General features: G+C 65.6%; 54 protein-coding genes (1 of these 54 only partly in view). 23 read left to right on the top strand and 31 right to left on the bottom strand.

The window, feature by feature from the left end:
* From nuoK to E1832_RS17360, 7 genes are all read left to right on the top strand, one after another.
* Positions 1-301, top strand: partial view of an NADH-quinone oxidoreductase subunit NuoK gene (gene nuoK / locus E1832_RS17390; RefSeq protein ID WP_133361045.1) — the 3' portion only. 5 nt of this gene lie to the left of the window's left edge; only the last 301 of its 306 coding nucleotides appear in the window; the start codon falls outside the window, past its left edge; its stop codon occupies positions 299-301.
* A gap of 6 nt (positions 302-307) precedes the next feature.
* Positions 308-2,437, top strand: a complete 2,130-nt coding sequence (nuoL, locus tag E1832_RS17385; RefSeq protein ID WP_133361044.1) for an NADH-quinone oxidoreductase subunit L — start codon at positions 308-310, stop codon at positions 2,435-2,437.
* The gene (locus tag E1832_RS17380; protein ID WP_133361043.1) at positions 2,437-3,978 is read left to right on the top strand and encodes an NADH-quinone oxidoreductase subunit M; all 1,542 of its coding nucleotides are present in this window, start codon (positions 2,437-2,439) and stop codon (positions 3,976-3,978) included. Before nuoL ends, E1832_RS17380 begins: the two co-directional genes overlap by 1 nt.
* A gap of 11 nt (positions 3,979-3,989) precedes the next feature.
* Positions 3,990-5,429, top strand: a complete 1,440-nt coding sequence (gene nuoN, locus E1832_RS17375; RefSeq protein WP_133361042.1) for an NADH-quinone oxidoreductase subunit NuoN — start codon at positions 3,990-3,992, stop codon at positions 5,427-5,429.
* 69 nt (positions 5,430-5,498) lie between these two features.
* Positions 5,499-6,248 carry a biotin--[acetyl-CoA-carboxylase] ligase gene (locus E1832_RS17370; protein ID WP_133361041.1) on the top strand — a complete coding sequence of 250 codons (750 nt, stop codon included), beginning with the start codon at positions 5,499-5,501 and terminating at the stop codon, positions 6,246-6,248.
* Between the two features lie 20 nt (positions 6,249-6,268).
* Positions 6,269-7,048, top strand: a complete 780-nt coding sequence (locus tag E1832_RS17365) for a type III pantothenate kinase (RefSeq protein WP_133361040.1) — start codon at positions 6,269-6,271, stop codon at positions 7,046-7,048.
* On the top strand, positions 7,045-8,712 hold the full coding sequence (locus tag E1832_RS17360) for a ribonuclease J (protein WP_133361039.1): 1,668 nt from the start codon (positions 7,045-7,047) through the stop codon (positions 8,710-8,712). Before E1832_RS17365 ends, E1832_RS17360 begins: the two co-directional genes overlap by 4 nt.
* Before the next feature lie 89 nt (positions 8,713-8,801).
* On the opposite strand, the gene E1832_RS17355 is transcribed toward E1832_RS17360, so the two are convergent.
* Positions 8,802-10,286: a DEAD/DEAH box helicase gene (locus tag E1832_RS17355; RefSeq protein ID WP_133361038.1), complete on the bottom strand. Its 1,485-nt coding sequence runs from the start codon at positions 10,284-10,286 to the stop codon at positions 8,802-8,804.
* A 423-nt stretch (positions 10,287-10,709) separates the two neighbouring features.
* Between E1832_RS17355 and E1832_RS17350 the strand changes: the two genes are divergently transcribed.
* On the top strand, positions 10,710-12,296 hold the full coding sequence (locus tag E1832_RS17350; protein WP_133361037.1) for a calcium-binding protein: 1,587 nt from the start codon (positions 10,710-10,712) through the stop codon (positions 12,294-12,296).
* A gap of 34 nt (positions 12,297-12,330) precedes the next feature.
* Here the strand turns inward: E1832_RS17350 and E1832_RS17345 are convergent, their stop codons facing one another.
* The 3 genes from E1832_RS17345 to E1832_RS17335 form a co-directional block, all read right to left on the bottom strand.
* On the bottom strand, positions 12,331-13,218 hold the full coding sequence (locus tag E1832_RS17345; protein WP_245514028.1) for a glycosyltransferase family 2 protein: 888 nt from the start codon (positions 13,216-13,218) through the stop codon (positions 12,331-12,333).
* A gap of 16 nt (positions 13,219-13,234) precedes the next feature.
* Positions 13,235-14,122, bottom strand: a complete 888-nt coding sequence (locus E1832_RS17340; protein WP_133361035.1) for a hypothetical protein — start codon at positions 14,120-14,122, stop codon at positions 13,235-13,237.
* Positions 14,123-14,215: 93 nt separating this feature from the next.
* Positions 14,216-15,823 carry a peptide chain release factor 3 gene (locus tag E1832_RS17335; RefSeq protein WP_133361034.1) on the bottom strand — a complete coding sequence of 536 codons (1,608 nt, stop codon included), beginning with the start codon at positions 15,821-15,823 and terminating at the stop codon, positions 14,216-14,218.
* Positions 15,824-16,012: 189 nt separating this feature from the next.
* Here E1832_RS17335 and E1832_RS17330 point away from each other — a divergent pair, with 189 nt between their 5' ends.
* A complete protein-coding gene (locus E1832_RS17330) occupies positions 16,013-16,372 on the top strand; it encodes a nuclear transport factor 2 family protein (protein ID WP_133361033.1) in 360 nt (119 codons plus the stop codon).
* Between the two features lie 42 nt (positions 16,373-16,414).
* Here E1832_RS17330 and E1832_RS17325 read toward each other — a convergent pair whose 3' ends face one another.
* Positions 16,415-17,428: a Hint domain-containing protein gene (locus E1832_RS17325; RefSeq protein WP_133361032.1), complete on the bottom strand. Its 1,014-nt coding sequence runs from the start codon at positions 17,426-17,428 to the stop codon at positions 16,415-16,417.
* A gap of 174 nt (positions 17,429-17,602) precedes the next feature.
* On the opposite strand from E1832_RS17325, the gene E1832_RS17320 reads away from it, so the two are divergent.
* From E1832_RS17320 to E1832_RS17310, 3 genes are all read left to right on the top strand, one after another.
* The gene (locus E1832_RS17320) at positions 17,603-18,382 is read left to right on the top strand and encodes an SDR family oxidoreductase (protein ID WP_133361031.1); all 780 of its coding nucleotides are present in this window, start codon (positions 17,603-17,605) and stop codon (positions 18,380-18,382) included.
* Positions 18,383-18,510: 128 nt separating this feature from the next.
* Positions 18,511-19,569, top strand: a complete 1,059-nt coding sequence (locus tag E1832_RS17315; protein WP_133361030.1) for a methyltransferase domain-containing protein — start codon at positions 18,511-18,513, stop codon at positions 19,567-19,569.
* 67 nt (positions 19,570-19,636) lie between these two features.
* Positions 19,637-20,731, top strand: a complete 1,095-nt coding sequence (locus tag E1832_RS17310) for an ABC transporter ATP-binding protein (RefSeq protein ID WP_133361029.1) — start codon at positions 19,637-19,639, stop codon at positions 20,729-20,731.
* 25 nt (positions 20,732-20,756) lie between these two features.
* Here E1832_RS17310 and E1832_RS17305 read toward each other — a convergent pair whose 3' ends face one another.
* Together E1832_RS17305 and E1832_RS17300 are read right to left on the bottom strand one after the other, a co-directional pair.
* Positions 20,757-21,428, bottom strand: coding sequence for a helix-turn-helix transcriptional regulator (locus E1832_RS17305; RefSeq protein WP_133361028.1), 672 nt, complete (start codon positions 21,426-21,428; stop codon positions 20,757-20,759).
* 27 nt (positions 21,429-21,455) lie between these two features.
* Positions 21,456-21,767 (bottom strand): hypothetical protein, encoded by a 312-nt coding sequence (locus E1832_RS17300; protein WP_133361027.1) that lies wholly within the window; start codon positions 21,765-21,767, stop codon positions 21,456-21,458.
* A gap of 230 nt (positions 21,768-21,997) precedes the next feature.
* On the opposite strand from E1832_RS17300, the gene E1832_RS17295 reads away from it, so the two are divergent.
* From E1832_RS17295 to E1832_RS17280, 4 genes are all read left to right on the top strand, one after another.
* Positions 21,998-22,216: a twin-arginine translocase TatA/TatE family subunit gene (locus tag E1832_RS17295; RefSeq protein ID WP_133361026.1), complete on the top strand. Its 219-nt coding sequence runs from the start codon at positions 21,998-22,000 to the stop codon at positions 22,214-22,216.
* Positions 22,217-22,222: 6 nt separating this feature from the next.
* Positions 22,223-22,708 (top strand): Sec-independent protein translocase protein TatB, encoded by a 486-nt coding sequence (gene tatB / locus E1832_RS17290; protein WP_133361025.1) that lies wholly within the window; start codon positions 22,223-22,225, stop codon positions 22,706-22,708.
* Entirely contained in the window at positions 22,705-23,604 is a 900-nt protein-coding gene (gene tatC, locus E1832_RS17285) for a twin-arginine translocase subunit TatC (protein ID WP_133361024.1), read from the top strand. The genes tatB and tatC overlap by 4 nt, the downstream gene beginning before the upstream one ends.
* 149 nt (positions 23,605-23,753) lie before the next feature.
* Positions 23,754-24,593, top strand: coding sequence for an ATP-binding protein (locus tag E1832_RS17280; RefSeq protein ID WP_133361023.1), 840 nt, complete (start codon positions 23,754-23,756; stop codon positions 24,591-24,593).
* 162 nt (positions 24,594-24,755) lie between these two features.
* Here E1832_RS17280 and E1832_RS17275 read toward each other — a convergent pair whose 3' ends face one another.
* The 24 genes from E1832_RS17275 to E1832_RS17160 all read right to left on the bottom strand — a co-directional run bounded on the left by E1832_RS17275 (position 24,756) and on the right by E1832_RS17160 (position 49,687).
* Positions 24,756-25,952 carry a peptidoglycan DD-metalloendopeptidase family protein gene (locus E1832_RS17275; RefSeq protein WP_133361022.1) on the bottom strand — a complete coding sequence of 399 codons (1,197 nt, stop codon included), beginning with the start codon at positions 25,950-25,952 and terminating at the stop codon, positions 24,756-24,758.
* A 60-nt stretch (positions 25,953-26,012) separates the two neighbouring features.
* Positions 26,013-26,660 carry a protein-L-isoaspartate(D-aspartate) O-methyltransferase gene (locus E1832_RS17270; protein WP_133361021.1) on the bottom strand — a complete coding sequence of 216 codons (648 nt, stop codon included), beginning with the start codon at positions 26,658-26,660 and terminating at the stop codon, positions 26,013-26,015.
* Entirely contained in the window at positions 26,657-27,439 is a 783-nt protein-coding gene (surE, locus tag E1832_RS17265) for a 5'/3'-nucleotidase SurE (protein ID WP_133361020.1), read from the bottom strand. The genes E1832_RS17270 and surE overlap by 4 nt, the downstream gene beginning before the upstream one ends.
* Before the next feature lie 127 nt (positions 27,440-27,566).
* The gene (locus tag E1832_RS17260) at positions 27,567-28,226 is read right to left on the bottom strand and encodes an SDR family NAD(P)-dependent oxidoreductase (protein ID WP_133361019.1); all 660 of its coding nucleotides are present in this window, start codon (positions 28,224-28,226) and stop codon (positions 27,567-27,569) included.
* Between the two features lie 98 nt (positions 28,227-28,324).
* Entirely contained in the window at positions 28,325-28,597 is a 273-nt protein-coding gene (locus tag E1832_RS17255) for a hypothetical protein (RefSeq protein ID WP_133361018.1), read from the bottom strand.
* A gap of 153 nt (positions 28,598-28,750) precedes the next feature.
* Entirely contained in the window at positions 28,751-30,208 is a 1,458-nt protein-coding gene (purF, locus tag E1832_RS17250) for an amidophosphoribosyltransferase (protein WP_133361239.1), read from the bottom strand.
* Between the two features lie 178 nt (positions 30,209-30,386).
* A complete protein-coding gene (locus E1832_RS17245) occupies positions 30,387-31,028 on the bottom strand; it encodes a Hint domain-containing protein (RefSeq protein ID WP_206021075.1) in 642 nt (213 codons plus the stop codon).
* 183 nt (positions 31,029-31,211) lie between these two features.
* Positions 31,212-31,775 carry a CvpA family protein gene (locus E1832_RS17240; protein WP_133361016.1) on the bottom strand — a complete coding sequence of 188 codons (564 nt, stop codon included), beginning with the start codon at positions 31,773-31,775 and terminating at the stop codon, positions 31,212-31,214.
* A gap of 26 nt (positions 31,776-31,801) precedes the next feature.
* Positions 31,802-33,166, bottom strand: a complete 1,365-nt coding sequence (gene radA / locus E1832_RS17235; protein WP_133361015.1) for a DNA repair protein RadA — start codon at positions 33,164-33,166, stop codon at positions 31,802-31,804.
* Positions 33,167-33,172: 6 nt separating this feature from the next.
* Positions 33,173-33,637 (bottom strand): paraquat-inducible protein A, encoded by a 465-nt coding sequence (locus tag E1832_RS17230; protein ID WP_133361014.1) that lies wholly within the window; start codon positions 33,635-33,637, stop codon positions 33,173-33,175.
* A 790-nt stretch (positions 33,638-34,427) separates the two neighbouring features.
* Complete coding sequence (locus E1832_RS17225; RefSeq protein WP_133361013.1) at positions 34,428-35,174, bottom strand: ABC transporter ATP-binding protein; 747 nt, start codon at positions 35,172-35,174, stop codon at positions 34,428-34,430.
* The gene (locus tag E1832_RS17220; protein WP_133361012.1) at positions 35,171-35,956 is read right to left on the bottom strand and encodes an MlaE family ABC transporter permease; all 786 of its coding nucleotides are present in this window, start codon (positions 35,954-35,956) and stop codon (positions 35,171-35,173) included. The genes E1832_RS17225 and E1832_RS17220 overlap by 4 nt, the downstream gene beginning before the upstream one ends.
* Entirely contained in the window at positions 35,953-36,990 is a 1,038-nt protein-coding gene (gene alr, locus E1832_RS17215; protein ID WP_133361011.1) for an alanine racemase, read from the bottom strand. The genes E1832_RS17220 and alr overlap by 4 nt, the downstream gene beginning before the upstream one ends.
* A 92-nt stretch (positions 36,991-37,082) precedes the next feature.
* Positions 37,083-37,514, bottom strand: a complete 432-nt coding sequence (locus tag E1832_RS17210; RefSeq protein ID WP_133361010.1) for a nuclear transport factor 2 family protein — start codon at positions 37,512-37,514, stop codon at positions 37,083-37,085.
* 3 nt (positions 37,515-37,517) lie between these two features.
* Positions 37,518-39,005 (bottom strand): replicative DNA helicase, encoded by a 1,488-nt coding sequence (locus tag E1832_RS17205; protein WP_133361009.1) that lies wholly within the window; start codon positions 39,003-39,005, stop codon positions 37,518-37,520.
* 272 nt (positions 39,006-39,277) lie between these two features.
* Positions 39,278-39,955 (bottom strand): orotate phosphoribosyltransferase, encoded by a 678-nt coding sequence (locus tag E1832_RS17200; RefSeq protein WP_133361008.1) that lies wholly within the window; start codon positions 39,953-39,955, stop codon positions 39,278-39,280.
* Between the two features lie 115 nt (positions 39,956-40,070).
* A complete protein-coding gene (locus E1832_RS17195; protein WP_133361007.1) occupies positions 40,071-41,489 on the bottom strand; it encodes a calcium-binding protein in 1,419 nt (472 codons plus the stop codon).
* A 218-nt stretch (positions 41,490-41,707) separates the two neighbouring features.
* Positions 41,708-42,742, bottom strand: a complete 1,035-nt coding sequence (gene pyrC / locus E1832_RS17190; protein WP_133361006.1) for a dihydroorotase — start codon at positions 42,740-42,742, stop codon at positions 41,708-41,710.
* A gap of 103 nt (positions 42,743-42,845) precedes the next feature.
* Positions 42,846-43,826, bottom strand: a complete 981-nt coding sequence (locus E1832_RS17185) for a phosphoadenosine phosphosulfate reductase (protein WP_133361238.1) — start codon at positions 43,824-43,826, stop codon at positions 42,846-42,848.
* A 193-nt stretch (positions 43,827-44,019) separates the two neighbouring features.
* The gene (locus tag E1832_RS17180; protein WP_133361005.1) at positions 44,020-44,409 is read right to left on the bottom strand and encodes an MAPEG family protein; all 390 of its coding nucleotides are present in this window, start codon (positions 44,407-44,409) and stop codon (positions 44,020-44,022) included.
* 124 nt (positions 44,410-44,533) lie between these two features.
* The gene (locus E1832_RS17175) at positions 44,534-45,580 is read right to left on the bottom strand and encodes a glycosyltransferase family 2 protein (RefSeq protein ID WP_133361004.1); all 1,047 of its coding nucleotides are present in this window, start codon (positions 45,578-45,580) and stop codon (positions 44,534-44,536) included.
* Position 45,581: 1 nt separating this feature from the next.
* Complete coding sequence (locus E1832_RS17170) at positions 45,582-46,289, bottom strand: FkbM family methyltransferase (protein WP_133361003.1); 708 nt, start codon at positions 46,287-46,289, stop codon at positions 45,582-45,584.
* Between the two features lie 3 nt (positions 46,290-46,292).
* Positions 46,293-48,659, bottom strand: a complete 2,367-nt coding sequence (locus E1832_RS17165) for a glycosyltransferase family 2 protein (RefSeq protein WP_133361002.1) — start codon at positions 48,657-48,659, stop codon at positions 46,293-46,295.
* Entirely contained in the window at positions 48,659-49,687 is a 1,029-nt protein-coding gene (locus E1832_RS17160) for a glycosyltransferase family 2 protein (RefSeq protein WP_133361001.1), read from the bottom strand. The genes E1832_RS17165 and E1832_RS17160 overlap by 1 nt, the downstream gene beginning before the upstream one ends.
* A gap of 205 nt (positions 49,688-49,892) precedes the next feature.
* On the opposite strand from E1832_RS17160, the gene E1832_RS17155 reads away from it, so the two are divergent.
* From E1832_RS17155 to E1832_RS17125, 7 genes are all read left to right on the top strand, one after another.
* The gene (locus E1832_RS17155) at positions 49,893-50,801 is read left to right on the top strand and encodes an AAA family ATPase (protein ID WP_133361000.1); all 909 of its coding nucleotides are present in this window, start codon (positions 49,893-49,895) and stop codon (positions 50,799-50,801) included.
* Between the two features lie 306 nt (positions 50,802-51,107).
* On the top strand, positions 51,108-52,364 hold the full coding sequence (locus tag E1832_RS17150; RefSeq protein WP_133360999.1) for a vWA domain-containing protein: 1,257 nt from the start codon (positions 51,108-51,110) through the stop codon (positions 52,362-52,364).
* Positions 52,365-52,472: 108 nt separating this feature from the next.
* Entirely contained in the window at positions 52,473-53,030 is a 558-nt protein-coding gene (locus E1832_RS17145) for a YeeE/YedE thiosulfate transporter family protein (protein WP_245514027.1), read from the top strand.
* A gap of 3 nt (positions 53,031-53,033) precedes the next feature.
* Positions 53,034-53,630 carry a DUF6691 family protein gene (locus E1832_RS17140; protein ID WP_133360998.1) on the top strand — a complete coding sequence of 199 codons (597 nt, stop codon included), beginning with the start codon at positions 53,034-53,036 and terminating at the stop codon, positions 53,628-53,630.
* A 217-nt stretch (positions 53,631-53,847) separates the two neighbouring features.
* A complete protein-coding gene (locus tag E1832_RS17135; protein WP_133360997.1) occupies positions 53,848-54,318 on the top strand; it encodes a DUF1203 domain-containing protein in 471 nt (156 codons plus the stop codon).
* Positions 54,315-55,289 carry an XdhC family protein gene (locus E1832_RS17130; RefSeq protein WP_133360996.1) on the top strand — a complete coding sequence of 325 codons (975 nt, stop codon included), beginning with the start codon at positions 54,315-54,317 and terminating at the stop codon, positions 55,287-55,289. The genes E1832_RS17135 and E1832_RS17130 overlap by 4 nt, the downstream gene beginning before the upstream one ends.
* Entirely contained in the window at positions 55,286-56,293 is a 1,008-nt protein-coding gene (locus E1832_RS17125; RefSeq protein WP_133360995.1) for a molybdopterin-binding protein, read from the top strand. The genes E1832_RS17130 and E1832_RS17125 overlap by 4 nt, the downstream gene beginning before the upstream one ends.
* Positions 56,294-56,508 lie beyond the last annotated feature (215 nt).

The following is a 56,508-nucleotide window of genomic DNA, read 5'->3' as shown; positions in this document are numbered from 1 at the left end:
CGGACTTGAACATTATTTGACCGTCGCGGCGACGTTGTTCGTCATCGGGATCTTCGGGCTGTTTCTGAACCGCAAGAACGTGATCATCCTGTTGATGAGCATCGAGCTGATGTTGCTTTCGGTGAACATCAACCTGGTGGCATTCTCCAGTTTCCTGGGCGACATGGTGGGGCAGGTCTTTACCCTCTTCGTGCTGACCGTGGCCGCGGCCGAGGCCGCCATCGGCCTGGCGATCCTGGTCTGCTTCTTCCGCAACCGCGGCACAATCGCCGTGGAAGACATCAACGTGATGAAGGGGTAAGAGATCATGGAAACCATTATCCTGCTTGCCCCACTGGTGGGCGCCATCCTGGCCGGTTTCGGCTGGAAGGTGATGGGCGAGACCGCTGCGATGTGGCTGACGACGGGGCTGTTGTTCCTGTCCTGCGTGCTCAGCTGGGTCGTGTTCGTCACCTTCGACGGGGTGACCCAGCATATCGAGATCCTGAAGTATATCGAGAGCGGCTCGCTCTCGACCGCCTGGTCGATCCGGCTGGACCGGCTGACCGCGATCATGCTGATCGTTGTGACCACGGTGTCGGCCTTTGTGCACCTCTACAGCTTTGGCTACATGGCGCATGACGACAATTTCCGCGACGGCGAAAGCTACAAGCCGCGCTTCTTCGCCTATCTGTCGTTCTTCACCTTTGCGATGCTGTCGCTGGTGACCGCCGACAACCTGGTGCAGATGTTCTTCGGCTGGGAAGGGGTCGGCGTCGCCTCGTACCTGCTGATCGGGTTCTATTACCGCAAACCCAGCGCCAATGCGGCGGCGATGAAGGCCTTTATCGTCAACCGGGTCGGCGACTTCGGCTTTGCCCTTGGCATCTTTGCGTTGTTCTTTCTGGGCGACAGCATCAACTTTGACGATCTGTTCGCCTATATGCCGACGCTGGCCGAGACCAAGCTGACCTTCCTGTGGGGGGAATGGACCGCGACCGAGGTGATCGCCGTGCTGCTGTTCATCGGGGCGATGGGCAAATCGGCGCAGCTGATCCTGCACACCTGGCTGCCGGACGCGATGGAGGGCCCGACACCGGTGTCGGCGCTGATCCACGCCGCGACCATGGTGACCGCCGGTGTGTTCCTGGTCTGCCGGATGTCGCCGCTGATGGAATTCGCGCCGTCGGCGACCATCTTCATCACCGTGCTGGGCGCAACCACCGCGTTTTTCGCCGCGACCGTGGGGCTGGTGCAGACCGACATCAAGCGGGTGATCGCCTATTCGACCTGTTCGCAGCTGGGCTACATGTTCGTGGCCGCCGGCGTGGGCATGTATTCGGCGGCGATGTTCCATTTGCTGACGCATGCCTTTTTCAAGGCGCTGCTGTTCCTCGGGGCCGGCTCGGTCATCCATGCCATGCACCATGAGCAGGACATGATGAACTATGGCGGGCTGCGCAAGAAGATCCCCTTCACCTATTGGTCGATGATGATCGGCACGCTGGCGATCACCGGCGTGGGCATTCCGCTGACCCAGATCGGCTTTGCGGGCTTTCTGTCCAAGGACGCCATCATCGAGAGCGCTTGGGCCGGCGGGTCGAGCTATGGCTTCTGGCTGCTGGTGATCGCGGCGGCGATGACGAGCTTTTATTCCTGGCGTCTGATCTTCCTCACCTTCTTCGGCGAGGCGCGGGGCGACAAGCACGCCCACGATCACGCCCATGAAAGCCCGACGGTCATGCTGATCCCGCTGGGCGTGCTGAGCGTCGGCGCCGTCTTTGCCGGGATGCTGTGGTACGGCAACTTCTTCGGCCATGCCGATCAGGTCGGCAAGTTCTACGGCATTCCCGTGGAGCAGGCTGGCGCCCATGAGGAGGCGGCCGCCGAAGGCACCGCCCACGGCGAAGCAGCCGCAACCCATGGCGAGGCGACCGCGACCCATGGCGAAGAGGCCGGCATGGTTGCCGAGGGTACGCATCACTATACTTTTGCCGGGGAACCGGGGCAGGGCGCGCTCTATTTCGGGGCGGACAACACGATCCTGGACGATGCCCACGCGGCGCCGAAATGGGTCAAGGTCTCGCCGTTCATCGCGATGATCCTGGGTCTGCTGGTGGCGGTCTGGTTCTATATCCTGAACCCGTCGCTGCCCGGCCGTCTGGCCGAGAACCAGCGCCCGCTCTACCTGTTCCTCAAGAACAAGTGGTACTTCGACGAGATCTATGACGCCCTGCTGGTCAAGCCGGTGCTGGCGCTGGGTCGTCTGCTGTGGAAACGCGGTGACGGCAGCGCCATCGACGGGTTCCTGAACGGCGTCGCCCTCGGGGTCATCCCGTTCTTTACCCGGCTCGCCGGCCGGGCGCAGTCGGGCTTCATCTTCACCTATGCCTTCTGGATGGTGCTGGGGATCGCCGCCCTTGTCACCTGGATGTCGATCGGCGGAGGAGCGCACTGATGGACAACCTTCTTTCGATTGTCACCTTCATCCCGGCGCTGGCCGCGCTGATCCTGGCGCTGTTCCTTCGGGGCGATGATGAGGCCGCTCGGCGCAACGCCAAATGGGTGGCGATGTTCGCCACCTCGGTCACCTTCCTGGTGTCCATCGCCATCTATACCGGCTTCGATCCTTCCAACACCGGCTTTCAGATGGTGGAAGAGGGCGAGTGGCTGCTGGGCCTGAAATACAAGATGGGCGTGGACGGGATCAGCGTGCTCTTCGTGCTGCTGACGACCTTCATCATGCCGCTGACCATTCTGGCCTCGTGGGAGGTCAAGACCCGGGTCAAGGAATACATGATCGCCTTCCTGCTGCTGGAAACGCTGATGCTGGGCGTGTTCATGGCCCTCGATCTGGTGCTGTTCTACCTGTTCTTTGAGGCCGGACTGATCCCGATGTTCCTGATCATCGGCATCTGGGGCGGCAAGAACCGCATCTATGCCAGCTTCAAGTTCTTCCTCTACACCTTCCTCGGCTCGGTGCTGATGCTGGTGGCGATGGTGGCGATGTTCGCCGATGCCGGCACCACCGATATCGAGCTGCTGCTGGCGCATGAATTTGCGTCGGACAGTTTCTCGGTGCTGGGGATTCATGTGCTGGGCGGGATGCAGACGCTGCTGTTCCTGGCCTTCTTTGCCAGCTTTGCCGTCAAGATGCCGATGTGGCCGGTGCACACCTGGCTGCCGGACGCCCACGTTCAGGCGCCGACCGCCGGCTCGGTCGTGCTGGCCGCGATCCTGTTGAAGATGGGCGGCTATGGCTTCCTGCGCTTTTCCTTGCCGATGTTCCCGGTGGGATCGGACGTGATGGCGCCGCTGGTGCTGTGGATGAGCGCGATCGCGGTTGTCTATACCTCGCTGGTGGCGCTGGTGCAGGACGACATGAAAAAGCTGATCGCCTATTCCTCGGTGGCGCACATGGGCTTTGTCACCATGGGAATCTTTGCCGCCAACCAACAGGGCGTTGACGGCGCGATCTTCCAGATGGTGAGCCACGGGTTCATCTCGGCGGCGCTGTTCCTGTGCGTCGGTGTCATCTATGATCGCATGCACACCCGCGAGATCGACGCCTATGGCGGGCTGGTCAACCGGATGCCGGCCTATGCGCTGGTCTTCATGTTCTTTACCATGGGCAATGTCGGCCTGCCGGGAACCTCGGGCTTCGTCGGCGAATTCCTGACCATGATGGGGGCCTTCCAGGTCAACACCTGGGTCACCGCAGTGGCGGCCTCGGGGGTGATCCTTTCGGCCAGCTATGCGCTCTGGCTTTATCGCCGGGTGGTATTCGGCGACCTGATCAAGGAAAGCCTGAAGACCATCCAGGACATGAGCGCGCGGGAAAAGTGGATCTTCGCCCCGCTGGTGGCGATGACCCTGCTGCTGGGCGTCTACCCGGCACTGGTCACCGATATCATCGGACCGTCGACCAGCGCGCTGGTCGAGAAATTTGACACTGCGCTGGCCGCGGCCGAGGCCGCCACCCAGCACGCCTCGAACTAAGGGAGCCGGAGATGATCCAGGCCGATCTTACCGTTATCCTGCCCGAAATCGTTCTGGCCGTTTACGCGATGCTGGCGCTGCTCGCCGCGGTCTATACCTCCAAGGACCGACTGGGTCCGACGCTGGTCTGGACCACTGGTGCGCTGATGGTGTTGCTGGCCGTCTGGATCGCGACCGGGCCGGGCGGCACCCATGCGGCCTTTGGCGGCATGATCGTCGATGACGGTTTCGCCCGCTTTGCCAAGGTGGCGATCCTGCTCTCGGCGGCGGCGGTGCTGGTGATGAGCCAGGAATACATGTCGCGCCGGGGTCTGTTGCGGTTTGAATACCCGCTGCTGGTGGCGCTGGCTGCGGTCGGCATGATGGTCATGGTCAGTGCCAGCGACCTGATGGTGCTCTATATGGGGCTGGAGCTGCAATCGCTCGCGCTCTACGTCGTCGCCGCGCTGCGCCGCGACAGCGTGAAATCGACCGAGGCGGGGCTGAAATACTTTGTCCTCGGCGCGCTCAGCTCGGGCCTGCTGCTTTATGGCGCCTCGCTGGTCTATGGCTATTCCGGCACCACGCTGTTCTCCGGCATCATCCAGACCGCACAGCATGGCGAGGTTTCGGTCGGGCTTCTGTTTGGTCTGGTGTTCCTGATCTCGGGGCTGGCGTTCAAGGTGTCGGCGGTGCCGTTCCACATGTGGACACCCGATGTCTATGAGGGGTCGCCGACGCCGGTGACCGCATTCTTTGCCACCGCGCCCAAGATGGCAGCGATGGGGCTGTTCGCTCGGGTGCTGTTCGACGCCTTCGGTCACGCGGTTCCGGACTGGAGCCAGGTGATCGCGCTGCTGTCGCTCCTGTCGATGTTCCTCGGCGCCGTGGCGGCGATCGGCCAGCGCGACATTAAGCGGCTGATGGCCTATTCCTCGATCGCGCATATGGGTTATGCGCTGATGGGGCTGGCCGCCGGCACGGCATTTGGCGTGCAGGCGATGCTGATCTACATGGCGATCTATGTCACCATGAACCTGGGCACCTTCGCGTTTATCCTGATGATGGAGAAGGACGGCAAGCCGATCACCGACATCTCGGCGCTGAACATGTATGCCAAGCGCGAGCCGGGCAAGGCGCTGGCGATGCTGATCCTGATGTTCAGCCTGGCCGGTGTGCCGCCGATGCTGGGGTTCTTCGGCAAGTTCTATGTGCTGCGCGCCGCTTATGAGGGCGGTCTGGCCTGGCTCGCCATCGCCGGTGTGGTCGCCTCGGTGATCGGGGCGTTCTACTACCTGCGCGTCGTTTTCTACATGTATTTCGGCGACGAGGGTGAAGAGATGGATACCCATTCCTCGCCCGTACTCTGGGTGTTTCTGACCGGGTCCGCGGCGGTGATGCTGCTGGGGATCGTCAATATGTTCGGTATCGAGGGCGCGGCGGCAGTGGCGGCGGCGACGCTTGTCAACTGATCCCGCGACCCTGCGGATGCGCGGCCGCCGACGTCGTTCGGCGGCCGTGTCCATTTGGGGAGGAGGCGCATGACGGACTGGCCGGACGGGTATGGGCGGCGGCTCCTCGACGAGGTGGACAGCACCCTGAACGAGGCCGCGCGGATCGCGCCGGGCCTGGCCGGGCCCGAATGGATCCTGGCGCGCCATCAGACCGCCGCGCGCGGTCGCCGCGGGCGCGGCTGGGCCAGCCCTGCCGGGAATTTCTCCGCCACGCTGGTTCTGCGTCTGAACGGGCCGGCACAACACGCGGCACTGCGCAGTTTCGTCGCCGCGCTGGCCCTGTTCGACGCCTGCGTCGCAGTGACCGGGCGGCCCGAGGCGTTTTCGCTCAAATGGCCCAATGACGTGCTGCTGAATGGTGGCAAGCTGGCGGGCATCCTGCTGGAAAGCGCGGGGGTCGCGGGCGGCGCGATGCCGCTTTTCATCGGGATCGGCGTCAATCTGGCCGAGGCGCCGCCGGCCGACGCGGTCGAGGCGCGGGCGCTGCGCCCGGTCTCTCTGGCCGGGGAGACCGGGATGCGCATCGCGCCCGAGGCGTTCCTGACCGAACTGGCCGCCGCCTTTGCCCGCTATGAGGCGCAGTTCGCGGCCTATGGCTTTGCCCCCATCCGCGAGGCCTGGCTGTCCCGCGCAGCCCGTCTGGGGCAGCCGGTGACGGCGCGCACCGGCACCTCCGAGACCCGTGGCACCTTCGAGACGGTGGACGCCGAGGGCCAGCTTGTTCTAATGACCCCGGCAGGGCGGGTGCGCATCCCGGCGGCCGACGTCTTTTTCTGACACACGAGAGGGGAAGGCCCATGCTTCTGGCCATCGACTGCGGCAATACCAACACCGTGTTCTCGATCTGGGACGGCGAGAAATTCCTCTGTACCCTGCGCACCTCGACCCATCACGCGCGCACTGCGGACGCCTATTTCACCTGGTATTCCACGCTGGTAAAACACTACGGGATCGAGGCCGACATCACCGATGTGATCATCTCCTCGACTGTGCCGCGGGTGGTGTTCAACCTGCGGGTCTTTGCCGACCGGTTCTTTGGCTGCCGCCCGATGGTGGTGGGCAAGCCCGAATGCCTGTTGCCGCAGGCGCCCCGCGTCGATGCGGGCACCCAGGTCGGACCCGACCGCCTGGTCAACACCGCCGGCGCCTTTGACCGGCATGGCGGCAATCTGATCGTTGTAGATTTCGGAACCGCCACTACATTCGATGTAGTTGGTCATGACGGCGCCTATGAGGGCGGCGTGATCGCGCCGGGGGTGAACCTGAGCCTCGAGGCGCTGCACATGGCTGCGGCGGCCCTGCCTCATGTGGATATCGCCAAACCCCAGCGGGTGGTGGGCACCAATACTGTGGCCTGCATGCAATCGGGCGTATTCTGGGGCTATGTCGGCCTGGTGCGCGAGATATGCACCCGCATCAAGGCCGAGCGCGATCAGCAGATGATGATCGTGGCGACCGGGGGGCTGGCGTCGCTGTTTCAACAGACCGAGGCGTTGTTCGACGCCTTTGAAGAAGATTTGACGATGCACGGACTGACCGTGATCCATCGCTATAACAAGGAAAATACACCGCGATGAGCAGTGAAAGATTGATTTACATGCCGCTGGGCGGCGCCGGTGAGATCGGCATGAACGCCTATGTCTATGGCTATGGCGCACCGGACAAGGAGCGGCTGATCCTGGTCGACCTGGGCGTGACCTTTCCGGATATGGACGGCAGCCCAGGGGTTGACCTGATCCTGCCCGACATTACCTGGCTGAAAGACCGCGCCGACCGGCTCGACGCGATCTTCATCACCCATGCGCATGAGGACCATGTGGGCGCCGTCGCCCATTTCTATCGCGATCTGGGCGCGCCGGTCTATGCGCGCGCCTTTACCGCCAATATCGCCCGCGGCAAGATGGCGGAATTCGGCCACCCCGAAGAGGCGGTGCGCACCGTGTCCGCATGGCCGGAACAGGTCGAGGCGGGGCCGTTCAGGGTCGGCTTTCTGCCGATCTCGCACTCCATCCCCGAAAGCGCCGGTCTGGTGATCGACAGTCCCGAGGGCCGGGTGATCCACAGCGGCGATTTCAAGCTCGACCCCAATCCGGTGGTGGGCGAGGCCTTTGATCCGGAGCTTTGGGCCGAGGTGGCCCGGCCGGGCGTGCGGGCGCTGATCTGCGATTCGACAAATGTGTTCTCGGCCGCGCCTGGCCGGTCCGAGTCCGAACTGGGCGAGCCGATCGAGGCGCTGGTCGCAAAGGCCAAGGGCATGGTGGTCGCGACCACGTTTGCCTCCAACGTGGCGCGGGTCAAGACGCTGGCCGAGGCCGGTGAAAGGGCCGGGCGCTCCATCGTGCTGCTGGGCCGGGCGATGCGCCGGATGATTGAGGCGGCGGTGGAGACCGGCGTGCTGCGGTCCTTTCCCAAGGTAATGAGCCCGGAAGAGGCGCTGGAGATCCCGCGCGAGAACCTGATGCTGCTGGTGACAGGCAGCCAGGGCGAGCGGCGCGCGGCCAGCGCCCAGCTGGCCCGTGGCAAGTATCGCGGTCTGACGCTGGCCGAGGGGGATCTGTTCCTGTTCTCCTCCAAGACCATCCCGGGCAACGAACGCGGCGTGATCCGCATCATGAACCAGCTCAGCGAAAAGGGTGTCGACGTGGTCGACGATGCGGGTGGTCTGTATCACGTCTCGGGCCATGCCAACCGCCCGGATCTGGAGCGGATGCACCAGATCGTGCAACCGCAGATGCTGATCCCGATGCATGGCGAGCACCGGCATTTGCGCGAACATGCCCGTCTGGCCGAGGCGCGCGGCATCGCCTCGGTGATCGCGGTCAATGGCATGATGCTGGATCTGTCGGGCAATGCGCCCACGGTTGCGGGTTATGTCGAAACCGGGCGGACCTATCTGGACGGTTCGGTCAAGATCGGCGCGCTGGACGGCATCGTGCGCGACAGGATCCGCATGGCGCTGAACGGTCATGTGGTGGTGTCAGTGGTGATGGACGAAGAGGACGAGCCGATCGACGGCGCCTGGGTCGACCTGATGGGGCTGGCCGGGACCGGCACCTCGAAGGCGCCGCTGGCCGATGTGCTGGAAGAGGATCTGGCCCAGTTTCTGGGACGGGCCGGGCGCAAGACCCTGACCGACGATGACAAGCTGGAAGAGGGGCTGCGCCGCGTCGCCCGCCAAAGCGCGCAGACAGAGATCGGCAAGAAACCCGAGGTGACTGTGGTGATCAGCCGGCTGGGCTGATCACCGTCCGGTCACGACGACCAAAGAAAAACGCGCCCGGGGCCTGAGCCCCGGGCGCGTTTGCATTCCGGACATGGCGTTTGCCGGGATCAGCCGGCGCGACGCTCCTCGAAGCTCAGCGCGATAAAGCTGGGCATGTGGTCGCCCATGCCGACCACGTTGTTGCCCTTTTTGTCACCCCGGTCACCGCGGTCACCCCTGTCGCCGCGCCGGCGCGGCGCGCCGGTGTCGCGCGGTGGCCTGGAGGTGCTGCGATCCTCGTCGCGGGGCGCGGCGCCACGGGTCTCTTCCGCCGGGGTCTCGATCTGTTGCTCAACCTGTTGCTCGGCCGGTTTTTCGACCCGTTTCGCAGCGGGTTTCGCGGCCGACCTGCGCTCGGGCCTGGGCGCGCGTTCCGCCTCGGGCTCGGCTTCGGGCCGGTCGGATTTCAGCGGGTTGTCCAGCCGCGGAATTTCCTTTTGCACCAGCCGCTCGATGGACTCGAGGTTCTTTTCGTCGCGCGGCACACAGATCATCATGGCCTTGCCATCGCGTCCGGCGCGGCCTGTGCGGCCGATCCGGTGCACGTAATCCTCGGCATGGCTGGGGACGTCGAAGTTGAACACATGGCTCACGCTGGGCACGTCCAGACCGCGCGCGGCCACATCCGAGGCCACCAGGAAACGCAAAGAGCCTTCGCGGAACCCGTCCAGGGTGCGGGTGCGCTGGCTCTGGTCCAGGTCGCCGTGGATCGGGGCCGCGTCATAACCGTATTTCTTGAGCGATTTCGCGACGATATCCACATCCGTCTTGCGGTTGCAGAAGATGATGGCGTTGGTGCATTTTTCGCCCTCTGCGTCGATCATCATCCGCAGCAGCTTGCGCTTTTCGCTGGCCTCGCGGTCCTTGCGCGAGGCCTTGAACATGACCACACCTTGTTCGATGTTCTCGGCGGTGGTCGCCTGGCGGGCGATCTCGATGCGCTCGGGCGCCGACAGGAAGGTGTTGGTGATCCGCTCGATCTCGGGCGCCATGGTGGCCGAGAAGAACAGCGTCTGGCGGGTAAAGGGCGTCAGCGAGAAGATGCGCTCGATATCGGGAATGAACCCCATGTCGAGCATGCGGTCAGCCTCGTCCACCACCATGATCTGCACGCCGGTGAGCAGCAGCTTGCCACGCTCGAAATGATCGAGCAGCCGGCCCGGGGTGGCGATCAGCACGTCGACGCCCTTGTCGATCAGCTGATCCTGTTCCTTGAAGCTGACGCCGCCGATCAACAGCGCCTTGGTCAGTTTGACATGCTTGGCATAGGTGTCGAAGTTCTCGGCGACCTGGGCGGCCAGTTCCCGCGTCGGGCACAGCACCAGGCTGCGCGGCATCCGCGCCCGCGCCCGGCCACGCGCCAGAAGCGTGATCATCGGCAGGGTAAAGCTGGCTGTCTTGCCGGTGCCGGTCTGGGCGATGCCCAGAACGTCGCGCCCCTCGAGCGCCGGCGGGATTGCGCCGGCCTGGATCGGGGTGGGCGTCTCGTAGCCGGCTTCTTCTACGGCCTTGAGAACCTTCGGGTTGAGATTCAGGTCAGAAAATTTTGTCATATGTATCCGCGTTTCGCGGACATCGACATGGCCCGCGCGTCTGATCTGGGCCGGACCCGGATGGTCCCGCGTCTTGCGCATGATAGCCCTTGATGCCGCATAGCAAAAAGGCGGGGCGCGGTCAAACAGAGTCGCCCCGGACCGAAAATTGCGGCGGTTTAAGGCGTAAATGGAAACAATGTCACTATTTCGTAGTCATTGTTCCAATAGTGATCCGGTCGCCGGACCGATCCGTGGTGTTCACCGTGTTGGGCGGGCGCCGTGCAGTTTGGTGAAGAATGCCGGGGGGAGGAGGGGCGTTTGTCCCCACATAAACTCTGGTTGATTGTTTTTTAAGGCGCCGCCGGGCAGGCTCCGACCGGGCGGAGGTGATGGAACGCGCCCGGCACAGCGATCCGGACCGATCCGGGAGGAGAACGATCAATGGCGACCCTGACAGGCACCACCGGGACCGACGATCTGAGCGGGACCGCGGAGGCGGATCTGTTCCAGACATATGGCACCGACATCCCCGGCGAGGCGGATCTGCTGTCAGGACTGAACGGCGGCGACGTCTATGACGTCTCGGGCGGGGTGCACCGCTCGTATGTCATTGATGACAGGGGCCGCGACGGGGGCCGCGACCAGATCGTCGGGGCCGGTGCGATGTACCACTCTGCCAGCCTGGGGTATCAGGCATGGGCCACGGCCGAGCGCCTGGGGCAGGATTTCATCCTGCACCTGCCGCACCGGCCCTACCGGTTCCACAAACCGGCGCTGCCGGCCTATGATTTCGTCATCAAGGATCACTTTGGCGGAACCGGGGTGGAAACACTTGAGGCGGGCGGCGTGGTCTATCGCCTTGCGGCCGGGGCATCCGGCTCCGGCGCGGCGGATATTCTGGCGGGTGGCCTGGCTGACGATCTCTTGCGGGCCGGTGGCGGCGACGATTTCGCCTTCGGCAACGGCGGCGGCGACCATCTGCGCCTCGGGCGGGGCGACGATGTGGGCTTTGGGGGCGCCGGTGCCGACAGGCTGTGGCTGGGCGCCGGCAACGACCGGGCCTTTGGCGGCGACGGGCGGGACATCATCGCCGGTCAGGGCGGTCACGACTCGATCGAGGGTGCGGCGGGCCGGGATCTCTTGCGGGGCAACGTGGGCAACGACGGGCTGACCGGCGGGCAGGGCAACGACCGGCTGATTGGTGGCGCGGGCGACGATCGTCTGGCCGGGGGGCCGGGCGACGACGTTCTGATCGGCGGGCCGGGGGCCGACATCTATGTGGTCGACGCCGGGGGCGAGGCGGGCGCAGCCGGACGCGACCGCATCATCGACAAGGGGACCGCCGGCACCTGGAGCAGCCACGACGTGATCGATCTGATCGGGCTTTACGGCCCGTCGGGCAGTTCGGTGGCCGAGACCTATGGCGCGCTGCGGTTCTGGCGCAGCGCTGACGACATGGTGATGGAGGTCGGCGGCGGCGACGGCGCTCATGTCACCGTCGCCAACATGTTCAGGGCCGGACAGCATGACCGGTTTTTCGTTGAAGAGCTGTCCATCAACGGTGCCTACTGGACACCGCTCACCTTCATGTTCCTGGACGGGGCGGTGACGGATATCGGCGACGACCGGTCGATCTTTCTGACCTATGGCGCCAAGATGAACGAGGTGCTTTTCGGAAGTGACGGCAACGACCAGATCTTCGGCGGCACCGGCACCAATTTCATCTGGACCGGCGCCGGGGCCGATGTGCTGATCTACAAGGTCGGGGACGGAGAAAGCCTGAGCGGCTTTGGCGGCGCGGTCTCGCATGACATCGTCGAGGATTTCGATCCGGCCCGCGACAGCCTGGATTTCACCGAGGTGGCCAAGGACATTGGCGCCGGATTCGCCGATCTGGTGATCGGCGCGGATGCCGAGGGCGATGTGACGATCTATCTAAATACCGGCAACTGGGAGGTTGCGGACATCTCGATCGAGTTGCGCGGCGTCTCCTTGGTTGAGGTGACGGCGGATATGTTCGTCTTTTAGGCCGGTTCCGGTCGGTATGATCCGGACCCTCCGGTCAGCCGAACTCTGGAAACTGCGCCTGGCGCCTGGCGCTCAGGTCCAGATCGCAGCGATGCAGCAGCCCCTCCGCCTCCAGCGCCCGGCGCAGGGCGGGGGTATCGGCGCAAAGCTCGTCATAAAAGGCGCGCAGCCCGGCCTCGCCCTCGGCGGCCTCGATCCCGCTCAGCACCTCGTGCAGGGTCAGCCCGCCCTTGTCCCGTGGCCGTGCCGGCGCCAGGTCGGCCCGGTAGGAACCATGGGCAAGGCGATAGCGATAGGCGGCGATCCACTCCTCCCAGCTCCTGGCGTGGCAGTGAAGCAGAAGGGTGTTTTCCAGCGCGACCTCGCCCGGGTTCATGTCCTGCCCGCGAAAGACGTTGTGGATGCGTATCTGCATCGGCTCGAGCCCGGTGCGGACAAAGAGCTTTCCGGCAAGATGGCTGAGAAAGCCGCCCTTCACATAGGCTCCGAACCGGGGGTAGAGGCGCGCGACGGTTGCGGCGCGGTCGGGTCCGCCGGGGATGAAGCCCTTGAACCGCGTTCCGTCACCCGCCAGCGCCTCGGCCGGGCGGATACGGGCGCAGAGCGCCGTGTCGGGAAGCGCATCCAGAATGTCCTCCACCGGCCTGTCGGGCCAGATGAACTCGTCCACGTCCATGTGGATCAGCCAATCCACCTCGCCGCCCTTGCGGCGATAGGCGTCGGTGGCGTTGGCGGCCTGGCGGACCTGATGCTTGACCGGGCGCCTGATCCCGAGCTTGCGCCAATGGTCGTCGTCGCAGGTGAAGACGCGCACCCTGGGATGCGCCTTGAGCAGCGGCAGCGCCTCGGGGTTGGGTACGTCGAGATAAAGGAACAGCCGGTGCGCGCCGAGGTCGATATGGTAGGCGGCGAAATTCAACACGTCTTCGGCCCGGGCCTTAATCGTGCTGACGATTCCCCATTTTGGTGTCGGAGCCTGTGGCAAGGGGGCCTCTCAGCGAACGTGGCGTCTTGAACTGTTGGACCCGTGCGAACACGGTCCGGTTGTCCGTCATCAGCAGGTTCAGCATACGCCGGCCCAACGGACGGAAAACCGCGTCTGCCTCGGCCATTTTATGCAGTCTCGTAAGGATTGTAACCTCCAAGTCTCCATCAGGCATGGAATAGGGATCGAGGTCAAATGCCAAGGGATACCGGTCGTCAACCGGATTTTGGGGAAATGGAATGGAATTGGGCCGCCCTGACAAACGCCGTTCGCTGTCGTGGAGTTTGATCATGTCGAACACCAGCGCGAAGGATTGCCCAGCCAGGCGTTGTTGCGGGGTTTCTCCGATCTCGGCGAATGTTGTCGCGGCGGAGACCAGCCAGCGGGCCGGCAAATGCGCGGCGAGAAACGCGCCCTCTTCCCTCCACATGCGGAGGAACAGCTTTCTGATGCGCGGCGGGTATTCCCGCCGCCGCAGAAGGGCGATGACCAGCGCGTGAACGGCGAGGAGTTCGGGGTGGCCGCAAAGGACCGAGCGGAGGTAGGCGTATTTTTTCCGGGCATCGTCGGTGTGCCGGCGTTTGACGGGGGCATCCATCTCGGGCAGATACGCGGTTTTCAGCGGCTCCAGATCGAGCCGGCCGCGCGGAATGACGGCCGCGACATTGCGGTATGGGCTGTCACGGGTTGCGAAATATCCCGACAACGCATCCAGACCGCCTGGAATGATCGTCTCGGGGCCGGAGTAGCCACACACCTTTCCGAAGCGAAGCCTTCGACGGATCGCCCGGAAGGTCGATCTGACGGGTGGCCGGAACCAAGGGGACGTTCGGGTGGACATGAACCGGTTCACCTAAAGAATCCCGCAGGCCGCTCACCCGCCGGAGAATTGAAAAAAAATGGGGCCGGGGCGGGGACGCCCCAACAAAATGCACTATACCATCATTTCCTTGGTCGCGGTCAGTTTCAAGTCGGGATAATCCCGTTCGATCCGGTCGATGTCCCATTGCAGCCGGGTGAGGTACACGATGTCGCCATCGTGGTCATGGGCGATATGCTGCTTGTTGGCGGTGACGAATTTGTCGATGGCCTGCTTGTCGCCATTGACCCAGCGGGCCGAGGTGAACTGGCTGGGCTCGAAGCGTACGGGCAGCCCGTATTCCATCTCGATCCGGCTGGCCAGAACCTCGAACTGCAGCGCGCCGACCACGCCGACGATGAAGCCCGAGCCGATCGAGGGCTTGAACACTTTTGCCGCGCCTTCCTCGGCGAATTGCATCAGCGCCTTTTCCAGATGCTTGGCCTTCATCGGGTCGGCCGCGCGCACGGTCTGCAACAGTTCCGGCGCGAAGGAGGGGATTCCGGTCACGCGCAGCTGCTCGCCCTCGGTCAGGGTGTCGCCGATGCGCAGCTGGCCATGGTTGGGAATGCCGATGATGTCGCCGGCCCAGGCCTCTTCCGCCAGTTCGCGGTCGGAGGCGAGGAACAGCACCGGGTTCGACACCGCCATCGGTTTCTTGGACCGCACATGCAGCAGTTTCATGCCGCGTTTGAAATGCCCTGAGGCGAGGCGCACAAAGGCGACCCGGTCGCGGTGCTTGGGGTCCATGTTGGCCTGCACCTTGAAGACAAATCCGGAAACCTTTGTTTCCTCGGGTAGAATCTGGCGCGGGCTTGCCTGTTGCGGCTGTGGTTCCGGGCCATAGGTGCCGATGCCGTCCATCAGTTCCTTGACCCCGAAGGAATTGATCGCCGAGCCGAACCAGATCGGGGTCATATGCCCCTCGAGCACCGATTGCGGGTCGAGCGCGGGCAGCAGTTCGCGCGCCATCTCGACCTCTTCCCTGAGCTGCTCCAGCAGGTGCGCGGGCACGTGTTCGGCCAGTTTCGGGTCGTCCAGCCCGTTGATCTCGATGCTTTCCGCGACCTTGTTGCGGTCGGCGCGATCCATCAGTTCCAGCCGGTCGCGCAGCAGGTCATAGCACCCCATGAAATCGCGCCCGACACCGATGGGCCAGCTCGCAGGGGTCACGTCGATCGCAAGATTTTCCTGGATTTCGTCAATGATCTCGAAGGTGTCGCGGCTTTCCCGGTCCATCTTGTTGCAGAAGGTCAGGATCGGCAGGTCGCGCAACCGGCAAACCTCGAACAGTTTCTGGGTCTGGCTCTCCACGCCTTTGGCACCGTCGATCACCATCACTGCGGCATCCACTGCAGTCAGCGTGCGATAGGTGTCCTCGGAGAAGTCCGAGTGACCCGGCGTGTCGACAAGATTGAATCGGAACCCCTTGAAATCGAATGACATTGCCGAGGCCGAGACGGAAATGCCCCGGTCCTTTTCCATCTGCATGAAGTCCGAGCGCGTGCGCCGCGCCTCGCCCTTGGCGCGGACCTGACCGGCCATCTGGATGGCGCCGCCATACAGCAGGAATTTTTCGGTCAGCGTGGTCTTGCCCGCATCCGGATGCGAGATGATCGCAAACGTGCGACGACGCGCGATTTCGGGCGGCAGGGCGGGGCGGTTGGGTGCGGTGTCCAGCATGAGCGCGCGTATAGGTAAGGTTTCGGGCAGAGGCAAGAAAATCAGGGGCAGCGGCGCGCCGGCGCCTGGGATCCGCAGCAGGCCCCGGGGGCGGGAGTTGGCGGAACGCCGCCCGCCGGTGCGCCGTCGGCTTGGCCGAATCGGGCGGATGTGAGAGATTCGGAACATAGCGTGAACAAAGGGGGTGTCATGGACCTGAAAGCGATTGCGAATGACCTGGTGGCCGGCTGCCGCGAGGGGCGGGAACGGGACAATCTGGTGCGGCTTTACGCGCCGGACGCGGTATCGGTCGAGGCCGCCGATATGGGCAACGGGCGCGAGGCCGTGGGGCTGGACGCGATCCGCGGCAAGCATGACTGGTGGGAGGAGGCCATGGAGGTGCTGGAGGGCGATGTGACCGGGCCGATGCTGCATGGCGATGACCGTTTTGCGGTGATCTTCCGCATAAAGGCACGGGAGAAGGCCACCGGCGAGGTCTCGCAGATGCAGGAAGTGGGCGTCTATACCGTGGCCGGCGGCAAGATCGTGCGAGAGGAGTTCTTTTACTGATCGGCTGCGCGGCCGGGATCTGTCGGGGTCGGGCGGCGCCCGCTAATGGGTCGAGGCGCGGCGCAGCAGCGCGATGGCGTCGGGGCGGTCGAGCAGGGCTTTCTGCACGTCGAGGCCATGGCTGTCACCTGTGCCATGGCCGGTCAGGCCGGTGCCGATCCTATCCAGAAGCTCCTGCGGCAGGGCGGGACGGGTGCGTGGATCGACCAGCAGGGACTCGGCGGCGATCCCCTCGGCATAGATGATGTGGTGGCGGTCGAACAGGATCTGGAAATAATCCACGTAGCCGCCGCTGAGAACCAGGACGCTGTCGCCGTTCACCAGATGGCGCGCCTTGACCAGCAGCTCGGGCCGGCCGGCGCCGATCATGTCGCTGCGCTGATAGACGAACAGGCGGTGATCGGGGCTGACCACCAGATCGCCGGCGTTGTTGAGTGTGCCGGCGCGGATCATGATGGGGGCAAAGGCCCCCTCGGCCCTCAATGTGCTATGGCCGATCCAGCGGATTTCCTGCGCGCCGGCGTCACGGGTGAGCACCCGGTCGCCGACCTTCAGATCCTCGATCGGCACCTGGGCGCCGGTGGCCATGGTGATGCGGGTTCCGCGGGTGAAGGAGACGCAGGCGATCTGCGCGAACTTGCGGCGCGCGCTGTCGCGGTCGACGCCGACCAGACGGTAATCGGTCCTGGCCGCGAACGGGATCAGCGGCAGCAGGTAGGTGGCGGCGATCAGGCCATCCGCGTCGGTCTCGACCAGGATCAGCGCCTCGGCGGTGGCCGCGTCCGGGGTCATGAACTGCAGGGCGCAATCGAGATGCAACAGGGCACCGGGGCGGCCCAGCTCGCTGGTCTCGTCGATGCGGAAACTGCCATCGCCCAGCGCGGCCACGGCCAGCCGGCGCCGCGCCGCCCCCGGCTCCAGCATATAGATGTCATCAAGGACCAGATCTTCGAACTCCGCGACCGGATCGCCAAGGTTGGCCCCGACGCTCACCCGGAAATCGGGGGCGGGATGGACGGGGATCACCTGAACCGGGCTGTCGCTTGTTGAGATCACGGCTATGGGCCTGTAACTGGACTGGGCTACTATAGAGGACCGGACGGCCCCTTTGTGCAAGAGGTAGCCCGGGATTGTGGCGGATATGGGTCAGCAGCCGGGTGAAACGCCGGCATTGTTTTGAAAACCGGTACCAATCCAGAGGGTGGTGCCGAGAGAAAGGGAGAGACAGCGATGGATCTTGGAATTGCGGGCAAACGTGCGCTGGTCTGTGCCAGCAGCAAGGGGCTGGGTCTGGGCTGTGCCGAGGCGCTGGCCGCCGAGGGCGTCAACCTGGTGATGAATGCGCGCGGCGCCGAGGCGCTGGAGGCCAGCGCCCAGGCAATCCGCGACGCCCATGGGGTCGATGTTGTCACCGTCGCCTGCGACGTGACCACGCCCGAGGGGCAGGCGGCGGTTCTGCAGGCGGCGACGGGCGCCGACATTCTGGTCAACAATGCCGGCGGTCCGCCGCCGGGCATGTGGACCGATTGGGAGCGCGAGGATTTCATCAAGGCGCTGGATGCCAACATGCTGACGCCGATCGCCTTCATCAAGGGGCTGGTGCCGGCGATGATGGAGCGCGGCTGGGGCCGGGTGGTGAATATCACCAGCCAGGCGGTGCGCGCGCCGATCCCGGTGCTGGGGCTGTCGAACGCGGCCCGCACCGGGCTGACCGGCTATGTCGCGGGCACTGCGCGGCAGGTTGCGGGCCAGGGCGTCACGATCAACAACCTGCTGCCGGGCATCCATGCCACCGACCGCGCCGATGCACTGGATGGCGGCGTCGCCAAACAGCAGGGGATCACTGTCGAGGAGGCCCGCGCGCAGCGCGCCGCCACCATTCCCGCCCGCCGCTATGGTACGCGGGAGGAGTTCGGCGCCGCCTGTGCCTTTCTCTGCTCGCAACATGCGGGGTTCATCGTCGGCCAGAACATCCTGCTGGACGGCGGCGGCGTGAACCTGACCATGTGATCACCAAGACGCGGCGATCACGGGATCGGGTGGCGCGGTCACGGCTGTGTGACGCGGCCGCGTGCCCGATTGCGCGGCGCGCGGTCCCACGCTAGCAGCGGAAGAACCGGCAATGGAGGGACAGACAGATGAAGCATGACGCGGTGCAGAGCTATTACGGAGAGGTGTTGCAGGGCAGCGCCGATCTTCAGACCAATGCCTGCTGCACGCCCGGCGAGATGCCGGCGCATCTGAAGGCGACCCTGTCGAAGATCCACGACGAGGTGCTGACGCGCTATTACGGCTGCGGGCTGATCGCGCCGCAGGCGCTGGAGGGGATGCGCATCCTCGATCTGGGCTGCGGCGCGGGGCGGGATGTCTATGCGCTCTCGGCGATGGTGGGCGAGGCCGGCGCGGTGGTGGGGGTCGACATGACCCCGGCGCAGCTGGAGGTGGCGCGGCGGCACCAGGATTTCCACGCCGAGGCCTTCGGCCATGCAAAATCCAACGTCGAATTTCACGAGGGTTTCATCGAAAAACTCGACGATCTGGATCTGGCGCCTGGCTCCTTCGACATCATCGTGTCGAACTGTGTGCTCAACCTGGCCACCGACAAACCGGCGGTGCTGCGCGGCGCGCAGCGGCTGCTGAAACCGGGCGGCGAGATGTATTTCTCCGACGTCTATGCCGACCGGCGCATCCCGGCGGCGCTGGCCGAGGATGAGGTTCTTTATGGCGAATGCCTGTCCGGGGCGCTCTATTGGAACGATTTTCTGACCATGGCGCGGGCCGCAGGCTTTGGCGATCCGCGCCGGGTGGAACAGCGCCTGCTGACTGTCGAGAACCCGGAGCTGGAGGAAAAGGTGGCGCCGATCCGCTTCCTGTCTGCCACTTACCGGCTGTTCAACCTCGACGGGCTGGAGCCGGCCTGCGAGGACTACGGCCAGGCGGTGATCTACAAGGGCACCGTGCCGGAGGCGCGCCATGAGCTTGTTCTGGACGATCATCACGTGATGCAGACCGGCAAGGTGTTCCCGGTCTGCGGCAATACCTGGCGGATGCTGGCCGAGACCCGGTTCGCGCCGCATTTCGAGTTCATCGGCGATTTTTCGACCCATTACGGCATTTTCGAGGGGTGCGGCGGCGACAGCCCCTTTAATGGGCTGACCGGCGATGCGGGGGCCGCTTTGGGCGGTGGCTGCTGCTGACGGCTTGTCCCCGGCGGCGGGGGTTGCTATCTCCTGCTCTGCCCGATGGTTTTCGTCGGGAATTGCAATGAGGGCCCCCTTGACCGAACAGCCCCCCCGGTTGGAGATCCGCAATCTGGTGCGCCATTTCGATGGCCGCCGGGTGGTCGACGATGTTTCGCTCAGGATCATGGCCGGGCAGGTGACCTGCCTGCTGGGACCGTCGGGTTGTGGCAAGTCCACCACGCTGCGGATGATCGCAGGCGTCGAGATGCAGGACTCGGGCGAGATCTGGGTCGATGGCAAGCTGGTCTGCGACACGATTTTCCGGGTGCCGCCGGAGCGGCGCGAGATCGGGCTGATGTTCCAGGATTTCGCTCTGTTCCCGCATCTGAGCGTGGCCGAAAACGTCGCCTTTGGCCTGCGGACCGGGACCAGGACGGAAAAGCGGGCGCGGGTGGCGGAGCTGCTGGAGCGGGTCGATCTGATCCAGTTCATCGACGGCTATCCTCATCAGCTCTCGGGCGGGGAACAGCAGCGCGTGGCGCTGGCCCGTGCGCTGGCGCCGCGGCCGCGGATCATGTTGATGGACGAGCCGTTCTCGGGCCTGGACAACCGGCTGCGCGACGGCATCCGCGATGAGACGCTGAGCTTGCTCAAGGATGAGGACACCGCTGTTCTGCTGGTCACGCATGAACCCGAAGAGGCGATGCGCATGGCCGACGAGATCGCGTTGATGCGTGGCGGCAAGATCGTGCAGCGCGGCGCGCCCTACAACGTCTATACCCGCCCCGCCGACAAGGCGGCGGTGGCCTTTTTCAGCGATGTCAACGTGCTCAAGGCGCAGGTGAACGGGGCGCTGGCGCAGACGCCGTTCGGCCGGTTCCTTGCCCCCGGGGTGCCGGACGGAACGGATGTGGACATCGTGTTCCGGCCGCAGCATGTGCGGCTGGATTTCGACCGCAACGGTCAGGGTCCGCTGCCGACGCCGGCCGAAGGGGTTGCGGCGCGCGGCGTGGTCGAGCGGGCGCGGTTCCTTGGCCATGAGAGCCTGGTGGAATTCCGGATGGATTACGACGGCTCGGTGCTAAAGGCGACGGTGCCCAATGTGTTCCTGCCGCAAAAGGGGCGGGTGATGTGGCTGACCGTGCGCCGCGACCGCTGCTTCGTGTTTCCGGCCTGAACCCGGCGCGTGGTCAGTGCCCTGGTCAGGGCTGCGCGGTGTAATCCGCCAGCGTCTTGCCGGGCTCATCGACGAAAAGTTCGGGCAGGGCGCTGGCCCCTTCGATCAGGTCGATGCGGAAGACCCGGAAATCATCGCGCATCTCGCACCAGGCGGTGAGCGTCCAGACGCGCCCCCAGTATTCCATATGCAGCGGCCGCACGGTGCGGTGGGTAAGGGTGCCGTCGATGCGGCGATAGGCGAGGTGCAGTTTCTGCCGCCCCTTGATGGCGCTGCGCAGCACCGCCATATGCGACAGCCCCCGCGCCGCGTCAGCAAAGGGGTAGACGGCGAATTTCCAGGCGTCGGCCTCGGCCACGGTTGCCACCGGCAGCACCGCGTCGATCTTGTCGGCCAGCGACTGGGCGGCCGCTTTCAGCTCCGGATCGGCGGCCTCGCCGACGATGGCGACGCCGAGGTTGAGCGCCTCGAGCTCCTCGGCGGTGAGCGTCAGGGGGGGCAGGGTGATCGCCTCGCGCACCATGTAGCCGAGGCCGCGCTCGCCCTCCACCGGGATGCCGGAGGCGGCGAGCGTGTCCATATCGCGATAGATCGTGCGGACCGACACTTCGAGCCGGTCCGCGATGTCCTGCGCGCGGTGCAGTTTACCGTCGCGCAGGATCTGAATGATGTCGAACAGGCGGTCGGTACGGCGCATGCGCAGACCCTGCCATGCGCCGGGACGCTAGTCCATGCGCCGGGCGATGGCGCCGTGACTCATGGCGACGCTGTCGTTGTCGATCAGCGCCAGAAAGGGGGCGCAGACGGGGCTTTGCATCACCTCCTGTGCCGCCGCGCTCGCGGCCTCCTGCGAGCGCCAGATCACATGGTCGGTCCAGAGCCCGTCTTCGGTGCGCGACAGGGTGCGCGCCAGCATCTGGCCGGAGCTTTGCAGCTTGTCCTCGACCGCAGCGGCGGCGGAGATGAAGGCGGTTTCGTCGGCGCCATCGGCGAGGCGGAAGGTGACGATTTCGGCGACAGTGACGGGTTTGGTCATACGGAAACTCCTTTGATACATGTCCGTGGGACCGACGTAGCAGTCTGCAACTGACATAAACCTGTCAGGAGTGTTGCGCGCCGCGCCTTGCGGTGAAAAAATCCGGGCTGCGGCCCCCGTAGGGGCATCGTTCGCGCTTCCCGCCGGGGCGCGCCCTCCGATAAGACGGGGATGACACCGAGGCCCGGCGACCTGCGCCGTGCATGGGACAAGACAAAAGGAGACGACACATGTTGAACAATATCGGCCTTCCCGGCCTTCTGCTGATCGCGGTTGTGGTTCTGGTGCTGTTTGGGCGCGGCAAGATCAGCTCGCTCATGGGCGAAGTGGGCAAGGGCATCACCTCGTTCAAGAAGGGCGTGAGCGAAGGCTCCAAGGAACTCGAAGAGGATACCGCGGAAGCGGCCAAGGACGTCACGCCCGCGGAAACCGACAAAGACAAGGCGTAAACGCGCATGTTCGACCTGGGCTGGACCGAACTGCTGGTCATCGGCATCGTCGCGCTGATCGTGGTGGGGCCGAAGGATCTGCCGGTGCTGTTCCGCAATGTCGGCCGCTGGGTCGGCAAGGCGCGCGGCATGGCGCGCGAGTTTTCGCGCGCGATGAACGACGCGGCGGATGAATCCGGCATGAACGACATCGCCAAGACTTTCAAGACCGCGACCAACCCGGTGGGATCGGCGCTCGACGGGGTCAAGGACGCGGCACGGGACATGACCGCCGGACTGGACCCGACCAAATTCGATCCGGACAGCGAGACCGGCAAGCTGGCCAAACAGCGCGCCGCGGACGCCAAGAAGATCCAGGCGGCCACCGCCCGGGCCGCAGCCGAGCGCAAGGCGCGCGAGGCCGAGGAGGTACTGGCTAAGGCCAGGGAGGCCGAGGCGGCGTTGAACGATCCGGCGCCGGACGCCCCGCAGGAGCCTGAAAGCAAGACATGAGCAATACCGACACAGACGAGATCGAGGACAGCTCGGCCCCGCTGATCGAACATCTGGCCGAGTTGCGCAACCGGCTGATTCATTCGGTCGTGGCCTTCCTCATCGGCATGGTGATCTGTTTCACCGTGGCCACGCCGCTGTTCAATTTCCTCACCGCGCCACTGTGCCAGGTTCTGGCAGACCGGGGGCAGGACTGCGACCTGATCTTCATCAGCCCGCAAGAGGGGTTCTTTGTGGCGATCAAGGTGTCGCTGCTGGGCGGTCTGATCCTGTCGTTTCCCTATATCGCGCTGCAGATGTGGCGGTTCGTGGCGCCGGGGCTGTACCGGACCGAAAAGGGGGCGTTCCTGCCGTTTCTGGTTGCCTCGCCCTTCATGTTCATCCTGGGCGGCGCCTTTGCCTTTTATGTCGTCACGCCGCTGGCCTATGACTTCTTCCTCGGCTTCCAGCAGTTCGGCGCCGAGGGCGAGGCGGTGGAGGCCGGAAAGGCCGCGCCGCTGAGCGTGGTGTTCCAGGGCTCGGCGCAGGAATATCTGAACCTGACGATCAAGTTCATTGTCGCCTTTGGCCTGTGCTTCCAGCTTCCGGTTCTGCTGACGCTGATGGGCAAGGCCGGTCTGGTCAGCGCCGACGGGCTGGGCGGCGTGCGCAAATACGCCGTGGTGGCGATCCTGATCCTGGCCGCGCTGGTGACGCCGCCGGACGTGATCACCCAGGTGATCCTTTTCACCGTGGTCTACGGGCTCTACGAGATCTCGATCTTCCTGGTGCGCCGGGTCGAGAAGAAGCGCGAAGAAAAGCTGCGCGAAGAGGGATACTACGACGACGAGGAAGAGGAGTTCGACGATCCGATGATGTCCGAGTTCGACGAGGACGCCGGGTCGGACGACAGGTAGCAGCCTCATTCATGGCATGAGGGGCGCGCGGGGTGACCTGCGCGCCCCTTGCCGTTTCTGCGAGGGCCTCTGGCCCGGCGTTCTGCCTGCCTCTTGTTGCCCGCCCCGCTTTCTGGTTTGACAGGCGCGCAACGAACGGAGGACAGCAGATGGATCAGGTCGCACTTGCCCGCATTGCCGAGGCGCTGGAACGTATGGCTCCCGCGCCGATGCCGGCACCGGATTTCACCGCCGCCGGCGGCTTTGTCTGGCACGTGGAGCCGGATCGGCTGGAGCCGGTGACGCGGATCAACCGGGTGCGGCTGGACCTGCTGGTGGGCATCGACCGCTCGCGCGACACGCTGCTGGAAAATACGCGCCGCTTTGCGCGCGGGTTCAGCGCCAACAACGCGCTGCTCTGGGGCTCGCGTGGGATGGGCAAATCCAGCCTGGTCAAGGCGGTGCATGCGGAGGTCTGCGAAGATCACCCGGATCTGAAGCTGATCGAGTTGCAGCGCGAGGATCTGCCCAGCGTGGGGCGGCTGCTGAACCATCTGCGCAGCGCGTCGCAGCGGTTCTTGCTGTTCTGCGACGATCTATCGTTTTCCCATGACGATCAGCATTACAAGAGCCTCAAGGCGGTGCTGGACGGCGGCATCGAGGGACGGCCGGAAAACGTGCTGTTCTACGCCACCTCGAACCGGCGCCACCTGATGCCGCGCGATATGATCGAGAACGAGCGTTCCAGCGCCATCAACCCCTCCGAGGCGGTCGAGGAAAAGGTATCGCTTTCCGACCGCTTCGGGCTTTGGCTGGGGTTCCACCCCTGCGATCAGGACGAATATCTGACGATGATTGACCGCTATTGCGCCGCCTATGGGGTGCAGGTCGACCCCGAGACCCTGCGCGCCCAGGCGATCGAATGGCAGGCCACCCGCGGCGCGCGGTCCGGCCGGGTCGCCTGGCAGTTCTTTACCGATCTGGCGGGGCGGCAGGGGGTGCGGGTCTGAGGCGCAGGCCGCGCCCCGACCGCGCGCGCTTCCGTCTTTTCTGGCTATAAGGCGCGGCTGCAACGCGCCGCTGGAGCGTTTCCAGGACGCCGCTCACTCCCGCCCCGCCGGAAGGGTCCGCCCCGCAGGGGCGGTCCGGCCCAGATCCCGGGCGTCAGGCGCCTATTTCAGATAGGGGGCCGGGTCGACGCTCTCGAATCCGTCGCGGACCTCGAAATGCAAATAGGCCTCGTCGCCGGGCCGCAGCTCGGCCAGTTTCTGGCCGCGCTTGACCGTGTCGCCCTTTCTGACCGCGATCTTGTCCACATTGGCATAGACCGTCAGCAGGTTGGCGTCGTGGCGGATCACAACGATGGGCACCTGGTCGGCATCCTCGGTGATCGCGGCTATGGTGCCGGCGTCGGCAGCGGCCACAGCAGAGCCCGGGGCGGCGGCGATGTCGATGCCCTCATTGCGGCCCTTGGCATAGGCACGGATGATCTTGCCGCCCGAGACCGGCATCGCCATTGCCGCGCCGGAGGCGGCCGAAGGGGTGCCGACCGAGACCTTGGGCGGTTTCGGTGCGGTGGCCGCGATCTTTTCGTCAGGGAGCGGTGCGGCGGCGCTGGGCGGCGTCGGCGTGGGCGAGCCGCTGCCCGGCGGGGTGGCGTCGGTCGCGGGCAGGGCGCGGCGCGGCGCCGGCTGGTCCTTGACCGGGATCAGCAGGTATTGCCCCTCGCGGATGGCGAAATCGGGGCCCAGCCCGTTCCATTCCGCCAGCGCCTTGATCGGCACCTGGTAGAGGCGCGAGATGGTATAGCCGGTTTCGCCGCGCTCCACCTTGTGGCGCACCGGCTCTGTCCGTTCGGGCGCCGGTTTGGGCTCGGTCCGGGGCGCGGCGGCCGCCGGTTCCAGCGGTGTGCTTTCGACCGCCGAGGGGGCCGGCGTGGTATCGGGCGAGGCGTCGATCGCCGAGCCCGCCAACGTGGCGATGTCGATTGATCCGGGGCTGCCTGCCGGCGGTTCCGCCACCCGGCGCGGTAGCGCCAGCACCTCGCCCTGACGCAGCGGATCGCCGGGCTGGATGCCGTTGAAACGCGCCAGTTCCTCGGCCGGAAGGCCGATGCGGGCGGCCACATCGGCGACGCTGTCGCCGCGGCGGGCCACCGCCACCTGATAGCTGGGATAAGAGATGATGCCGCGCGCATCCGGCTGCGGCCGGTCGGCTGTGCTCACGCCGCGGGCGGCCTCGGCGGTGCTGAAACTGCCCAGATTGCCGCGCAGGTCGAAATCCAGCGGTTCCGAACAGCCCGCAAGCAGGGCCAGAACGGCGGTTGCCGCCCAGAGGCGGCGTGGTGTCGCGGTGGCGGGAAATGGCATCTGGTGTTCCTCAATGCGCGCCCCCTGTTGCCCGGGGCTTTTACGATTTACCTGTTATGCTCAACTGTCCTGACCCAACCCCTCCAGAAGGGGGACGAACCGAACCGGCCGGATCTCGTCATACTCAAGGCCCGTCTCGCTGCGCCGCACCCGGATCAGGGTCTGCACCGTGTCGGACTGACCCACCGGCACGACCATGATACCGCCAATTTTCAATTGCGCCAAGAGCGGGCCCGGCGGATCCTCGGCGGCGGCGGTCACCAGGATGCGATCGAACGGCGCCTGATCCGGCAGCCCGTGCGAGCCGTCAGCGGTCATCGCGGTTATGTTGACGAGGCCCTCGGCCTCGAAAATCGCGCGGGCCTCGCGCACCAGACGGGCGTGACGCTCTACCGTATAGACGCGGCGGGCCAGCTTGCTGAGGATCGCCGCCTGATAGCCCGAGCCGGTGCCCACCTCGAGCACCTTGTCACGCGGGTTGACCTGAAGCGCCTGTGTCATGATGCCCACGACGGAGGGCTGGCTGATGGTCTGGCCGCAGGCGATCGGCAGCGGCATGTCCTCATAGGCGCGTTCCGAGAACAGCCCGCGAACGAAGGGGCCGCGGTCGATCTCTTCCATCGCGTTGAGCACACGCCGGTCGGTCACGCCCTTGGACCGGAGCGCGAACAGGAATTGCATCTTGGTTTCCGGTGCCGGTCCTGTCATTCGATGGCCTTCAACGCCTCCAGGGCATCATGGGCGGTCAGATCGGCCCGCATCGGCGTGACCGAGATATAGCCGTCCAGATTGACCGCCGCGTCGCTTCCCGGCTCCGTCGGCACGTGCTGGTTGCCGCCCTTGATCCACAGGAACCGCCGCCCCGAGGGCGAGCTGTGCGGTTCGACCGAAAACCGGGTGTCGCGGCGAAAGCCCTGCGGCGCGGCGCGCAGGCCGCGCACCTCTGCCCCGGGCACCGGGGGGAAATTGATGTTGTAGAACAGACGGTAATCCTCGCCCGCGTCCGGGCCAGCCGACAGGATCCGGCGGACCGCCTCGGCGCCGTGCCGGGCGGCCGCGTCGAACGGGTTGTCGAGCCCGAGGTTGCCGGGACCGAAATACTGCGACAGCGCCATCGCCGGGATTCCCTGCAGCGCCGCCTCCATCGCGCCGCCGAGCGTGCCGGAATAAAGGGCGTTCTCGGCCGAGTTGTTGCCGCGGTTGACCCCGGACAGCACCAGATCGGGGCGGTTGCCCTTGAGCACGTCGTGCAGGCCGGCCATCACGCAGTCGGCCGGGCTGCCCTCGGCGGCAAAGCGGCGTTCGCCAAGCTTGGCGATCATCATCGGATGGGTGTAGCTGATGCTGTGGGCGACGCCCGACTGCTCGAAAGCAGGGGCCACGACCCAGAGCTCACCCTCAGGGCCGGCCAGATCGGCCGCGATCACCTCGAGCACCGCCAGCCCGGGCGCGTTGATTCCGTCGTCATTGGTCACAAGAATGCGCATGAGAGCCCGCCCCGTTTGGGTCTTGATAGTCGCCGGTCCCGAAGGGGGCAAGCCGCCCGTCTTCCCGTCCGTGAAAATATCGCGGACTGCTGCCGGATCGGGCTATGGCCCGCCGGGCCAATCCGGATCAGATCTGCGCCAGCAGGCGTTCGGCCTCTTCGGCGGGATGGGTGAGCGCGGAGCGGTCCTCGCCCGGGAAAAAGCGGGCGCGGGTGGCGGTGGGCATCGGGCGCGGCGCCAGCACCTGCACGCGGGGGCCGGTGCGCGGGGTCTCCGCCGCCCAGCTTCTGGCCAGCGCGATCTGGGCCGCCTTGGTGGCGCCATAGGCACCGAAGAATTTCTCGCCCGCGCGGGGGTCGTCGAAGAACACCGCCTGACCGGCATCGCCCAGCAGCGGAGCCACATAGGTGATCAGCAGCGCGGTGGCGGTGGCGTTGACGGCGATGGATTTGTCCCAGTCCTTGGGGTCGATGAAATGCGCCGGGCTCAGCGGGGCCGCGTGGATCGCGGGGTGCATCCACAGGTCCAGCCCGCCCCAGCGGTCATGGATCCCGCGGCAGAGCGTCGCCATCGCCTCGGGCACGGTAATGTCCATCGGCGCCAGCGTGGCGCTGCCGCCCTTTGCTTTGATGCGGTCGTCCAGCTCTTCCAGCGCGCCGGTGGTGCGGGCGACGGCGACGATATGATGGGTCGGGGCCAGTGCCTCGGCCAACGCTGCGCCAAGCCCGCGGGAGGCGCCGGTGATCAGGGCGGTTTTTGTCTCGGGCGGTGTCACTGTCTGTGTCATGGGCGCGGGTGTGCTGCCTTTCCGGTGTCGCGTCAAGGGGGGCGCGCAGCGGCGCTTTGACCTTGCAGGCTACTCCGGATGGGCTTGCGGAGGGCCGCTCATCCGCCCGGCAGGGTGATCCGCCGGGTTTCACCGTTGCGCTGGAACAGAAGGCCCTTGTCGTCGATGGCCACGACCCGTCCCCAGGCGATCTGGGTGCCCGGGCTGACCTGTTTGATCCGACCGCCGGGCAGGCGGACCAGCGCGCGATACCCCGCGGCGCCGGCTGTCAGCCCGATCAGGGTCAACTCGGCCTCGTCCAATGCCTTTGGGGTCGTGGCCAGATCGGCCACCTTCGCGGACGTGACGCCAGCGTCGTTGGTATTGCTCATGAGGGGATCCTCGCGGTGCGCCGGGGGGGCGATTCCGTCTTGTTGTCTCTCGGACCGCCGCTTTACCGCGCCGGGCGGGGCGGGGAAAGCGGCGGCGCCGCCGCCTCGGCGGGAACCTGCCGGAGGATTCTGCCGGACGGCGGCGCGCGCCGGTTACTCGGCGGCGGGCTTCATCTCAAAGCCCTTTTCGATCATGTCGGCGGGCTTGACCGGGTATTCGCCCGAGAAACAGGCATCGCAGTACTGCGGGCACGAGGAATTCCGTCCGCTCGCCTCGCCCACGGCCCGGTAGAGTCCGTCGAGCGAGATGAATTTCAGGCTGTCCACCGCCAGATGGTCGCGCATTTCGTCCTCGGACATGGTCGCGGCCAGCAGCTTTTCCCGCTGCGGCGTGTCGACGCCGTAAAAGCACGGCCAGGCGGTCGGCGGCGACGCGATGCGGAAATGCACCTCCTTGGCGCCGGCATCAAGGATCATCTCCTTGATCTTGCGGCTGGTGGTGCCGCGCACCACCGAGTCGTCCACCAGGATCACCCGCTTGCCGCGGATCAGCGCGCGGTTGACGTTGAGTTTCAGCCGCACGCCCATGTTGCGGATCTGTTCGGTCGGCTCGATAAAGGTGCGCCCCATGTACTGGTTCCGGATGATCCCCATCGCATAGGGAATGCCCGATTCCTGGCTGAAGCCGATCGCCGCCGGCGTGCCGCTGTCGGGCACCGGGCAGACCAGATCGGCGTCCACCGGGTTTTCCTTGGCCAGTTCGCGGCCGATGGCGGCGCGGGTCTCATAGACGCTGCGCCCGCCCAGGATGCTGTCGGGGCGCGAGAAATAGACATGTTCGAAAATGCAAAAGCGCGGCTTCTGACGGCGGAAGGGGAACAGGCTTTCCACCCCGGTGTCGGGAGAGATGACGACCATCTCGCCCGGCTCGATCTCGCGCACGAAATCGGCGCCGATGATGTCAAGCGCGCAGGTCTCGGAACTGAGAACCCAGCCATCGCCGATCTGCCCCAGCACCAGCGGCCGCACACCCAGCGGATCGCGCACGCCGATCAGCTTGGTGCGGGTCATGGCGACGATGGAAAACGCCCCCTCGACCCGGCGCAACGCGTCCTCCATCCGCTCGGGGATGTTGCGTTGCAGCGACCGGGCCATCAGGTGGATGATGCATTCGCTGTCCGAAGAGCTCTGAAAGATCGAGCCGCGCTCGATCAACTCACGGCGCAGCGCGTCGGCATTGGTGATATTGCCGTTATGCGCGATCGCCGCGCCGCCCATGGCAAACTCGCCGAAAAAGGGCTGAACATCGCGGATCGCGGCGCCTTTGGCCCCGGCCGTGGAATAGCGCACATGCCCGATGGCCAGCGGTCCAGGCAGGGTTTCCATGATGTCGGTCGAGGTGAAATTGTCGCGCACATACCCAAATCGGCGGGCCGAGTTGAACCCCTGTTCGGGATCGTGGGTGACGATGCCGCCGGCCTCCTGGCCGCGATGCTGGAGCGCATGCAGGCCGAGGGCGACGAAATTGGCGGCATCCTGCACGCCGGTGACGCCGAATATGCCGCATTCTTCGTGCAGCTTGTCATCATCGAACGGGTGGGCGGGGGGCATTTGCGGCGTCGGCACGGGAGGGCAGCTCCGAATCCGTTGGGGGGTATGGCCCCCACATAATGGCATGGAGGGGGAGTGTCACGAAAGGATCACATTTTTTCCGGTTTGTTTTCCCGGTTGGTCCCCGGATGCGCCCCCCGGCGGGTACCGCCGCCGCGCTGGGCGTCGATGGCCCCGATCACTCTTCGGTCGTCTCGGGGGCAATGCAGGTGGGGTCGGTCCGCGACGCCGGTTGTCGTTTGCTCTCTCTGGCGCAGATCAGGGACAGCAACCGCCGGCTTTCACGATAGCTCAGTATGCGGTGGCGGGCCTGCGGGCCTGCGGGGCCGGGAACGTACAGAAGGGTGCCGGTCTGGGCAAAGACCACCTCTTCGGCGTCGAAGTGCAGGGCGATCCCCCCGCGCAGGGAAAAGCCGGCGATCGTGCGCACGCCGCAGAATCCGGTGGTTGTGGGCACCGGAACCAGCACCAGCGTCGCGCCGAACAGCGTCCTGCAGATCGGGTCCATCATGGCCACATGCTGACCGGCATTCAGGCGCAGGTCCGAACAATTGCCCATCCTGCCAGCCGGCACGTGCCAGTGCACGCGGCTGCGATCCGGGGGATGGCTGCAGAGCGAGGCGATCGAGGTCATGCCGCGCAGGGTGCGGACGCGGACACCCGGACGCAGAGTCTCGATCGGGCGCCATCCGCTGTCTGTATCCAGAAGGGTTCCGGGGGCGAAGGTGCGTTCAAAGGCCCGCTCAGGTCGCGTGGGCGCGGCCAGGACCGAGGTCGGGGAACGGAAACCTGCCTGCCCTCCGAGAGGATCGAGGCGCATAAACTCAACTCACTTGGTACAACTTTTACAGCAATGGGAAACGCGGTGTTCCGGCTTTATCTGCTGCCTGCAAAGGGGCGGAAAAGTGGCTGGATTACAGCAGAACTGTGGCGAATGTTTCAAGTTGAGACTTGCGCGGCGGTCCGCCCGCCGCCGTCCTTACGCGAAACCCGGCGCCTAGTCCTAGTTGCCCGGGGTGCCGCAGCTTCCCACCAGGCCTTCGTATTGCCGGGTGATCCATCCCAGTGCCTGTTCGGGGTCGCGCTCTCCGATGCGGTCGGTCAGCTGCGAGAAGACCGTGGCCGAGCGGCTTTCATCGACGATGGTAAAGCTCTGCCCGGTCATCACGGTGTCGTAGACAAAGAAGGCGACCGCAACCAGAAGGATGCCGCGCGCCACGCCGAAAAAGAATCCGGCGCCCTGATCCAGACCGCCCAGCGCCGAGCGCTGCACCAGCGAGGAGAACAGCGGCGTGAAGAACGAGACCACGATCAGCGCCACCGCAAAGACGGCGGCAAAGGCAGCGATGATGCTCAACTCGCAACTGTCGCCGATATAGTCGCCCAGCACCGGGATTTCCCGGACCAGAGGTTCGACCTGCGGGGCAAAGATGAAGGCCAGCACGGCGGCCACGATCCAGCCCGCGATCGCCATCGCCTCGCGCACGAAACCGCGCGAATAGGCCAAGAGCGCCGAAACCACGATGATCAGGGCGACAACCCCGTCGATGATGGTGAAACCTTCCATGTCCCTCGCCCGATCTGCCTTGTGCGTCAGCCCGCTCCGAAAATCTCGCCGACGAAACCAGTCAGGTCGGCAGGCCGCGTCAACGTCAGCCCGCCGCCGGACCCGATCTTGCCGCCTGCCGGAGCGATTGCAGCGGTGAAACCAAGTTTTCGCGCTTCTTTCAACCTGTTTTCGGTCTGCGGCGCGGGCCGCAGGGCCCCGGAGAGGCTGATTTCTCCGAAAACAACCGTATCGGCGGGCAATGGCGCATCCTCGCGCGCACTCAGCAGGGCGGCCGCCACTGCCAGATCGGCGGCCGGTTCGCCGATCTTCATGCCGCCGGCGACGTTGAGATAGACGTCGAGACCGGCGAACGGGATGCCACAGCGTGCCTCCAGTACCGCCAGGATCATCGCCAGCCGGCCGCCGTCCCAGCCGACCACCGTGCGCCGCGGCTGCGACAGCGGCGAGGGCGCGACCAGCGCCTGGAACTCGACCAGAACCGGCCGCGTGCCCTCGATGCCGGCAAAGACCACCGATCCGGCGCTGGGCTGGCCGCGCTCGGACAGGAACAGCGCCGAGGGGTTCGTGACCTCGGCCAGCCCGACCCCGGTCATCTCGAACACGCCGATTTCGTCGGCCGGGCCAAAGCGGTTCTTGACCGCGCGCAGGATGCGGAACTGGTGGCCCCGCTCGCCCTCGAAATAGAGCACGGTATCGACCATGTGCTCGACCACGCGCGGGCCGGCGATCTGCCCGTCCTTGGTGACATGGCCGACCATGATGACCGAGGTGCCGGTGCGCTTGGCGAATGTGGTCAGCTCATGCGCGGTGGCGCGGACCTGGGTGACACTGCCCGGGGCGCTGTCGACATTGTCGGCCCACATGGTCTGGATCGAGTCAATGACCACAAGCTGCGGTCGTTCCGCCTCGAGCGTCGTCAGGATGTCGCGCAGATTGGTCTCCGCCGCCAGCCGCACCGGCGCATCGGCCAGCCCGAGACGTCTGGCGCGCATGCGCACCTGCGCGCTGGCCTCCTCGCCCGAGACATAGATGGTCTTTACCCCCTGCCGGGCAAAGGCGGCGGCGGCCTGCAACAGCAGCGTCGATTTGCCGATGCCCGGATCGCCGCCCACCAGAATGGCCGAGGCCGGCACCAGCCCGCCGCCCAGCACGCGGTCCAGCTCGCCCAGACCAGAGGCGGCGCGGGACGGCGGCGCCTCATCGACCGAGAGATCAGAGAGCGGCACCGCGCTGCCGCGCCGTGCGCCCAACGATTTCGAGGCCGGGCCGGAGGACAGCGGCACCTCTTGGGTAATGGTGTTCCACGCGCCGCAGGCTTCGCAGCGGCCGGACCATTTGGTGGCGCTGGCGCCGCAGGCCGAGCAGATGAAGGTTTTTGTTTTCGCCATGCGCCGTTATTGCCCTTCCGGCGCCTTCGCCTCAAGCCCCCGCATCTGCCGTTCGGTCAGAAGGCCGAGGATCAGCGAGGCGAGGATGCAGAAGGTGAAGAGGTAGAGGCCCCAGGCCACCTCGATCCGCGCATAGGAGATGCCCTTGGCCAGGGTAATGTACAAGGCGATGAGGAAAATGTCCGCCATCGCCAGCTTGCCCAGCACGGTCAGGACGGGCAGGGCGCGGGCGTCGAGCAGCCGCCATTGCACCAGCGCCAGCCCGATGGTTTTGAGATAAGGCGCGAAAAGGGCGAAGGCGGTGACCACGAGGGCGAGGAAGACGTCCCTGCTCCAGAGCGATTGCAGCCCGGTGATCACTGAGATTTCCGACAGGCCGAACAGCGGCAGGAACCCCGCCCGCACCAGCGGCGCGAACCAGGCGACGGGGTAGAGCACCAGCAGGGCGAGGTTGGCAAGGCGCAGGATCATGAGGAAGGGCGTAGCGCAATTCCGGTGATCGCGGAAGCGGCAAGCGGTGGTTTTCCTTGAGGCGTCCGCAAACCGGCGGTGCGGCAGGGTGGTGGGGAATGGAAGCGCTCCCATGCCCGGAAACAGGGCGCGCAGCGCCGCCGGGCAGCGCGGTTGCCAGTCTTTTTTGTGCGAGGCTTTGTTCAGTGTTGTGCAGTGGTCGCAGGTGCTGCCAATTGTGCCAAGAAACTCGCCACAACCAAAATAATCTCTGGATCAGGGAGCGTCGCGATCCCCTGAGAAAAGTATCTATATGAATAAGGTCTATCAAAGCCAGAGTTGAGGTGTCTCAGTTGTTCAGCGTAAGTTGTGAGCGACGGCCTATCTGGTGGGGTAAGGAAGATTTCGAAATGCTCGTTATGATATTTATGGTTCCGCAATTGGGCGTCTAGCTTCTTGCGGTCGTCGCTGTCCAAGATGAGCAATGACACCGCGCGAAAAAGGAACGCTAGGTCGTGTCTACGGAAAGAGCTATTACTTTTTCTGCCCCCCGGACAGTACGCGAAGCCTCTGAACTTTCTCAGCCGATCAGGGTCCGCGCCGCGGGAACGCAGAGTGGCTTTGCAGGCCAGTTCTGTTGCGTGCCCGCAAAGAAATAGGAGTGGGCCGCTCTCTAAACTCAAGTCCTTGATATACGGATATTTGGGGGCTCGGTTTTCCCTGAATAGTGTCCAGGCAGCTTCAATATAGGCTTGTGCCTTCCTTGCCTCTCCGAGCGGCGAGAAGTCTAGAAAAGTGTCTCCAGTCTCACTCACCGCACCGCCTCGATCGGACCCTCCGCGCGGCCATGAATGAACTGGTCCAGATAGGGATCGCCGGAATTGTCCATATCGGCCACCGGCCCGGTCCATTTGATCACCCCATCATGCAGCATCGCCACATTGTCGGCAATCGCCCGCACCGAGGTCATGTCGTGGGTGATGGTCATCGCGGTTGCCCCCATCTCGACCACGATCTCACGGATCAGCTCGTTGATGACGCCGGCCATGATCGGGTCGAGCCCGGTGGTCGGTTCGTCGAAAAAGATGATCTCGGGCTCTGCCGCGATGGCGCGGGCGAGGCCGACGCGTTTCTGCATGCCGCCCGACAGCTCGGCGGGGAAAAGATCGGCCACCTCCGGCTTCAACCCGACGCGGCGCAGCTTTTCGATGGCGATCTCGCGGGCCTCGGCCACAGGCCGCTTGAGGGCGCCGCGCAGCAGGCGAAAGGCCACATTCTGCCACACGGGGAGCGAGTCGAACAGCGCGCCGCCCTGGAACAGCATCCCGAACCGCGCCAGAAAGGCGTCGCGGTCGCCGTGGGTGGTGTCCTCGCCGTCGACCAGGATGCGGCCGCTGTCCGGCGTGATCAGTCCCAGCACGCATTTGATCGCCACCGATTTGCCGGTGCCGGAGCCGCCGATGATCACCATTGAGGTGCCCTTGGGCACCTCAAGCGTGAGGCCGCGCAACACCTGGTTGCTGCCAAAGGCCTTATGGACGTCCTCAAAGCGGATCATGCCGAGAAAAATACCCCCGTCAGCAGGAAGTTGGCGGCCAGGATCAGCACGGCGGCGACCTCTACGCTGGTCTTGGTGGCAGCGCCCACGCCCTGGGCGCCACGGCCTGAATGCATGCCGTAATAGCAGCCCATCAGCGTGGCGATGCCGCCAAAGACGCAGCCCTTGACCAGCGATGAGACTACATCGAGCCCCTCGAGGAAATCCACCGTGTTCTTGAGGTAGGCGGCGGCATTGAATCCGAGGTTTTCGGTCGCGACGAAATAGCCCCCCGCGATGCCGATCACGTCGCCCACGCCGACCAGCACCGGCACCGTGATCAGCCCGGCCAGCAGGCGCGGCGCGGTCAGGTATTTCATCGGGTGGGTGGACAGGGTGACCAGCGCGTCGATCTGCTCGGTCACCTTCATGGTGGCGATCTCGGCGGCGATCGACGAGGTGACGCGGGCGGCGATCATCAGCCCGGCCATTACCGGGCCCAGCTCGCGCACCATGCCGATGGCGACGATCTGCGGCACCACCGCCTCGGCGTTGAAACGGGCGCCGCCGGAGTAGATCTGCAGCGCCAGCGCGCCGCCGGTGAACAGCGCCGTCAGCCCCACCACCGGCAGCGACAGCCAGCCGATATTCAGCAGCGCCTGCAACAGCTCGCGCGGGTAATAGGGCGGCCGGAAGATATGGCTGATGGCCGAGAACGCATAAAGCGCCACCCGCCCCACCGAGGACAACGCCGCCAGAACGGTCCGGCCCAGCCGGGCGAGCAAGGACAGCACCCCGGTCATGACAAGTAGCTGCGCGCATAGCGCGCGCCCAGCGAGGTGAGGATCTCATAGCCGATGGTTCCGGCGGCCTCGGCCACGTCATCGACGCCCTGATGCGGGCCCAGCAGGCTGAGGAACTCGGGCATCTCGCCCTCCATTCCGGTGATGTCCACCGTGATCAGGTCCATCGAGATGCGACCGGCGAGCGGGAAGCGCTGATCGCCGTGCCAGAGCCCCAGTCTGGGCGCCATGATCCGTGGCAGCCCGTCGGCATAGCCCGCCGCCACGGTGGCGATGTGCGAGGGGCGCTGCGCGGTCCAGTGGTTGCCGTAGCCGACGGTTTCGCCGGGCAGAACCTCGCGGGTCTGGATCACCGGCAGGTCGAGGGTGACGACCGGGCGCGCGTCCGCGAAGGGGTGGCCGCCATAGAGGCCGACGCCGGGGCGGGTGAGCTCGAAATGATACTCCGGACCCAGCAGCGTGCCGCCCGTGGCCGAGAGCGAGCGGGGGATGTCCAGCCCGTCGGTCATCTCGCGGAAGGCGCGCAGCTGTTTCTCGTTCATGAAGTGATCGGGATCGTCAGCGCAGGCCAGATGCGACATGATCAACGCCGGCCGCTGCTGCAGCACTGGCTCGCGCAGGGCGGCCCATTCGGCGGGTTCCATCCCCAGCCGGTTCATGCCGCTGTCGAGCTGGATGCCGAAGGGGTGCTGCGGCAGCGTCTCGAAGTGGCGCAGCACCTGATCGACCGAGTTCAGCATCGGCGTCAGGGCGTGGTCGCGGATCAACTCGGAATCGCCCGCCATATGGCCGGAAAAGACCCCGATCATCGGCCCCGGACCCAATGCGGCGCGCACGGCGGCGCCCTCTTCGGCGACGGCGGTGAAAAAGCGGCGGGCACCGGCGCGGGCCAGAGTGCGCGCCACCGGGGCGGTGCCCAGCCCGTAACCATCGGCCTTTACCACTGCGGCAGTTTCCCCCGCGGTCATGGCATCAAGCGCGCGCCAGTTTTCGGCAAGGGCGGTCAGGTCGATTGTCAGATGTCCGGTGCTCATGGCCCGTTCTTGACATGGGGGCGCGGGGCGTCAAGGGCAAAACCGCCGGGCGGCGGCGTGCCGCACAGTCCGGCGGGAAAAACGCCCCGAAATCAGCTGACGGGGCGGGGGGTGGAATGCCACCAGATGCGCACCTCGCGCGCCAGTCCGGCGGGGGTAAACTCGCCCACCAGCATGCCGTCCAGCTCCATCCGCGGCAGCGGATCGCCCGGCTTGCGCTCGGGCAGGCCGGTGCCGGTGGATTTGGCCCAGATCGCAAACAATTCCTCGGAGGCCACCTGATAGGTGACGTTCCAATGGGCGATGCCGCCCGCCGCCGTCTCGCCCAGCACCTCGTAGCGCAGAGAGATGTCCTGTTGCAGCTTGATCCTGTCCCAGTAGGCGGCGAGCGCCTCGGGGCCGCGCTGCACCTGGAACGGGGTGTTGTGATAGCGCCCGTCGGGGGTGAACAGGGCGGCGAACCCCTGGGAATCCTGCCCCTCCCAGACGCGTTTGTAGGCGGCCATGAAATCGTGGATCGGCATTTATCAGAACTCCTGTGCGCGGTCTTGTTGCCAGGACTTGGCCAGATTGCCAAAGCGGGTGAACTGCGCCTCGAAGGACAGCTCGACCGTGCCGATGGGGCCGTGGCGCTGTTTGCCGATGATCACCTCGGCCTTGCCGTGCAGACGCTCCATCTCTTCGATCCAGGATGCCATGGCCTCGATATTCTCTTCGCCCGGTTTTTCCCGTTCTTTGTAATACTCGCCGCGATAGACGAACATCACCACGTCGGCATCCTGTTCGATCGACCCGGATTCGCGCAGGTCCGAGAGCTGCGGACGTTTGTCTTCGCGGCTTTCGACCTGGCGCGACAGCTGCGACAGCGCGATGACCGGGATATCCAGTTCCTTGGCGATGGCCTTGAGGCCCATGGAAATCTCGCCGATCTCCTGTACCCGGTTGTCCGAGGTGCCGCGCACCAGTTGCAGATAGTCGACGATCAGCAGATCCAGCCCGTGCGTCCGTTTCAGCCGGCGGGCGCGGGCGGCAAGCTGGGCGATGGGAATGGCGGCGGTGTCGTCGATATAGAGCGGGCAGGCCTCCAGCGCCTTGGCCGCCTCGACAAAGCGGCGGAACTCGCCCTCGGTCATGTCGCCCTGGCGGATCTTGTGGCTGGAGATTTCCGAGGCTTCCGCCAGAATCCGCCCGGCGAGCTGCTCGGCACTCATCTCCAGCGAATAGAACCCGACGACGCCGCCCTGCACCGCCCCCTCGGTGCCGTCGTGCAGGGTGCCGCGCTTGTAGGCCTTGGCGACATTGAAGGCGATGTTGGTGGCCAACGAGGTTTTCCCCATCGATGGGCGCCCGGCGAGGATCAGAAGGTCGGATTTGTGCAGCCCGCCCAGCTTGTGGTCCAGATCGTCGAGCCCGGTGGAAATGCCCGCCAGCCCGCCCTCTCGCTGATAGGCGGCGTTGGCGATGTTCACCGCGTCGGTCACCGCCCGCAAAAAGCTCTGGAAACCGCTTTCCGTCTGGCCCTGTTCGGCCAGGTTGTACAGGTGCTGTTCGGCCTCGATGATCTGCTGCTTGGGTTCGCTGGCGACATCGACGCGGGCGGCCTTGTCGGCGATCGATTTGCCCAGTCCGATCAACTCGCGGCGGATGGCGAGGTCATAGATCATCTCGGCATAGTCGCGCACCGCAAAGGCGCTGATCGCCGCGCCTGCGAGTCGGGCAAGATAGGCCGGACCGCCCAGTTCCTTCAGTCCCTCGTCCTGTTCCAGAAACGCCTTGAGCGTGACCGGAGAGGCGAGCGCGTTCTTGGCGATCCGGGCCGCGGCCACCTCATAGATGCGGGCATGGACCGGGTCATAGAAATGCTGGGCGCCGATAACGCTCGCCACCCGGTCATAGACGTCGTTGTTGGTCAGGATCGCGCCCAAAAGCTGTTGTTCGGCCTCGATCGAATGGGGCATGGAGGTTGGGTCCTGCGTCTCCGGCGGGGGCGGGTTGACTGCTGTGATCTCGTTCATCTCTGTCCCGTTCTGCCTGTCTGCCGCGGCTGCATCTCGCGGTCCCGGACCGGTCTTGCGCCGGTTCGGTCCTTGTACAGAAACCCGCGCGGATTCGACATCGGGATAAGCGCGGGGGTAAGCCGGTGGATAAGCCTGTAAGACTCAGCCCCACCGGGTAGGGTTTACCTCATATGGTAGCATGGATCGCAATTTCCGCAACATATGGCGGGCGCCCAGTGATTCTCTCTGGCGTTATCCACAAACTGGCCACAGGGGCTGGCCGGGAAAGGTTACGCCTTGTGCTCTTCCTGCCACTTGCGCGGGTCATGAAGGAACTCCTCAACGCCGCGCAGGGTCTCGCGGCTGAAGGCGTTCGATTGCTTGGCCTCGGTCAGCACGTCCCACCAAGTGCACAGGTGATGCAGGCTGACGCCGTGATCGCCCAGCGTCTTCTCGGTCTCCGGGAAGATGCCGTAATAGAAGATGACCGCAGTATGGGCGCAGCTGGCGCCGGTGTCGCGGATGGCGTCCACAAAGGACAGCTTCGAGCCGCCGTCGGTGGTCAGATCCTCGACCAGCAGCACCCGCTGGCCTTCGGTCATCGCGCCCTCGATGCGGGCGTTGCGGCCGTAGCCCTTGGGCTTCTTGCGAACGTAGGTCATCGGCAGGCCCATCCGCTCGGCCACCAGCGCGGCAAAGGGGATGCCCGCGGTCTCGCCGCCGGCGATGTTGTCGAAGGCCTCGAAACCGGCGTTGCGCATCACCGTGACGGTCAGGAAATCCATCAGGGTGGACCGGATGCGGGGATAGGAGATCAACTTGCGGCAGTCGATGTAGGTGGGGCTCGGCAAACCGCTCGCCAGGGTAAAGGGCTCTTCCGCATTCAGATGCACCGCCTGAATCTCCAGCAGCATCCGCGCGGTCAGGCGGGCCATCTCTTCGGGCGAGGGATAGGAGGAGGGGATCATCGGCAAATCCTTTCGGGCGGCGGGGTTGCAGCGGCAATTACTGGAGCGGGGGGCAAAAGAAAAGCCCGCCGCGGCACGGGGCCGGGCGGGCGGTCGCTTTTGTGTCGGCCGGCGCTCAGAACAGGAAATCGTTGGCCGAAAGATCGGACATGGCGACACCGTCGAGGGTAATCGTGTTGCCGTTTCCATCGTCGATCACAGCGCTGCCGGAGACCTCGGACAGGTGGTTGTTCGACAGATCCCTGAAATTCCTGATGGGCGATACGGAGGACAGGTCGATCCGCTCCTTGGTGCCTGCGGTGTCGAAATCAAAGATCGTGTCGTCTCCGAACTTGCCGGAGAAAATAAAGCGGTCGGCGCCGCCATCCCCATAGAGCTTGTCGTTGCCGTTGCCGCCGTCGAGTTTGTCCTTGCCGGTGCCGCCAAAAAGAATGTCCTTGCCGGCAAGCCCTTTGAGGACGTCGTTGCCGCCTTCGCCTTCGATTATGTTCTTGCCGCCCGAACCGATGATCTTGTCTTTCGATTCCGTGCCGATCACGTTCTCGAAGTTCTTCAGCTTGTCGCTATCGCCGAACCCGTCGGTTGCCGTGCCCTTCTTGAGGTTCACGGTTACGCCATCGGTGCCGCCATACTTTGCGTCGCGGTCATAGCGCACAACGTCTTTGCCCTTGCCGCCGTTCAGCACGTCGTCGCCGCCCAGACCACGGATATGGTTGCCGCCCTTGTCACCAATGAGCGTATCGTCGAACAGGCTGCCGCGCAGCATTTCGATGCTGATCAGCGTGTCAGTGTCGCCCCAGCCGTCGGTCGCCGTTCCGGTGGCGAGATTGGCCGCCACGCCGGCGGGGTCGTCCTTGAAGGAGACCTGATCAAAGCCAACGCCGCCCTTGTAGGTGTCATTGCCTTCGGAGGAGATGAAATAGTCGTCGCCATAGCCGCCCGACAGCACATCCGGGCCGGCGGTGCCGCTGATGTCCTCATCGGCGCCCAGCACCGTGGTGCTCAGGATCTCGCCCCATTCGATCAGTTTGCCTTCGGCGAACGGACCGGTGCTGGGAACATAGTCGGCGGTGATATAGGTATCGGAATTGGCGAAGGCATCGAACTCTGCCATCGAGCTGAACGCGGGCAGCTCGTCGCCGCCCAGCACAAAATAATAGCGGGTGCCGTGGTAATAGCCTTCCGCGTCGTCACCCTTGCCCCAGTCGAGTTCGAGCAGGGTGGTGCTATGGCTGACGCCGCCCATGGTCCAGTCGATGGCGATGACGGAGGCGTCGACGTCCAGCGCGTACAGATTGTGGCCGTCGAGATCGAGGGTATAGGTGCCACTGGAAAGCGTGGTGTCGAAAACGGGGTAGCCGTCCGAATATCCGGTGACCACATAAGAGAAACCGGAGCCGGGCTCACCCGAAATATTGAAGGTCACGCTGGGGTGGAAGCTGACGCCATAGTCGTCTTCGTGATCCTCGGTGTCCTTGTAGTCGTAGGAAAAACCGGAAATGGAATAATAGGTTGTATAAGCAACTGAAGTCATCTGCCCGCCTTCTTAATCAAATAGATTCCAGACCATCGGCCAGCGACAGACGGTCACACCCGGACCGACGCTAGGAAAGAAATTCATACCCCGTCAAGTAAGGTTTTCCTGTAATAACAACGTGGTGCAGAGGAGCAGCGCCATGCAACCGGCGGGGGCTGCAAAACAGGACGCCGGTCGCGCAGAGGTGGAAAGCCGACCGGTGCGGCCGGGGCGGCTCAGACCACCCGCCAGTGCAGCGGGAAGCCCGGGTCGAACACCGTCACCGGGCCTTCGCCGGTTTCGATCCGCGCCGGGTAGGCGACCGGGGCGCCTTTTTCCAGCGTGATCCGGTCCTCATTCGCGGGCAGCCGGTAGAAGGCCGGACCGTTGAGCGAGGCGAAACCTTCGAGCCGGTCCAGCGCGCCTTCGCGTTCGAACACCTCGGCGAGAACGGACATGGTGTTGGTGGCGGTGAAGCAGCCGGCGCAGCCGCAGGCGCTTTGCTTGTTGGCGTCGGTATGCGGCGCGCTGTCGGTGCCGAGGAAGAAATGCGCATCCCCGCCGGTGGCGGCGGCGACCAGCGCCTGGCGGTGCTCTTCGCGCTTGGCGACCGGCAGGCAGTAGTAATGCGGGTGGATGCCGCCGACCAGGATGTGGTTGCGGTTGATCACCAGGTGATGCGCGGTGATGGTGCCGCCCATGTCGTCCTGTGATTTCACATAGTCGATGCCGTTGGCGGTGGTGATATGCTCCATCACCACGCGCAGCCCCGGCGTCGCCTTGCGGACCGGGTCGAGCACACGTTCGATGAACACCGCCTCGCGGTCGAAGATATCGACCTCCGGCGTGGTCACCTCGCCATGGACGCAAAGCGGCAGGCCGATCTCGGCCATCTTCTCCAGCACCGGACGCACCTTGTCGAAATCCTGCACACCGCTGGCCGAGTTGGTGGTGGCGCCCGCAGGATAGAGCTTGACCGCCGTGACAAGTCCGCTTTGCGCCGCCGCCGCCACGTCGTCCGGGTCGGTTTCCTCGGTCAGGTAGAGCGTCATCAGCGGTTCGAACGCCATCCCCTCGGGCAGCGCCGCCAGGATGCGGCCCCGATAGGCGGCGGCCTGCGCGCCGGTGACCACCGGCGGCACCAGGTTGGGCATGATGATGGCGCGGGCGAAATGGCGCGCGGTTTCGGGCAGGACACCGGCCAGCATGGCGCCATCGCGCAGATGCAGGTGCCAGTCGTCGGGACGGCGGAGCGTGAGGGTCTGTGTCATGTCGGTTCGCTAGCACAGGCACGCGGCGCGAACCAGAGGGGACACAGGGGCCAGGAGCCGGGCAGGGAGCGTGCGGCGAGGGGCGGACCCGCCGCCTGGCCGGTTATTGCGCTGGCGGCGGAGGCGCGCGAAAGGCGCCCTCTTCGGCCAGTTGCTCCAATTGGTCCAGCCGCCGGCGGAACCGCCGCGCCCGCAGCCGCGAGGTCACGTTGCGGCACAGCAGCATCGTCAGATAGAACCGTTCGTTCTGGTCCAGATGGTTCATCAGATTGCGTAGATAAACCCCGTTCTCGCGCCGTCCGCGGGACAGCTCGTAGAACTTCTGCTCGGTCAGCTTGGCGGCGCCTGCCAGCGACAGCAGGCGATAGAGGATCTTCATCTCGATGAGCTGTGTCTGCAGAGCACTGCCCATGAAGGGCAGCCGCAGGCGCGAGACGTTGGGCCGCGCGAACAGCGTGGCGTGCATCGCGTCCAGCGCCTGCCGCGGATCATATAGGACAAAGGCCTGTTCCGCCGCGTCCAGCATGTCGGGCGCATAGCCATAGCGCGAGGTGAAATCGATGCGCCGCATCTCGGTAAAGCGGTCGTCCCATTCGGTCATTCGCGGCGACAGCGTGGCTTGCGGCTGCACCGCGATCACGGTCGCGCCGGGCGAGGCCACCGAATAGGTCGCCGCGGCATACCCGCAGGGGCCGGCGCCGTAGAACAGCACGCGGTCGAAATCCTCGAAAAAGCCGTCGTCGATCAGCTGGTCGAAAAACGCATAGACGTCCTCGTCTCGGAACCAGGTATCGCCGTCGGAAATCAGGCACAGATGCGACCACCCCTGCGCCTTGACCATGTCGAAGCCAAAGGGCTGCGCGGTCTCCGACAGCGCCCGGATGCCCTGAATGGTCTCAAAGGTGACCAGCAGCGTCGCCTTCTTGTCGATGAAGGTGGCGAAATGGCGCTTGCCCAGTTCCTGCGACATGCCGTGCGCCTCGGCCTGCGCGATCAATGCGGCCTTCCACTCGGCCTTGCCGAGATCGGCGAGCGAGGCCTCGAACCCGTTCTCGTCGTCCTGGTTGTCGTGATCCTGGGTCATGCCGTCCTGCATCATGCAATCCTCAACTCGTCCAGCCACATGTCGGGCTGGTTCGGCGCAAGGTCAAGCTAGGGGCGGACTATGGCCGAAGTTGGGAATTCTCAGGTCCGTTTCCGGGTGGTTCTGTGGTGGGTGATCCCGGTGCCGGTCCGCCCCCCGGGCCATTGGCGCGCGGGGCGACCTGGCCATCGCCTCAGAACAGCGCGTGGCCGAGGTTGGCCAGCGCCGCGATCAGCAGCACCACAAAGGTCAGTGTCGCACCGCCGCCGCGCAGGGCGGGGATGTGCGGCAGCCGGCCCATGCCGAAGGCGTGCATCAGCCGGGCGATCAGCAGCGCCGCACCAAGGGCGTGGGTGCCCACCGCGGGCATGCCCTGCGCCTCGCCCAGCCCGATCAGGATCAGTCCCATCGGCACGTATTCGGCGAAATTGGCATGGGTGCGCATGGCGTTCTGCATCACCGGGTTGCCCTTGTCGCCGCTGGCGACCTTCTGGTTCACGCGAACCTTGACGACCCAGAGGCTGAGGCCGACATAGAAAAGGCCAAGCAGGCCTGCGTAGAGCGCGGTGAGGGTAAGGGGCATGTCCGGTGTCCTGTGGTTTCCTGCATCCGCCCGCGTCCTAGCCGGTCAATCGGGGAAAGGGAATAAGCGGCGCTGCGCGTGGCGCCGGGTGGTGCGGCGGTGCCGGCCCGGCCGTCTGGGTCCGCTAGCCCTGTTTCATGCGTCCCAGGTTGGCGAACCCGATCAGGGTGCGGGCCGAGGTGCGCGAGATCGGGCGCGAGGGCGGCGTCATCAGCAGCCGTGCGAACAGGGCGCGATAGGGCTCCATCTCCATCAGCTCCAGAAACCGCGCCTTGCGCCAGGCCACGGCCGCCTGATGCAGCCGGTCCAGTTCGGCATCCGCATGCAACTCGTCGCGCAGCGGCGCGCTGTGCGCTTCGATGCGCCGGATCGTCGTATCGGTCTCGGTGTTGAAGTTCCGCTCGACCCAGTAATCCAGATCCAGCATATGCTCGGAATGGACCGCGCGGCCGCGATCGGCCTTGAGGACAAAGCTTTCCATCGACCCCAAGGCATAGTGGTTGAGCTGCGCCAGCCCGTAATTCGGCCGCCCGTAGCTGTTGAAGATCCGGGTGAGCTTGAACTGATCGTCCAGCGCGCGCCCCTCGCCGTCGTACCAATGCGCCTCATGCAGCCGGTCCTTGTCCGGGCTGCGTGGCCGGTGAACGCCCAGCTTCCGGTAGATGCCGTCATTGCGATACAGCGTCTTGAACATCGCCGCGCGCCACGGCCAGTACATCACCGAGGGCGCGCAGCGGGTGAACGCCTCGGTCACTGGCTGGTCGCTGTAGCGCATCGTGTCCGCGTTGCCGAACAGCCGCCAGGTCAGGGTGATCGCGGTGGCCTGCGGCAGCGCTGCCAGCAGCGCGCCCAGCGTGTTGTCGCCGGCATGGATGTTGACGAATTCGTCGATATCCAGCGCCATGATCCAGTCGGCCCGTTTGACCAGCTTGTGCTTGTCCGCGTGCTTGAGCCCGGTGAACTGGATGCCGCCCTTGTCATAGGGGCCGTCATTGCGCACATGGGTCAGCCAGCCCATCTGTTCCAGCCGGTCGAGCATCAGGTCGGTGCCGTCCTGGCAATCGTTTGACAGCACCAGAAAGTCGGTAAAGCCGACGGCACGGTGATGGGCCAGCCATTCGATCAGAAACGCGGCCTCGTTTCGGACGGTCAGGACGGCCAGCGCGCGCATCTCACCAGTCGCGCCTGAAGGTCACGACCTTGCCCTGCGAGGCGCGCGGGAAATAGGTCAGCCCGGCCTCGGACATGGTGCGGAACACCGTTTGCGTGCCGCTCTGGCCGAACACCTGCGGGTGCAGCTCGACAATCGCCAGCCGCAGGCCGGAAAGGTCCATCAGCGGCAGCAGGGCCTGTTCCGCGCCCTCGATGTCGCAGACCAGCGCGGTCGGGCGGATTTCGTCGATCACCTTCGAGACTGCCCGCACCGGCACCCGTTCCCGGGCGATGACGCCGCCATGTTTGTCGCCCAGATCATCCGCCAGCGAGGAGGCGACGAAATCGCCCCGCACGTAAAAGGTGACCTCGCCCTCGGTCTCGCCGAGCAGGGCGTTGTGCACGGTCACGGTCTCGACGCCATTGGCCGCATGGACCGAGCGGATATAGGGGATCATCGCCGGGTTGGCCTCAAAGGCGTGGACCTGGCGCACCTTGATCCTCTTGGCCATCAGCGTGGACATATAACCCATGCCGGCGCCCAGCTCGATCACGGTGTCCGCGGGGCGGATCTGCGACAACACTGCTTCGCTTTCCTTCAGCTCATAGGCGTCGCCATGCAGCAGCCTGCGCCGCTTGCGGTCGATGACGCGGGGATCAAAGGGAAATTTCAGCCCGCGCGAGCGGATGAATTTCGGTCTGGTCCCGGTCGGCTCGGATCCGTCCATCGCTCAACTCTCCATATCGAGGGCCAGCGCGTAGGCGGCGCGCTCGGTCCCGGTCAGGAGGATCTCCAGAGCCTGTGCATACAGCTCCTGAAACTCCGGCTTTTCGTGCAACTCGGCCGCCTTGGCGTGGTGCCAGCCCAGCCCCTCCTCATGCAGCCCGCGCAGCCGGTCGTCGGCCATCAGCCGGTCGTACTCGGTGCGCAGCCGCGGCAGGTTGCGCTGGATCGTCAGATCGCGGGCATCGTCCCAGTCCATCCGGATCCAGTAGTTCAGCCCGATCGAGCGGTCCACATGCAGGGCGCGGCCGCGCTGGCGCTTGATCAGGAAACTCTCGGCCGAGCGCAGCGCATAGTGGTTGAGCTGGAGCAGATCGTAACCGACGGATCGCTTGGAGCTGCGCCAGCCGTTGTCGATCGCCTCCTTGGTCATGTCCTGACCCGATCCGTTGACCCAGAGCACCTTGTCGCGCTTGTCGTCGGCCAACTTGTTGGGGCGGTGGCAGCTCAGTTTCTGATAGGCGCCGATGTTCCTGAACAGCGTCTTGAATCCCCAGACGGTGTGCGGCTTGGGGCAGTATTTCGGCGCGCAGCGGTCGAACTGTTCGATGACGAAGCGGTCGTTCAGACGGGTCACCCCGCTGTGGCCGAACAGGCGCCAGGTCATTGCGACATTAGTGGCCTGCGGCACCGCGCCAAAGAAATCGGGCAGGGTGCCGTTGCCGCAGCGCACGTTGACGAATTCGTCAACGTCGATATGCATCAACCAGTCGGCGTTGCGCACCACGGGTTCCTTCAGCGACAGGTTCAGCGCGTGCTGCTGGGGGGATTTTCCGCGCCAGTCGTCGTTGATGCGATGCTCCAGCACGCCCATCTGCTGCAACCGGCCGAGGATCTCGTCGGTGCCGTCGGTGCAGTCGTTGGTGTAGATCAGGAAGTTGTCCACGCCGATGGCGCGGTGATAGGCGACCCATTCGACGATATAGGGCGCCTCGTTCTTCATGCAGCCGACGATGACAGTGCCGCTGGACCCCTCGGCCAGCGTGCGCGGCGGCAGCGGCGCATAGGGAGGCGCCGGCGCGTCCTCCCGCACCGTGCCCAGATCGTTGTGCGGAGCGTAGGGCGTGGTCTTCAGGTGGTGGAATTTCTCCACCGCCAGCGGCGGCAACACCCGCTGCGCCGTTTCGCTCAGCCCGTCCGGCGCTTTGGCGGCGGCGGGATCGGCGCCATGCCCGTTGACCTGCGCCAGATCGGCATGTTTGCGTTCGCGTTCCGCCTTCGAGGCCTGCTCGATCGGCTCAATGAAACAGCTCAGATATTGCGTGGCGCGATAACCGCGCCCGGGGTCCGGTTCCTGCCAGTCGGGCAGGGGCGCATCGGGCGCAAGGGCGTCGCCGAGCGCGGGATGCGCGGCCACCAGCGCCCCCGCGTCCGCGGCGAACCGCGCCGAGACGGGGGACAGCGCGCCGGCGGCGAGGGCGGCGCCGTCGATGGCGATCTCGTCGAGAAAACCGCGCCACATCGGGCGGGGCAGGATCCGCGCGTGATCCTCGAGCACCCGCAGCAGCAGCGCGTTGAGCTGGCGCGCGCGCGCCAGCCAGGCGGCGGAGGGGGCTGGCGGTTCGTGCGCCGGGTCCGCCTTGCCGATGGTTGGGGCAAGACCGAAGGTGGCGCGCAGCTCCTCCGTCGCCTCCGGCCCGTAGACCCGCGCCGGGTCATGGGCGCGCAGCGTGACCGAGCCGGCGCCGAACACGCTTTCCCAGAACCGCACCAGCGCGGCGCTGTCGATCCAGAACGGCGGTGCCTGGGTCTCCAGAAACTGCCCGCCCGCCGGGTCGGGCGCCGGCGCGGCGGCCAGGCTGTCGGCCCACCAGTCGCCGCCTGTGCGGGCCATTTCGATCTCGCGGCCGAGCGGGGCCGCGCGCCCCTCCAGCACCTGGCCGGCATAGGCGCGGGCCAGTGCGCGGGCGGGTTCGTCCACATGGGCGATGATGCGGATATCCCCGGACAGCGGCGTCAGCAGCGCCCTGAGCCGTTCCAGCTCAGAGGTGCGGCAGAGCCCGCTTCCCAGTTGCTCGGCCGCCAGGATCAGGATATCCGGCCGCGCCTTTTCAACATCCTGCGCCAGCGTCCGCCCCAGCATGCGATACAGCGTCTCCTGCTTGTCCGGTGCGATGAAGCCGCGGTTGAAGCGCAACGGGTCGATATGGTCGGCGTCGCTCACCGCCATGAACAGCCGCGTGTGGTTCTTCGCCCCCGGCGAACGCGGGAACAGGATGCCCTTGTCCTTCAGTTGCGCACGTTTGGCGTCCAGCACCTGGAACAGCTGGTCGGCGCCCATGTATTGCGGGCCGATATGCAGGTAGATGCGCATCAGGACAGCCCCAGCCGGGCGATCATCGCCGCCTCTTGCGGCGGCAGGGTGGGGGCCGCGCGCAACTGATCGCGCATGCGGCGATAGGCGGGCTGCTCCAGCAGGGCGTCGCGGCGGGCGCAATGCATCCGCACCGCTTGCTCATGCAGCGCGCCGATCTCCGGGTCGGACTTCAGCTCGTGCAGTGCCGCGCGCAGGGCGGGCAGAAACCGGTGGATGCTGGTATCCTGCCAGGCCGGATCGTTGCGCTCGCGCCAATAGGTGTCGTCAAAGGCGCGGTTTTCGCGGTTGACGTCGCCACGGTCGTTCTTGACGAGATAACTGTCCAGCGAGCGTAGCGCGTAGTGGTTCAGCGTGGCCAGATCCCGCGCGCCCCGGGCGGGAAACTTGCGGATGCGGCCGGGATTGGCCGCGATCAGGAACTTGTAGGGCACCGGCCGCCCCGAGCCGTCGGTCCAGCGAGGCCGTGCCTCCCGCGGCAGGTCGCGGCGGAAAAACGGCCGATGCGCGCCGAAGTATTGCAGTGGAAAGTCCTGCCGCACCAATGTTTTGACCTCCGACGACAGGTCAGCGCACCAGATGTCTGGGTTATGACTATGGGTGAACTGGGCGATCACCGGCTCGTCCTCGAACCGCTCGATCCCGCCGTTGGCAAAGAACTGGAAGCTGACAGAGATCGCCTGCGGATCGCCGCAGGCGTCGATCAGCGCCGGGATCCTGTGGTCCCCGACATGGATGTTCAGAAACTCGTCCACATCGGCGATCCAGACCCAGTCGGCCTGTTTCACCACCGGCTGATGGGCGGCATGCTTCAGCGCCTCCATCTGATAGTTGCGCCCCCTGGCCGGGTTGGGCAGGTGCGTCACCAGCCCGCGCGCGGCCAGCGCATCCAGCAGCCGGTCGGTGCCATCGGAACAGTCGTTGGAATAAAACAGGTGATCGCTCACCCCGATCAGGCGGTTGAAGGCGATCCATTCCAGCAGGAACGGCCCCTCGTTCTTCACGCAGGTCACCGCGGTGATCCGCATGTCGCCTCCTTTGCTGGCCGCTGCCGCCGATCTGGCACCGCCGCCTCTGCTCACTCATTATTTCGGGCGGGTTGATCCCGCCATTCTTGCCCAGACAATCGCAGCTTGGACCGGAGGCGTCAACGGCGGCGTCATGGGGTGTGTCGCGCGGCCCGGCTTGACCCGCGCGCCATCTCGTGCCCTGTTCGGCGCAGGGAGGAGCCGCATGCAGATACCGCAATCCATCGACGAGGTGCAGGCGCTGTTGGCCGCGCAGGACTATGTCTGCGACCGGGCGCTGGGCACCGTCGCCTTTCTGGCGCTGAAACTGGGCCGGCCGCTGTTTCTGGAGGGCGAGGCAGGCACCGGAAAGACCGAGATCGCCAAGGCGCTGGCCGCCGGGCTGAACCGCCGGCTGATCCGGCTGCAATGCTATGAGGGGCTGGACGCGGCGAGCGCCGTCTACGAATGGAACTTTCCCGCCCAGATGATTGCCATCCGCACCGCCGAGGCCGAGGGCAACGCCGACCGCGACCTGCTGCAACGGGAATTGTTCAGCGCCGATTATCTGATCGAACGGCCGCTGTTGCAGGCGATGCGGCCCGACGAGCATGGCGCGCCGGTGCTGCTGATCGACGAGCTGGACCGCACCGACGAGCCGTTCGAGGCCTTTCTGCTGGAGGCGTTGTCGGATTTCCAGGTCACCATCCCCGAGCTCGGCACCATCGCCGCGCCCGAACCACCGATCGTCATCGTCACCTCGAACCGCACGCGCGAGGTGCACGACGCGCTCAAGCGGCGCTGTCTCTATCACTGGGTCGACTACCCCGATTTCGACCGCGAGATCGAGATATTGCACGCCCGCGCGCCCGAGGCGACCCAGGCGCTGAGCCGCGAGGTGGTCGCCTTTGTCCAGAAACTCAGGACCGAGGATCTGTTCAAGAAACCCGGCGTGGCCGAGACCATCGACTGGGCCAAATGCCTGCTGGCGCTTGACGTGATCTCGCTCAGCCCACAGGTGATCGCCGACACGCTGGGCGCGATCCTGAAATACCAGGACGACATTCAGCGCCTGCAGGGCTCCGAGGCAAAACGCATCCTCGACGAGGTGCGGGCCGAGCTGGCCCCGGCATGAGGGCAGGTCGCCCCGGTGGTCATCTGATTGGCCCGGGGGTCAGCCCGGGCCGCGCCCGACCCTCCCCCCGGGAGGGCGCCTTTTCACCGTTGTGCGCCGAAGGAAAGACCGGCAGGACGACGTTGGCTTGCGTCCTTCAGAAGGGGCGGAGCGCCCACCCAGGGTCGGGCGCGTCCCTTCGCGCATTGTTCAAACACCTTCGGGGTGTCGCCGCTGCGGACTCGGAGCCGTTCTTCAGATGGTTTTCGAGACCCGTCTCCCTATACGATCTGGCCCGACCCTCCGCCCTCGATGCCGGAGCGTGTCATGCCTGAATACCCCGCCCTCGACATCCCCGAAGACGGCAAGCTCATCCATAACATCGCCTGGTTCGCCCGCGCCCTGCGCAAGGCCGGGCTGCCGATCGGCACCGGGCGGGTGATCGACGCCATCCGCGCGGTCGAGGCGGCGGGGTTCACCTCGAAAAGCGATTTCTTCTACACGCTGCGCGCCTGTTTCGTCTCGCGCCCCGAACAGGCGCAGGTGTTTGCGCAAGTGTTCCGCCTCTACTGGCGCGATCCGCGCTACATGGAGCACATGATGGCGATGATGCTGCCCGCCGTGCGCGGCGTGCAGGAGGAGCGTGCGGCGCAGGCCGCCGAGAAACGCGCAGCCGAGGCGCTGCTGGACGGGGCAGAGGGCGACCTGCCCGGGATCGAAAATCCCGCCCGCGAGGACGAGGTTCAGATCGAGATCGACGCCTCCCGCACCATGTCGGGCGAGGAGCGGCTGCGCAGCCTCGATTTCGAACAGATGAGCACCGAGGAGATCGCCCGCGCCAAGCGGATGCTCGCCCGGCTCACCCTGCCGGTCAAACCGATCGCCTCGCGCCGGGCGCAGACCAGCCATAGCGGCCGCCGCTACGACCTGCGCCGCTCCCTGCGCGAAGCGATGCGGCGCGGCGGCGAGATGGGCCGGCTGCACCGGGTCGAGCCGCGGCCGCGCTGGCCCAATCTGGTGGTGCTGTGCGACATCTCCGGCTCGATGAGCCAGTACAGCCGCATGGTGCTGCATTTCCTGCACGCGGTCTCCAACGCCAAAGGGCAGGGCTGGGCCAAGGTGCACGCCTTTACCTTCGGCACCCGGCTGACCAATATCACCCGCCACCTGCGCCAGCGCGATGTCGATGCCGCGCTCGCCGCCGCCGGCGCCGAGGCGCAGGACTGGGAGGGCGGCACGCGGATCGGTCAGTGCCTGCATCAGTTCAACCGCGACTGGTCGCGGCGGGTGATGGGGCAGGGGGCGGTGGTGCTGCTGATCACCGACGGGCTTGACCGCGACGACCCCGGTCAACTGGGGCGAGAGATGGAGCGGCTGCAACTGTCGTCGCGCCAGCTGATCTGGCTCAACCCGCTGCTGCGCTGGGAGGGGTTCGCGCCGAAGGCCCGCGGCATCGCCGCCATGCTGCCGCATGTGGACAGCTTTCGTGCCGGTCACAACATCGCCGCGTTGGAGGATCTGGCCGAGGCGCTGTCGCGCCGCGACGATCCGGGCGACAAGGCGCGGCTGATGGGGCTGCTCTAGGCGGGCAGCCCCCCCGCGCCCCTTTTTGTACAGAGAACTTGATCTGAATCATTCTAAAATCGGAATGTGACTAATATTGTGGCGCCACAAAGCAATTCTGCGAAAGGAATGGACATGACGCTGAACTGGAAAATCGGCGGCTTGCTTCTGGGGCTGGTGTTCTTCGCCGCGGTCCTGCTGGTCAAGCCGATCGGTGTCTCGACTCAGTTCGTCATCCTCGACGGGATCGTCGCCGACATGGTGAACCCCGATCTGGTGACGCAGACGGACGAGGGCTATACCTCGACCAATGCCTATCTGGCCAAGTCGAAGGGCAAATACGCCAAATCGGTCGCCAATCCCCTCAACTACAGCTTCATCTTCGTGATCGCCATGGTGGTCGGCGGGTTCGTCTCGGTGATGATGCGCGGCGGGCTGGACAAGGCCGAACGGACGATGCCCGCGCTGTGGCGCGCGAATTTCGGTGACAGCGCGGCCAAGCGCAACCTCGCGACCTTCGTCGGCGGCTTCATCGTGCTCTATGGCGCACGGCTGGCTGGCGGCTGCACCTCGGGGCACATGATGTCGGGGATGATGCAGACCTCGCTCTCGGGCTACATCTTTGCGCTGGGCGCGTTCGCGGCGGCGGTTCCGGTGGCCATGATGCTTTACAAGAAGGAGGCCTGAGCCATGACCTCGATCATTCTCGCAATCGTTCTGGGTGTCGCATTCGGCTTTGTGCTGGACCGGATCGGCGCCACCAACCCGACAGTCATCGGGCGGATGCTGAACCTGACCAATCTGAGCCTGGCCAAGACCATCGTGCTGGCCATCGGCGTCGGGTCCGTGCTGATGTTCGGCGGCCAGATGCTGGGGCTGGTGAGTGTGGGCCACATGTCGGTCAAGGCCGCCTATATCGGCGTCTTCATCGGCGGTCTGATGCTGGGTGCCGGCTGGGCGCTGGCGGGGTTCTGCCCCGGCACCGGCGTGGTTGCGGCTGGCTCTGGCCGCAAGGACGCGCTGTTCTTCATCGCCGGCGGCCTGCTGGGCGCTGCCGCCTATATGGTTACCTACCCGTCGTGGAAGGCCAGCGGCCTGCTGGACAGCATCGCTGGCGGCAAGGTCACCCTGGGCACCGTGCCGGGATCGAAGTTCGAGGGGATCACCGCCCTGCCGGGCGATATCCTCGGCATCGTGCTGGGGCTCGGCTTCATCGTGCTGGCCTTTGCCCTGCCGGATCGTCTGGCCGGGCAGCCCGGAGGCGCGGCGCGGCAGCCGGCCGAGTAACGCCCGAATTCCGGAGCCCGACAGGGTTCCGGATCCGTGGTCGTCCCCAATGGCCACGCGCAAGCGGCCCGGTTTCGTGTTCCTTCCGGGCCGCTTTTGCCCCCTTCGCCGGGGGGTTTTCGTTTGCGAACCTCCTTTTACCGCAGGAACCGGGTCGCCCGAATTGGCCTGCACGGCCTACCCCTCTGGCATTCAAACCTCAGAGGAGAGTTGCGCGATGACCCTTCACTTCCACCCCTATGACAGTGTCTTTGTCGCCAGCGTGCGCGCCGGCGGTCCCGATGACTGTGGCAACCCGGCCGAACACGCGGTCTCGGACGGCGGCGGCAATCCCTGCCGCCACTGCCTGCGCCATATCCCCAAGGGCGCGCCGATGCTGATCCTGGCCGCGCGTCCGTTTCCGGCGCCGCAAACCTATACCGAGACCGGGCCGATCTTTTTGTGCGCGGACAGCTGTGCGCCCTGGAGCGGCACGGGCGTGCCGGAGATCCTGACCACCGCGCCCGACTATCTGCTCAAGGGCTACGGCGCGGATCACCGCATCGTCTACGGCACCGGCAAGGTGGTGCCGGCCGATCAACTGCCCGCCTACGCCGCGCGCTTGCTGCAAGCCCCGCGGATCGCCTATGTTGACGTGCGTTCGTCCCGCAACAACTGTTTCCAGGCCCGCATCACGGAGCGACCATGACCGACACCTTCGATACTATCCCCGAGACCGCCCTGGCCTGGCACCGCGACGGCCGCGGCGCCGTGCTGGCCACGGTGGTTCAGACCTGGGGCAGCGCCCCGCGCCGGGTCGGGGCGCAGCTGGCGATTTCCGGCGCCGGTGAGATCGCCGGTTCGGTCTCGGGCGGCTGTGTCGAGGGCGCGGTGATCGTCGAGGCGCAGGAGGCGCTGGAGGCGGGCGCGCACCGTCTGCTGGAATTCGGGGTGAGCGATGACGACGCCTTTGCCGTCGGGCTGGCCTGCGGCGGAACCATCCGGGTTCTGGTGGAGCCGGTCGGCTCGGCCATCCCAGAGGATCTGTTGGCGGAACTGGTCGCGGCGCGGGAGGCGCGGCAGGCCGTCGCCTATGAGGTCAACCTGGAAAGCGGCGTTCGCAGATTGTTGCACGAGGCCTATCCGGAGCGGATGCGGATGGATCGCTCCGGCTTTGAGGATGATGGGCAAACCTTTGTATCCATTCACAATCCGCCGCTGCGCCTGATCGTGGTGGGGGCCGTGCACATTGCCCAGGCGCTGGTGCCGATGGCGCGCATCGCGGGGTATGACCCGGTGGTGATCGACCCGCGCGAGGCCTTTGCCTCGCCCGTGCGGTTTCCCGATGTGACCTTGATGCACGACTGGCCGGACGAGGCGGTCGCGCAACTGGGGCTGGACGCGCGCACCGCGCTGGTGCTGCTGACCCATGATCCGAAACTGGACGATCCGGCGCTGGAGGCCGGGCTGCGGGCCGCGTGTTTCTATATCGGCGCGCTGGGCTCGACCCGGACCCATGCGAGCCGCGTGGCGCGGATGAAGCAGGAGGGGTTCCGCGACGACGAGATCGCCCGCATTCACGGGCCGATCGGGCTGGATATCGGCGCGGCGGGGCCAGCCGAGATTGCGGTTTCGATCCTGGCACAGATGACCGCGGTGCTGCGCGGGCGCGCCGGATGAAGTTCGGCCCGGTTGCGGTTCCAGAGGCGGGGGGCGCCCTTCTGGCGCATTCCGTCAAGCTTGAAAAATCAAAGTTCAAAAAGGGGTTGCGGCTGGAACCTCATCATCTGGAACAGCTTGTTGCGGCGGGCATCGAAGAGGTGATCGTCGCCCGGCCAGACCCCGATGACCTGCATGAGAACGAGGCGGCCGGGCGGCTTGCCGCGGCACTGGTGCCGGACCCCGAGGCGGTCGGGCTGCGGCTGACCGCGCCGTTCACCGGGCGGGTGAACGTGGTGGCGTCGGGGCCGGGGGTGGCCTGTCTGGAGGTGGCGGCGCTGGAGAGGTTCAACCGGGTTGATCCGATGATCACCATCGCGACGGTGCCGCCGTTTCAACAGATGGCGCCGGGCGGCATGGTGGCGACCATCAAGGTGATTTCGTTTGCCGTTTTGGAACAACAGGTTAGCCAAGCCTGCGCGGCGGCGCGGGGGGCGTTGCGGCTGGCGCGGCCGGTCTATGAGACGGCGTCGCTGATCATCACCCAGGTGCCCGGCGGGCCGGGCGAGGAAAAGGGCCGCAGGGCGATCGAGGATCGGCTGAAAGCGTTGGAAATTCAATTGGTTGACTGCGTGAGCGTGGCGCATCGCGGGACCGATCTGGTGGCGGCGATGGCGGCCGCGAAGGGGCAGATGGTGCTGGTGCTGACCGGCTCGGCCACCATGGACATCGACGATGTGGCGCCGCTGGCTCTGCGCCAGGCGGGCGGGCGGGTGGAGCGGTTCGGGATGCCAGTCGATCCCGGTAACCTCTTGTTTCTTGGGGATTTAGCCGGGCGTCCGGTGATCGGTCTGCCGGGCTGCGCGCGCTCGCCAGCGCTGAACGGGGCGGATTGGGTGCTGTCCCGGGTCGCCTGCGGGCTGGAGGTGACGGGAGACGATATTGCCGCGATGGGGGTCGGTGGGCTGCTGAAGGAGATCCCGACACGGCCGCAGCCCCGGGCGGGGCGCAAGGCCGGATCGTAGAGTCTTCGGGCCGTTTTGTACGGTTTGCCGCCGCCCCGTCGGGGCCGGATCGGGCGGGTTGGGGAATTTTCGGAGCGTTTTGTACAGTTTTGGGTTTGACGAGTTTTGAGCGGCCTTAAGGCAGTCTGAAACGACGCGAAGTCTTCTTTCTTCCCCTCACGCCAAGGAGCGAGCCGCGCAAGCGCCGGACCGCGGGGACGGTCCGGCGCTTGCGC

It is taken from the genome of Antarcticimicrobium luteum (genome assembly GCF_004358185.1).
GTDB lineage: Bacteria > Pseudomonadota > Alphaproteobacteria > Rhodobacterales > Rhodobacteraceae > Antarcticimicrobium > Antarcticimicrobium luteum.
The sequence above is the reverse complement of the archived record's forward strand: the minus strand, read 5'-3'. Positions and strand labels throughout refer to the sequence as shown.

Bases quoted from the DNA above. Each gene is read 5' to 3' on its own strand.
- E1832_RS17320 (WP_133361031.1), top strand. From the start codon at position 17,603: ATGGATCTTGGAATTGCGGGCAAACGTGCGCTGGTCTGTGCCAGCAGC.
- E1832_RS17260 (WP_133361019.1), bottom strand. From the start codon at position 28,226: ATGACACAGACAGTGACACCGCCCGAGACAAAAACCGCCCTGATCACC.
- nuoN (WP_133361042.1), top strand. From the start codon at position 3,990: ATGATCCAGGCCGATCTTACCGTTATCCTGCCCGAAATCGTTCTGGCC.
- E1832_RS17205 (WP_133361009.1), bottom strand. From the start codon at position 39,005: ATGAACGAGATCACAGCAGTCAACCCGCCCCCGCCGGAGACGCAGGAC.
- tatC (WP_133361024.1), top strand. From the start codon at position 22,705: ATGAGCAATACCGACACAGACGAGATCGAGGACAGCTCGGCCCCGCTG.
- E1832_RS17270 (WP_133361021.1), bottom strand. From the start codon at position 26,660: ATGACAGGACCGGCACCGGAAACCAAGATGCAATTCCTGTTCGCGCTC.
- E1832_RS17150 (WP_133360999.1), top strand. From the start codon at position 51,108: ATGCCTGAATACCCCGCCCTCGACATCCCCGAAGACGGCAAGCTCATC.
- tatB (WP_133361025.1), top strand. From the start codon at position 22,223: ATGTTCGACCTGGGCTGGACCGAACTGCTGGTCATCGGCATCGTCGCG.
- E1832_RS17335 (WP_133361034.1), bottom strand. From the start codon at position 15,823: ATGCTGGACACCGCACCCAACCGCCCCGCCCTGCCGCCCGAAATCGCG.
- radA (WP_133361015.1), bottom strand. From the start codon at position 33,166: ATGGCGAAAACAAAAACCTTCATCTGCTCGGCCTGCGGCGCCAGCGCC.
- E1832_RS17175 (WP_133361004.1), bottom strand. From the start codon at position 45,580: ATGCGCGCGCTGGCCGTCCTGACCGTCCGAAACGAGGCCGCGTTTCTG.
- E1832_RS17295 (WP_133361026.1), top strand. From the start codon at position 21,998: ATGTTGAACAATATCGGCCTTCCCGGCCTTCTGCTGATCGCGGTTGTG.
- E1832_RS17245 (WP_206021075.1), bottom strand. From the start codon at position 31,028: ATGCGCCTCGATCCTCTCGGAGGGCAGGCAGGTTTCCGTTCCCCGACC.
- E1832_RS17145 (WP_245514027.1), top strand. From the start codon at position 52,473: ATGGACATGACGCTGAACTGGAAAATCGGCGGCTTGCTTCTGGGGCTG.
- E1832_RS17195 (WP_133361007.1), bottom strand. From the start codon at position 41,489: ATGACTTCAGTTGCTTATACAACCTATTATTCCATTTCCGGTTTTTCC.
- E1832_RS17155 (WP_133361000.1), top strand. From the start codon at position 49,893: ATGCAGATACCGCAATCCATCGACGAGGTGCAGGCGCTGTTGGCCGCG.
- pyrC (WP_133361006.1), bottom strand. From the start codon at position 42,742: ATGACACAGACCCTCACGCTCCGCCGTCCCGACGACTGGCACCTGCAT.
- E1832_RS17180 (WP_133361005.1), bottom strand. From the start codon at position 44,409: ATGCCCCTTACCCTCACCGCGCTCTACGCAGGCCTGCTTGGCCTTTTC.
- E1832_RS17225 (WP_133361013.1), bottom strand. From the start codon at position 35,174: ATGATCCGCTTTGAGGACGTCCATAAGGCCTTTGGCAGCAACCAGGTG.
- E1832_RS17185 (WP_133361238.1), bottom strand. From the start codon at position 43,826: ATGACCCAGGATCACGACAACCAGGACGACGAGAACGGGTTCGAGGCC.
- surE (WP_133361020.1), bottom strand. From the start codon at position 27,439: ATGCGCATTCTTGTGACCAATGACGACGGAATCAACGCGCCCGGGCTG.
- E1832_RS17200 (WP_133361008.1), bottom strand. From the start codon at position 39,955: ATGATCCCCTCCTCCTATCCCTCGCCCGAAGAGATGGCCCGCCTGACC.
- E1832_RS17240 (WP_133361016.1), bottom strand. From the start codon at position 31,775: ATGGAAGGTTTCACCATCATCGACGGGGTTGTCGCCCTGATCATCGTG.
- E1832_RS17280 (WP_133361023.1), top strand. From the start codon at position 23,754: ATGGATCAGGTCGCACTTGCCCGCATTGCCGAGGCGCTGGAACGTATG.
- E1832_RS17355 (WP_133361038.1), bottom strand. From the start codon at position 10,286: ATGACAAAATTTTCTGACCTGAATCTCAACCCGAAGGTTCTCAAGGCC.
- E1832_RS17305 (WP_133361028.1), bottom strand. From the start codon at position 21,428: ATGCGCCGTACCGACCGCCTGTTCGACATCATTCAGATCCTGCGCGAC.
- E1832_RS17220 (WP_133361012.1), bottom strand. From the start codon at position 35,956: ATGACCGGGGTGCTGTCCTTGCTCGCCCGGCTGGGCCGGACCGTTCTG.
- E1832_RS17340 (WP_133361035.1), bottom strand. From the start codon at position 14,122: ATGTCCACCCGAACGTCCCCTTGGTTCCGGCCACCCGTCAGATCGACC.
- E1832_RS17300 (WP_133361027.1), bottom strand. From the start codon at position 21,767: ATGACCAAACCCGTCACTGTCGCCGAAATCGTCACCTTCCGCCTCGCC.
- E1832_RS17125 (WP_133360995.1), top strand. From the start codon at position 55,286: ATGAAGTTCGGCCCGGTTGCGGTTCCAGAGGCGGGGGGCGCCCTTCTG.
- E1832_RS17170 (WP_133361003.1), bottom strand. From the start codon at position 46,289: ATGGACGGATCCGAGCCGACCGGGACCAGACCGAAATTCATCCGCTCG.
- E1832_RS17310 (WP_133361029.1), top strand. From the start codon at position 19,637: ATGAGGGCCCCCTTGACCGAACAGCCCCCCCGGTTGGAGATCCGCAAT.
- E1832_RS17350 (WP_133361037.1), top strand. From the start codon at position 10,710: ATGGCGACCCTGACAGGCACCACCGGGACCGACGATCTGAGCGGGACC.
- E1832_RS17360 (WP_133361039.1), top strand. From the start codon at position 7,045: ATGAGCAGTGAAAGATTGATTTACATGCCGCTGGGCGGCGCCGGTGAG.
- E1832_RS17130 (WP_133360996.1), top strand. From the start codon at position 54,315: ATGACCGACACCTTCGATACTATCCCCGAGACCGCCCTGGCCTGGCAC.
- E1832_RS17255 (WP_133361018.1), bottom strand. From the start codon at position 28,597: ATGAGCAATACCAACGACGCTGGCGTCACGTCCGCGAAGGTGGCCGAT.
- E1832_RS17165 (WP_133361002.1), bottom strand. From the start codon at position 48,659: ATGCGCATCTACCTGCATATCGGCCCGCAATACATGGGCGCCGACCAG.
- nuoL (WP_133361044.1), top strand. From the start codon at position 308: ATGGAAACCATTATCCTGCTTGCCCCACTGGTGGGCGCCATCCTGGCC.
- E1832_RS17370 (WP_133361041.1), top strand. From the start codon at position 5,499: ATGACGGACTGGCCGGACGGGTATGGGCGGCGGCTCCTCGACGAGGTG.
- E1832_RS17275 (WP_133361022.1), bottom strand. From the start codon at position 25,952: ATGCCATTTCCCGCCACCGCGACACCACGCCGCCTCTGGGCGGCAACC.
- E1832_RS17210 (WP_133361010.1), bottom strand. From the start codon at position 37,514: ATGCCGATCCACGATTTCATGGCCGCCTACAAACGCGTCTGGGAGGGG.
- E1832_RS17135 (WP_133360997.1), top strand. From the start codon at position 53,848: ATGACCCTTCACTTCCACCCCTATGACAGTGTCTTTGTCGCCAGCGTG.
- E1832_RS17365 (WP_133361040.1), top strand. From the start codon at position 6,269: ATGCTTCTGGCCATCGACTGCGGCAATACCAACACCGTGTTCTCGATC.
- alr (WP_133361011.1), bottom strand. From the start codon at position 36,990: ATGAGCACCGGACATCTGACAATCGACCTGACCGCCCTTGCCGAAAAC.
- E1832_RS17380 (WP_133361043.1), top strand. From the start codon at position 2,437: ATGGACAACCTTCTTTCGATTGTCACCTTCATCCCGGCGCTGGCCGCG.
- E1832_RS17315 (WP_133361030.1), top strand. From the start codon at position 18,511: ATGAAGCATGACGCGGTGCAGAGCTATTACGGAGAGGTGTTGCAGGGC.
- E1832_RS17140 (WP_133360998.1), top strand. From the start codon at position 53,034: ATGACCTCGATCATTCTCGCAATCGTTCTGGGTGTCGCATTCGGCTTT.
- E1832_RS17160 (WP_133361001.1), bottom strand. From the start codon at position 49,687: ATGCGGATCACCGCGGTGACCTGCGTGAAGAACGAGGGGCCGTTCCTG.
- E1832_RS17330 (WP_133361033.1), top strand. From the start codon at position 16,013: ATGGACCTGAAAGCGATTGCGAATGACCTGGTGGCCGGCTGCCGCGAG.
- E1832_RS17230 (WP_133361014.1), bottom strand. From the start codon at position 33,637: ATGATCCTGCGCCTTGCCAACCTCGCCCTGCTGGTGCTCTACCCCGTC.
- purF (WP_133361239.1), bottom strand. From the start codon at position 30,208: ATGCCCCCCGCCCACCCGTTCGATGATGACAAGCTGCACGAAGAATGC.